Here is a 45,536-nt window from a genome sequence, read left to right on the forward strand (position 1 = left end):
TCTCTCTCAGGGCGAGGCCGCGTAGCCAGCCAGGCTGGACGGTGTCGGCCAATGTGGATCGCCACGCGACCGCGCGATCAGAGCGGCCGAACGATGATCTGCGCCAAAATCCAGTTGACTGAGACGGCCCCGTTACCGAAGTCCTGAGCCTAGTCGTCCCATCTGATCGCCGCGCGTCCGCTGGTGATGTCCCTGACCAGTTGGGAGACCAGATCGGCCTCCAGCTTTGGAACCGACACCGACAGCACGGCGCCGGTATCCGTGAAGGCCTGATCGCGCACCTGCACGCCTGGTCGCTCGCCGAGCCGCGCCTGGACGCGCGCCAGGTCGCCGAACGCACAGGTGATCGTCGCTGATGCCGCCTCGACCAGCGCCACCGTCTCGGCCGCGCGCAAGCAGAGGGCGGCCGTGCCGCCATAGGCGCGGATCAAGCCGCCGCTGCCGAGCAGGACCCCGCCGAACCAGCGCGTGACGACAACCGCGATGCCGTCCAGCGCTTGCCCGTCAATGGCCGCGAGTATCGGCTTTCCTGCGGTGCCGCTCGGTTCTCCGTCATCGTTGAAGCGATAGCCTTGCCCGCAACGCCAGGCCCAGCAATTGTGATTGGCCGCCGGGTCGGAATGGGCAGCGATGAACTCCTTGGCTGCCGCCTCATCCGCAACGGGAGCGGCGGTCGCAATGAAGCGGCTCTTCTTGATCTCCTGCCGGAATGAGTTGAGCCCAAGGAGTGTGAAGCGGTTTTCCATGCGCTCATGTACCGGCTCAGGAGCACCCTGGGCAAAGCCAATGACAGATCTCCGCCTGGGCGCGACCGGGACTGGTGCGTCACCCATGGCAGCAAGGCCGACCGCGCGTTAGACTGAAGCCGGCCCATCGATCGGGCTGGCCGAGGCCGGTGCGAAGCTTCGGACCGGGGGCGCGGACAACGTCTCTGCCGCCGGCGCAAAGGAGTGTGGGGCCTGATGGACCGCTTCGATGCGATGCAGGTTTTTCTGGCGGTCGTCGATGCCGGCAGCCTGTCTGCGGGAAGCCGCAAGCTGAACGCGCCGCTGCCGAGCGTCAGCCGGAAAGTCGCGGAGCTCGAGCGCCATCTCGGTACGCGCCTGCTCGTCCGGACCAGTCGGAATGTCCAGCTCACCGATGCGGGGCGCGACTATGTCGATGCGGCACGCCAGATCATCGCACAGACCGTCCACGTCTCCGCCTTAACCCCTGAGGAGAACCGCCATGCCTGGTCCGCACCCGTTGATCGGCCGCAGGAGCTTCATCGCATCAACCGTCGTGGGAACGATCGGCGCGATGCTTCCCGCCGTGAGCGCGACCGCAGCGCCGTCTCCCTCGCGCTCGCCGCAGGAGAGCGCGGCCGCAGACCCGAAGGCGAGCGGCGACAGTTCGATCCGGCCATTCCGCTACCACGCGACCGACGAAGAACTCGCCGAGCTGAAGCGCCGCATCAAGGCGACGAAATGGCCCGAGCGCGAGAACGACCCGACCCAGGGCGTCAGCCTCTCGAGCATCGAGAAGCTCGCCGCGTATTGGGCGGACCAGCATGACTGGCGAGACGTCGAAGCACGGATCAACAGCTACCCGAACTTCGTCACGACGATCGACGGGGTGGATATTCACTTCATCCAGGTGAAGTCGAAACACCCGAACGCGCTGCCGGTGATCGTCACGCATGGTTGGCCCGGGTCGATCATCGAGCAGCTGAAGATCATCGACCCGCTCACCGATCCGACCGCTTTTGGCGGCGCTGCAGCCGATGCCTTCGATGTCGTGATCCCGTCGCTGCCGGGCTACGGCTTTTCCGGCAAGCCGGCCGTCAATGGCTGGGATCCGCAGCATGTCGCACGCGCCTGGGCGGTGCTGATGCAGCGGCTCGGCTATGAGCGCTATGTCGCGCAAGGCGGCGATTGGGGCAATGCCGTCACCGAGCAGATGGCGCTGCAGCGCCCGGCAGGGCTGGCCGGGATCCACACCAACATGCCGGCGACCGTTCCCGCCGAGATCGCCCCGCTGCTTCCCAACGGCCCCGAGCCCGCGGGCCTGGATGCCGAGGAAAAGCATGCCTGGGACCAGCTCGTCGATTTCTATGCGAACGGGCTCGGCTACGCGCAGGAAATGGCGGGCCGGCCGCAGACGCTCTACGCGCTGGCGGATTCGCCGGTGGGGCTGGCGGCCTGGATCATCGACCACGACATCCGCAGCTACAACCTCATCGCGCGCGTCTTCGATGGCGCGAAGGAGGGCCTGACCCGGGACGATATCCTCGACAACATCACGCTGTACTGGCTGACGAACACGGCGGTCTCATCGGCGCGGCTTTACCGGGAAAGCAAGCTCGCGTTCTTCGCGCCCAAGGGGGTGCCGCTGCCGACCGGTGTCAGCGCATTCCACGACGAGATCTACCAGGCGCCGGAAAGCTGGACGCGCAAGGCCTATCCGAACCTGGTCTTCTACAGGCGCCACGACACGGGCACGCATTTCGCGGCCTGGGAGCAGCCGCAAGCCCTGACGGACGATCTGCGCGCGACATTCCGCTCGCTGCATTGAGGCGTCGCACAAAGTGCACGGTTCCGGCCGCGGGCTTCTGCCGAGCCTGCGGCCGGAACGCATCCCCAGAACTGGCATCGCCCCCACGGCGGAATCCAGGCCAAGACACCCATCAGCAGACTCGCTCTCGACGAGGACAACCTGTTGACGCTCCACAGCTAGATCATCGGACCGGACACGATTTCCGGTCCGATGATCCAGCCCTTCGGCGAAGAGCGGTTGCACCTTGAGACGGCGAGGGGGCTCGTCGACGCGCCGTTGGGTCAGGCGCCGCCATGCGTCCGGATCGCGTCCGCCAGCCGGGTCGCGCTGAGCGAGAGCGGCCGGGATTTGACCCAGAGCAAGCCGATCCGGCGCTCGATGCTGGGCGCCGTGATCGGCACCATGGCCAGGTCCGTGCTCCGGAACATCGCAAAGGTCATCGATGGCAGCGCGGTGATGCCGAGGCCGGCCGCCGCGAGGGCTGCCGCAGAGGGGATCTGGTCGACTTCGTATCTCGGCTCGATCGACAGGTTGCCGTGGACGAACCCGGCATCGGTGAGCCTGCGCACCGACGAAGCCGGCGAGATCGCGATGAAGTCATGGCCGGCGAGGTCCGCCCAGGTCACGCTCTCGCGCGTGGCGAGGCTGTGCTGGCGGTGACAGACCAGGTGCATGCGGTCCGACGTCACCGGATCGAAGGCGAAGGCGCCGAGCGAGGCCGGGTGGCCGACGATCGCGAGGTCCACGATACCGTCCTCCAGCAGCTCCGTCGCCCGGTCCTGGGGCGCGTCGCGGATCTGGACATCGATACCGGGGAAGCTGCTGCGAAAGGCGCGGATCGCCGGGGGTAGCAGCGTGCAGACCACGGATGGAAGTGCGGCGATCGAGACCCGGCCGTGCACGCCTTCGTTCCGGCTGGCGATCGCCTCGAAGGTCTGGTGCAGACTGCGCACGGCATCGCGCGCGCTGGCGACGACGTGCCGCCCTTCATAGGTCAGCGTCAGCGCGCGCGTCGTCCGGTGCACCAGCCGATAGCCGAGCTCGGCCTCGATGCGCTTCAGCGTCTCGCTGACGGAGGGCTGCGTGATGCCCAGGCGCTCGGCCGCGGCCGTGAGATTCAGCGTTTCGCCGATCGCGACCAGGATCTCCAACTGCCGGATTGTCAGATTCATGGCGCCTCGGTGGTCGATAGGCCGGGCCGGCGGTCTGTCGCCTCCCGTGCAGCTCAGTCATAGGCTCGTCCTATGGAATAATGAATTCCCATTATTTGACTTTCTGAATGCGTCGCCACCAATGCATCAGGCGCGGCCATGGGCCGGGCTGGCGGCAACGGATGGGTTCGGCATGGCGACACAGGTTCGGATCGGTGCTGCGGCGGGCTTTGCCGGCGACCGATCGGATTCGGCCGGGCCGGTGATCGAAGCCTTGGCGCAGCATGACGGGCCCCGTTTCCTGATCTTCGAGACACTGGCCGAACGCACGCTGGCGCTCGCGCAGATCGACCGGATCGCCAATCCTGCCCGCGGCGAGGTGCCCGCGCTCGAGCGCCTGCTGCGCCCGGCTCTCGGGGACGCCGCCCGGCACGGCATCAGGATCATCGGCAATTTCGGCGCGGCCAATCCGCGGGCCGCTGCCGCGAAAATCCGCAGCTGGGCCGCAGAGGCCGGATATCCCCGCCTGAAGATCGCGGTGGTCGAGGGCGATGACCTTCTCGGCCTGATGAGCCCGGCCGAATTCGCCGCCTGCGAGAGCGATGGCACGATCCTGGCGCGGGCGCCCGAGATCATCGCCGCCAACGCTTATCTTGGCGCGGGCCCGATCGCCGAGGCCCTGTCGCGCGGCGCCGACATCGTCGTGACCGGGCGCGTCGCCGATCCCGCTTTGGTGCTGGGGCCGCTGATCCACAGCTTCGGCTGGGCCTGGGACGATTGGGACCGGCTTGCCGCCGGCATCCTGGCGGGACATCTGCTCGAATGCGGTTCGCAGGTCACGGGCGGTTATTTCGCCGATCCGGGCATCAAGGACGTGCCGGGCATGGACCGGATCGGCTATCCCATTGCCGAGGTCGAGGCCGATGGCAGCTTCGTCGTGACCAAGCCCGACGACACCGGCGGGCTGGTCGACCGGCGCACCGTGACCGAACAGATCCTCTATGAGATCCACGATCCGGCCGCCTATCTGACGCCCGATGTCGTGCTCGACCTGACTGAGGTGGAGATCGAGCAGGTCGGCCCCGACCGGGTGCGCGTCAGCGGCGCCAGGGGCCACCCTTTGCCGCCCACCCTGAAAGCGACGATCTGCGTCGATGGCGGCCATCTCGCCGAGGCCGAAATCTCCTATGCCGGCCCCAATGCCGGGGCGCGGGCAAAACTCGCAATCGAGACCGTGCAGCTTCGGATGCGCCGCTTCCATCCTGCTCTCGCCATTCGTGTCGATCTGATCGGCGCCGTCAGCGTCTTCGGCGACAGCGCGGGCTCCGGCATTTCCGACCTCGTCTGGGACAGGCTGCCGGCCGATCTGCGCATCCGCTTCGCGGCCGAGACCGATGATCGTGCCGCCGCCGAGTGCCTGCTGGACGAGGTCGAGGCGCTGTACTGCGCCGGGCCGGCGGGCGGGGGCGGGGTGCGCAAGCGCCTGACGCCGCGGCTGCGCAGCGCGTCCTGCCTGGTCGCGCGCGACAGGGTCACGCCCCGCGTCACCTTCATGGAGGAGGCGGCATGATGGAACTGATCCGCACGCCGCTCCATGCGCTTGCCCATGCCCGCTCCGGCGACAAGGGCAACCGCCTGAATATCGCGGTGGTCTGCCGCCACCCGGCGCTCTTCCCGGTGCTGGCCGCAGAGCTCACGGCCGATCTCGTGGCGGAGATCTTTCGGGCGAGGGCGCCCTCCCGGGTCGTGCGCTACGAACTGCCCCGGCTGGCTGCCTTCAATTTCGTCCTCGACGATGTTCTGGACGGCGGCGTCAATGCCAGCCTGGGCCTCGACGGCCATGGCAAGACCCTGTCCTTCCTGCTGCTCGCGGCCTCCGTCCCGGTCCCCAAGGCCGTGCTGAAAGCTGTCGCCGACGAGACCCCGATCCTCGCTTCGACCCGCCATCCCCAAACTCCTGGAGGCCCGCGATGAGCGCCCAGCCCGTCGTCGATCATCTGCTCGCCCGGCACGATGCCGTGCTGGACCGGCTGAAGGCCTTCCTGAGGCTGCCGAGCGTCAGCACCGATCCGGCCTATGCGCAGGGCATGCAGGACACACGGACGTTCCTGCTCGATTGGTTGAAGGAGATCGGGCTGTCGGATGTCCAGCTGCTCGATGGCGGCGGCCAGCCGGCGGTCTACGGCACCTGGCTCGGCGCGCCCGGCGCCCCGACGATCATCATCTACGGCCATTACGACGTGCAGCCGCCCGATCCGCTGGCGCTCTGGAAGACACCGCCCTTCGAGCCGACGACCCGTGACGGGAGACTCTATGCGCGCGGCGCGTCGGATGTGAAGGGCTCGACCACGATCGCCATCGAGACGGTCGCGGCCTTCCTGGCGGTCAAGGGCCGCTGCCCGGTCAATATCAAGCTCTTCATCGAAGGCGAGGAGGAGACCGGCAGCCCGAGCCTGCATGCCATCGTCGCGCGCTATGGCCCGCTGCTCAAGGCCGACGCCATGATCTCCGCCGATGGCGGCCGCGCCAGCCCGACCGTGCCGACGATCAATGTCGGGGCGCGCGGGCTGACCAAGCTCGAACTCGTGGTCCGCACCGCCGACAAGGAGCTGCATTCCGGCCGCTATGGCGGCGCGGTCCGCAACGCCCTGCACGAGCTCGCCGCGATCATCGCGACGCTCCATGACAGGAATGGCGCGATCGCCATCCCGGCGCTGATGGAGGCCGTGCGCCCGCTCAGTGAGCGGGACCGGCAGGACACCGCCGCCCTGCCTTTCGACGAGGCGGCCTTTGTCGGCGATATCGGCGGCATCGCGGCCGGCGAGCCGGGCTACAGCATCCGCGAGAGACTGACGCTGCGCCCCGCCATCGACGTCAACGGCATGTGGGGCGGCTATACGGGCTCCGGCAGCAAGACGGTGATCCCCGACGAGGCGCGCGCCAAGATCACCATCCGTCTCGCACCGGGACAGGACCCCGACCAGGCGGCGCAGGCGCTCAAGGGACATATCCTGGCCGTGGCGCGGCCCGGCGTCGCGGTCAGCTTCGAGGCGATCGGCGGCGGCTCGCCGGCCTCGACGCTCGCTGCCGACCACCCCCTGGTCCAGGCCGCCACGCGCGTCCTGAGGACGACATCGCAGCAGGAGCCGGTCCATGTCCGGCTCGGCGCGACCGTGCCGATCACCGCGATCTTCAAGGAGACGCTCGGTCTCGACACCTTGATGTTCGGCTTCAACCTGCCCGACGAGGACGTGCACGCGCCCAACGAGTTCTTCCATCTGGCGTCGATCCCGCTCGGCCTGCAGGCCTGGCCGATGCTGCTGGAGGAGCTCGGGCGTTTTCCTGCCGCGGCCTTTGGGGCTGATGCTCCGGGCGGGAAGGGCTGAGCCGATGGCCGGGATGATCGTCGCGGCCCAGCCTGAGGCCGTCGAGGCCGGGGCGCTGGTTCTCAGGCGCGGCGGCAACGCCGTCGATGCCGCGATCGCCTGCGCCTTCGTGCAATCCGTCGTCGATCCGCAGATGACCGGCATCGCCGGCTATGGCTCGATGCAGATCTACATGCCCGGCCGCAATGCCCATGAGGTGCTGGAATTCTATGCCCGCAGCCCGGCGGCGACCCGTGCCGACATGTGGCAGGACGCGATCATCGGCGAGGCGCCCGACGGCTTCTCCTTCGTGGTCAAGGGCCATGTCAACGAGATCGGCTATCAGGCCGTCGGCTCGCCGGGCAACCTGAAGGGATACACCACGGCGCTGGCCGAATACGGCACCATGGATCTCGCCGATATCATGCAGCCGGCGATCGACTACGCGCGGGGCGGCTTCAGGATCCGGCCCTACATGCATTACTACATGGCGCTGAACCAGTCGGAGCAGGGGCGGGTGCCCAATGAGGACCTGCTCCGCTTCAGCGCGACCGGCCGGGACCTTTATTTCCGGGCCGATGGCAGCCTGAAGCGCCCCGGCGACACCGTCGCCAATCCCGATCTCGCCCGCACCCTGGAGCGGATCGCGGCAGCCGGCCCCGAGATCTTCTATCGCGGCGAGATCGCCGAGCAGATCGCCGCCGACATGAAGGCGAATGGCGGTCTGCTCGCCTATGAGGATCTGGCGAACTACCAGCTGCGGCGGTCGAAGCCGGTCTGGGGCAGCTATCGCGGCCACCGCGTCGCCAGCGTCCAGCCGCCCGGCGGCGGCGTCTCGCTGATCCAGCTGCTGCATGTCCTCGAGAACTTCCCGCTCGGCGAATTCGAGCATAATGGCGGCGAGCATCTGCGCATCCTGACCGAGGCGCTGATGCGGGTGACGGCCGACAAGGACGCGCATATCGGCGATCCCGATTTCGTCGAGGTGCCGACCGACCGGCTGCTGGCGAAGGACTATGCCGCGACGCTGGCGCAGAGCATCCGTCGGGGCGAGCGCGGCGCCATCGAGCGCATGAAGCTGAAGCCCGAGGCCAACGACACCACGCAGGTCTGCGTCGTCGACGGCGAGGGCAACGCGGTGACGCTCACCCACACGCTCAATATCCCCAGCGGCGTCATCAGCGATGGGCTGGGCTTCATGTATAACGGGCTGATGAGCGCCTTCGATCCGCGGCCCGGCCGGCCGGGCTCGCTGGCGCCGAACAAGGGCCGCACCAGCTCGCAGGTGCCGAGCATCGTCTTCAAGGACGACAAGCCCTTCATCGTCATCGGCGCGCCAGGCGGCACCGCGATCCTGCCGGCGATGGCGCAGGGCATCAGCAACATCATCGATTTCGGCATGCCGGTCTTAGATGCGGTCGCGGCGCCACGGATCAGCGTGACCAGCAATAGCATCGATATCTCGAACCGGATCCCGCGCTATGTCGCCGCGGAGCTGGAGCGCCAGGGCTATCGCGTCGCGCGCTCCTACCAGGGCTTCGCCTTCGCGGCGCTGCATGCGGTGCTCGCCGATGCCGGGCGCCTGTCGGCCGGCGCCGACCCGCAGCGCGACGGCATGTGGCTGAGCGGCTGAGCCGGAATGAAGCGGCCAGCAGACCTAATTCCAGTCATTCGATCATGAGGACCCCGATGAGCGCATCACTCAAAACCTGGCTTGCGGCGACGCTGCTGACGACGGGGCTCGGCCTCGCTCCTGCACAGGCGGCCCCGCTGCGGATCGCGATCGGCGGCGCCTTCACCTCGATCGACCCGCATTTCTACAATGCCACGCCCAATCATTCCGTCGCGATGCATGTCTTCGACCGCCTGGTCGACCGCGCGCCCGATGTCAGCCTGAAGCCCGGTCTCGCCCTGAGCTGGACGCCGGTCTCCGACACCGTCTGGGAGTTCAAGCTGCGCCCCGGCGTGACCTGGCATGACGGCAAGCCCTTCACCGCCGACGATGTCGCCTTCACCTATCAGCGCGCCCGCAATGTCCCCAACAGCCCCGGTGGCTTCGGCGGCTTCCTGCGCGCCGTGAAGACGGTCGAGGTCGTCGACCCGCTGACGCTGCGCATCGACACCGGCGAGCCGGCCCCCAACCTGCCGCGCGAGCTGGCCTTCGTGCCGATCATCTCGCGCCATGTCGGCGAGAGCGCCACGACCGAGGACTATAATTCCGGCAAGGCCGCCATCGGCACCGGCCCCTATAAATTCGTCAGCCAGACCCCGGGCGACCGCGTCGAACTCGTCCGCAATGACGCCTGGTGGGGGCCCAAGCAGGACTGGGACAAGGTCACGCTGCGGATGATCACCAATTCCGGTGCACGTGTCGCCGCGGTCCTGGCGGGCGATGTCGACATCATCGACACGCCGCCCGTCGGCGATCTCGAGAAGCTGAAGGCGGATCCGCGCGTCACCGTCTCCACCACGGAAGGGCTGCGCGTCATCTATCTCGCGCTGAATTCGCTTGAGCCGGGTGCCGCCACCATCACCGACAATGACGGCAAGCCGCTGCCGAAGAACCCGCTGCTCGATCTCAAGGTGCGCCAGGCGCTCTCCATCGCGATCAACCGCGACGGCCTCGCCGACCGGATCATGCAGAAGACGGCCCGGCCGACCGGCCAGTGGCTGCCGGCCGGCACCTATTCCTATGCCAAGAGCGTCACGGTTCCCGCCAATGACCCCAACAAGGCCAAGGCGCTGCTGAAGGAGGCGGGCTTCCCGGACGGGTTCAAGATCACGCTCTTCACGCCCAATGACCGCTACCCGAACGATGCGGCGACAGCCCAGGCGGTCGCACAGATGTGGACGCGGATCGGCGTCAAGACCGCGGTCGAGACGCTGCCCTGGAGCGCCTATGCGACGCGGGGCGGCAAGCAGGAATTCGGTGCCGGGCTCTGGGGCTGGGGCAGCCCGACGGGCGAGGCCGGCTATCTGCTCTCGAACGTGCTCGCCAGCAACAATCCCTCGAAGGGCCTCGGCGTCTTCAATTACGGGCGCTATGCGAACCCGGCGCTCGATACGCAGATCGTCCAGGCGCTGGCGACGATCGACGACGGCAAGCGCGAGCAACTGCTCGTCGGCGCGGTCGAGACCGCGGCGCGCGAGGTGCCGATCATCCCGCTCTTCATCCTCGACAACGCCTGGGTCACCCGCAAGGGCATCGTCATCGACCCGCGCCGCGACGAGCGCACGCTGGCGGTGGATGCCCGCCAGGCCCAATAACACGAGCCAAGTAGCACGAGCATCGACAACGCGACGGACCGGTCCGGTCCGTCGCCGGGGGACATGAGATGATTGCCTGGTTCGCCCAACGACTTCTGCAGGCTTTCGCGGTCGTGCTCGCCATGACGGTGATCGTCTTCGTCGGCGTCAACGTGCTCGGCGATCCGGTTGCCGTTCTGGTTCCGCCCGATGCCGACCAGGCGGAACGCCTGCGCGTGGTCGCGGCCTTCGGGCTCGACCGGCCGCTCTGGCAGCAATATCTCTCGTTCCTCGGCGGCGCGGTCCGGGGCGATCTCGGGCGCAGCTTCGTCTTCAACGAGCCGGCGCTGCGGGTCATCCTGCAGCGCATGCCCGCGACGCTCGAGCTGGCGCTCGCCGCCATGCTGCTCTCGGTGGTGATCGGCATTCCGCTCGGCCTCTATGCCGGCGTCCGGCCGAACTCGCCGGTGGCGAAGACGATGATGGCCGGCTCGATCCTGGGTTTTTCGCTGCCCAGCTTCTGGGTCGGGCTGCTGCTGATCATGGTCTTTGCGGTGCAGCTGAGCTGGCTGCCGGCCGGCGGCCGTGGGCCGACGCGCGAATTGCTCGGGCTGCAATGGTCGTTCCTGACCCTGGAGGGCCTGCGCCATCTCATCCTGCCGGCCTTGAACCTCGCCCTGTTCAAGATCTCGCTGGTGATGCGGCTGGTGCGGGCCGAGACCCGCGAGATCGTTCCGCAGGACTATATCCGCACCGCTCGCGCCAAGGGCCTTGGCGAGGGCGCGATCCTGCGGGTCCATCTCCTCAAGAACATCCTGATCCCCGTCGTCACCATCGTCGGGCTGGAATTTGGCTCGGTGATCGCCTTCTCGGTGGTGACGGAGACGATCTTCGCCTGGCCGGGCATGGGCAAGCTGATCATCGACAGCATCAACCTGCTCGATCGCCCGATGATCGTCGCCTATCTCATGGTCATCGTCGTGCTGTTCGTCGTCATCAATCTCGTGGTCGACCTGATCTACACGGCTCTCGACCCGCGCGTTCGGCTTGAGAACTGAGCGACCGGGCCTTGCAGGTGAACACCATGCCAACCTCCTCGCGTTCCGCCGCTCCGGAAACGGCCGCTCTGGAAACGGCGCCCGCGGCGCGGCGCACGCCGCTGCAGCGCTTCCTGCGGGCCTTTGCCGCCTCGCGCCTGGCCGTGCTCGGCCTCATTCTGCTCTGCGCGATCATCGCGCTCGCGCTCCTGGCGCCGTGGATTGCGCCACAGAACCCCTATGACCTGATGCAGCTCGACATCATGGACGGCCAGTTGCCGCCCGGATCGGTCTCACCCACGGGCATGACCTACTGGCTCGGCACCGACGATCAGGGCCGCGACATGCTGTCGGGCATTCTCTACGGCCTGCGCATCTCCTTGCTGGTCGGCTTGACATCGGCGCTGGCGGCAGCCGCCATCGGCACGACGCTCGGGCTCATCGCAGCCTATGCGGGCGGCCGCATCGGCACCGCGATCATGCGCATCGTCGACCTGCAGCTCTCCTTCCCGACGATCCTGGTCGCGCTGATGATCCTGGCCTTTCTCGGCAAGGGCGTCGTCAACGTCATCCTGGCGCTCGTCATCGTCGAATGGGCCGCCTATGCCCGCATCGCCCGCGCCAGCGCGATGGTGCAGCGGCGCAAGGAATATATCGAGGCGGCAATCTGCCAGGGCGCGTCATCGCTGCGCATCCTGTTTCGCCATTTGCTGCCGAACTGCCTGCCGCCCCTGATGGTGATCGCCACCGTCCAGATCGCGCGCGCCATCGCACTGGAGGCGACCCTGTCCTTCCTCGGGCTGGGCGTGCCGATCACCGAGCCCAGCCTCGGCCTGCTGATCTCCAATGGCTATCAGCACATGCTGTCGGGAAAGTTCTGGATCAGCTTCTATCCCGGCGTGGCGCTGCTGGTCACGGTGGTCGCGATCAATCTGATCGGCGATCAGCTCAGGGACGTCCTCAATCCGCGCGCGCAGGCCTGAGAGCAGAACCCGGGCCCGCACGTGCTGTCGGTCATCAGGTCAGCCGCCCCTCTGGCCCCCGCAGAGCGAGACGCGATCGGGTGCAAGCCGGGAACCATAGGGCCGCGAAATCTGCTGGGGCAGAGGTCACGCGCACGCCGACTGAACGCGTCCAGGAGGCCATGCGGGCCAAGACATCGACAGGCTCACGCGGATGCTCGAGCACATGCAGCGCCGAGATCAGGTCGAATGGGGCGGCCGGCGGCCCGACGCCCTGCCATGGGCGCTACACCGACGAGGGCTCCCGAGCCGCTGCTATAACCCTACGGAATAGTCCATCGCCGATTTCGACTTGGACAGCTTGGGACCATGGCTCCCACTATTCCCCAAACGGGACAACGAGGGGATTACGTGATGAAGCGATCTGTCTTGGGGCTTGCGGGCCTGATGGTGGCGGCCTGCCTGCCGGTCGCGGGCTCGGCCCAGGAGACCTTGCTGCGCGTTGCCGGCGATGGCGACATCTCGACGCTCGACGCCCATCGCGCCAGCGCCACCAGCGACAAGACGCTGGTCGGCTGGATCTATAACGGCCTCGTCCGTTTCAAACCGGGCAGCTCCGACCCGAAGGACCTCGAACCCGATCTCGCCGAACGCTGGGAGACTTCTGCCGACGGAAAGATCTGGACCTTCCATCTCCGTCCCGGCGTCAAGTTCCAGGGCGACTGGGGCATGCTCAGTGCCGACGACGTCGTCTATTCCCTGCAACGCTCGGCCGACCCCAAGCGCTCGACCTTCTCCTCGGACTTCTCGGCCATCGCCTCTGTGGAGAAGGTGGACGATCTCACTGTCCGCATCACGCTGAAATATGCCGATGTCAATTTCCTCGGCCGCGTCTCCAATTATCACGGCGGCAATATCGTCAGCCGCAAGGCGGCGGAGGAGCTCGGCGACAGGTTCGGCGCCAAGCCAGTCGGCACCGGCCCCTTCGTCTTCGTCGAGCAGGTGACGCAGCAATATGTGAAGCTCGCCGCCCATCCCGGCTATTTCCGCGGCAAGCCGAAGATCGATACGATCATGGTGCGCGTGATCCCCTCCGACAGCGCCCGCGAACTCGCCTTCACCTCCGGCGAAATCGACCTGATGTATGGCAAGCGCGAGCAGCGCTGGGTCGATTCCGCCCGCCGCCGGCCCGGCCTCAACGTCGAGATCTTCCGGCCCGGCGAGTACCGGCTCCTGCACCTCAACCAGAACATTCCGCCGCTCGACGATATCCGCGTGCGCCGCGCCATCGCGGCCGCGATCAATGTCGACGACCTCGTGCGCTATGTCGGCAAGGATGTCGGCCCCAAAGGCTGCTCCGTCGTGCCGCCGGGCTATCTCGGCGAGGACTGCACGGTGCGTTACAGCTTCGATCTCGCCAAGGCGAAGGCGCTGCTGGCCGAGGCCGGGCACAAGGACGGCATCACGATCAAGGCCATCGTCTCCAACATCTCGGCGCAGCAGCCCTTCATGGAGATCATGCAGGCGCAGCTCGCCAAGGCCGGGATCAAGCTCGAGATGCAGGTCGTCGACCACGCGACCTATCAGAGCCAGACCCGCAAGGACCTGAGCGCGCTCGTCTTCTACGGCGCCGCGCGCTTCCCGATCGCCGATACCTATCTCAGCGAATTCTTCCACTCGCGCGCCATCGTCGGCACGCCGACCGCCGCGACGAACTTCTCGCATTGCGCCGTCGCGGACAAGGAGATCGAGCAGGCCCGCACCGCGCCCGATGCCGAGGCTCAGAAGGCGCTCTGGAAGGAGGCGCAGCAGAAGATCATGGACAATGTCTGCGCGATCCCCCTGTTCGAGCTGCGCCAGGTCTGGGCCCGCAGCGATCGGCTGGATTTCGGCTACGAGCTGAAGGGCGCGCTGAACCTCGCCCCGCCGATCACCGAGGCGACCACGCTGAAGGCGCGCTGAGCGCGACCGCTTCGAAGGCGCGCAAGACAGCCTTGGCTTGGACTAAGCACCTGCTGTGGAGCGGCGATCACGCTCCACGGCAGGCGCTTTTGCGACGATCAGGCTTGGCCTGGCGATCAATCCTGGCCCGGGGTGAGGATCGTTCGCGAAATCTCGGCCGCGGCTTCCCGTGCGCCGTCCAGAAAGGCATCGACGAGCCGGGCATTGCGGCTGTCGCGGATGCGGCAGAGCTGGAAGTCGAGCTGAACGGCCGGCGCGAAGGCGCGTATGGCGACCTTGCCGCGCAGCCCCCCGACGGCCGATGGATGAACCAAGGAGACGCCGACACCGGCGGCCACGAACTCGCAGAGCGTCGGCGAAATGCTGACGACCATGACGATCTCCGGCGCGACACCGTGAGCGTCAAAGACCTGCCCGATGCGCCGGCTCGTAAAGCTCTCCGGATCGAATGAGACGAAGGCGGCTCGGTCGAGATCCTGAGGCGTGATCACGCTCTTTTCGGTCAGCGGGTGGTCGAGCGGCAGGATGCAGACGAGCGGATGAGCCATCAGCGGCTCGGAGACGACGTAAGGGTTGTCGATCGGTGAGACGGTGAACCCGACGTCGAGCTTTCGGGTGACGAGCCCGTCGGCGATCCATTGCGAGCTGCGCGACTGCACCGAGCAGAAGACACCCGGCTGGCGGGCGAGAAAGCGCGTCGTCGCCTGCTGGATGAAGGCACCCGACAGCGCCGGCATGACGCCGATCAGCAGACGGCTCTGCTCATCGCGGCGGATCGCCTCGACCGCATTCTCGACCTGGCGCACGCCGGCGAAGATCCGGTCGATCTCTTCGTAGAGCCGCATCCCGCGCCGGGTCAGTACGAGCCGTCCCTTGACGCGGTCGAACAGCTGCAGGGCCGTGTCCTCCTCGAGATGGGCGATCAGCTTGCTCATGGCCGGCTGCGAGATGTTCATCATCTCGGCGGCGCGGCTCACCGTGCCGTATTCGATCACCGCCTTGAAGGCCTCGACCTGACGCAGGTTGAGCCGCCGCACCATTGTATAACCCTGGAGAATAGCATCGAGAGAAAAACGACTTTGACGAATTACAACATGGCTCCCTAACGTCGAAGCCGGCAAGGGAATTTCACATGCGGCCGGACATCATCGTCATCGGAGGGGGCACGGTCGGCGCGGCGATCGCGTATGGCCTCGCCAGGACGCGGCATCGGGTTGTGCTGCTCGACGGCGACGACGGAGATTTCCGGGCCGCCCGCGCGAATTTCGGGCTGGTCTGGTTGCAGGGCAAGGGGCTCGGCATGCCGGCCTATCAGGTCCTGACGCGCGGCAGCATCGCGCTGTGGCGCGGCTTTTCCGATGAACTCGAGGCCGAGGCGGGGATCGACCTCAGCTACGAGAGGAATGGCGGGCTCGCCTTCTGCCTGGGCGAAGCGGGCTTCGAGAAGCGGCGTCTCGAGCTGCTGCGGCTGCATAACCAGGGCGGTGAGGGCGAGCCTGACTGGGAGATGCTCGATCGCCCGGCGCTGGAGCGCCTGCTGCCCAAGGTCGCGCTTGGCCCTAACGTCACGGGGGCGAGCTTCGGTCGGCAGGACGGGCATGCCAATCCGCTGCGGCTGCTGGCGGCACTGCATGGCGCGCTGGCGCGCCATGGCGGCAGCATTCGCCATCGGGCCCGTGTCGAGCGGATCGAGCCGGCAGGCCCGGATTTCCGCCTCGTGCTCGAAGGCGAGACGCTGGTCGCGCCGCGGATCGTCATCGCAGCGGGGCTCGGTTCGCCCGCTCTGTCCCGGCAGGTCGGGCTCGAGGTGCCGGTGCATCCCGAGCGCGGGCAGGTGCTCGTCACCGAGCGGCTCGAACCGTTCCTGCCGTTGCCGGCAAGCGGGCTGCGCCAGACCGGCGAAGGCACGGTGATGATCGGCGCGACCAAGGAGCACACCGGCTTCGATGCCTCGACGACGGCTGACGCTGCCGCGCGGCTGAGCCGCAAGACGGTCGAGATCGTCCCCGCACTGGCCGGGGCCCGGCTCGTGCGGCAATGGGCGGGGCTCAGGATCATGACGCCCGACGGCTACCCGATCTATGCGCAGTCGCAGAGCCATCCCGGCGCCTTCGTCGCGCTCTGCCATTCCGGCGTGACGCTCGCGGCCTTCCATGCCGAAACGCTGGCGGGCGCGATCGCCGCCGGCATTCTGCCCGAAAGCCTTTCTCCCTTTCACCAGAGACGCTTCGATGTTCCGCAAGCTGCATGATCCCGGGGCGCAAGCCGTAACGGTCCATATCGACGGGCAGCCCGTCCTCGCCGAAGCCGGCGAAAGCGTCGCCGCGGTGCTGCTGCGCCAGCCGCAAGCCTGGAGCCGCACGACGCCGGTCTCGCAGAGCCCGCGCGCGCCCTACTGCATGATGGGCGTCTGCTTCGAATGTCTCGTCGAGGTCGACGGCCTGGGGTCCGTGCAAGGCTGCCTGACGCCGGTCCGCAACGGCATGCGCATCGCCCGCCAGCAGGGCCCCAGGAGACTGTCGGCATGACCGGAAACGAAACCGATCTCCTGATCGTCGGCGCGGGCCCGGCCGGCATGGCGGCCGCCGTGACCGCCCGCAGCCACGGCCTCTCCGTGCGCGTCGTCGACGATCAGCCGGCGCCCGGCGGCCAGATCTGGCGCGGGATCGAGACTGTCGCGGCGACACCGCGACTAGCCCGGCTCGGCGAGGCCTATCGCGCCGGAGCGGAAAAGGCTGCCGCCTTCCGTTCCTGCGGCGCGCTCTACGAGCCCGACAGCCAGCTCTGGCAGATCGAGCCCGGCTTTCGCGCCTTCCTGACGCGCGAGGGCCAGGCGCGCCGCGTGACGGCAAAGGCGGTGATCCTCGCCACCGGCGCGCAGGAGCGCCCGGCGCCGTTTCCGGGCTGGACGCTGCCGGGCGTGCTGACGGTCGGCGCGGCGCAGATCCTGCTGAAAACGGCCGATAGCGTGCCGTCGAGCCCCGTCTGGATCGCCGGCTGCGGGCCGCTGCCGCTGCTCTATATGACGCAGCTGCTCGCGGCGGGCGGCACGATCGCCGGCTTCCTCGACACCACGCCGCGCGGGCGCATCCCTGCGGCGCTGCGCCATCTGCCGCAGGGGCTCGGCCGCCTCGGCGATCTCGCCAAGGGCCTGTCCTGGTCGCTTGCGCTGAAGCGGGCCGGGGTCTCGATCATCCGCCATGTCGCGGAGCTTCGCGCCGCGGGGGAAGGGCGGCTCGAAAGCCTGCATTACCGCACGCAGGACGGAGGCGAAGGCGAGGTCGCCGCCGAGGTGCTGCTGGTCCATGAGGGCGTGGTGCCGAATATCCATGTTCCGCTCGCGCTCGGCTGCGCGGTGAGCTGGCATGCCGGCCAGCACTGCTATGTCCCGGAGCTCGACGGCTGGGGCGAGACCTCGCAGGCGAATGTCTTCGTCGCGGGCGACGGTGCCGGCATCGGCGGCGCCGAGGCGGCCGAGCCGCGCGGGCGGATCGCCGCGCTGCGGGTCGCCGCCAGGCTGGGCAGGCTTGGCGAAGGCAGCGCTGACGCGGCTGCCCGGACCGAGCGGGAAAGGCTCGCCCGCGCGCTCTCCCTGCGTCCCTTCCTCGATGCGCTCTATGCGCCGCGTCCGCAGGTCTTCGCCCCCGTCGATGAGACGCTCGTCTGCCGTTGCGAGGAGGTCACGGCCGGCGAGCTGCGCGCCCGCGCCGTGCAGGGGCGGCCTGGACCGAACCAGATCAAGGCCTTCACCCGTGCCGGCATGGGCCCATGCCAGGGCCGGCAATGCGGCTACACCATGGCCCATATCATCGCGGCCGCGCAGCATCGTCCGGTCGGGGAGGTCGGCTTCCAGCGCATCCGCCCGCCGCTGAAGCCGGTGACGCTCGGCGAGCTGGCGAGCCTCGACGAACGGGAGCCGGCGGCATGACCGTCGAAGCATTCGACGTTGCGGTCGTGGGCGGCGGCTTGCACGGCTTGTCGGCGGCCCTGCATCTCGCCCGTGCCGGCCGGCGCGTGGCGGTGATCGAGCGGCGCTGGACGGGCCGGCACGCGTCCGGCGCCACCGCGGCCGGCGTGCGCACGCTGGGCCGCGACATCGCCGAGATCCCGATCTCGCTCGAAGCGATGGAGATGTGGCACGCCATCGCGACGATCGTCGGCGACCCGTGCGGCTTCCATGCCAATGGCCAGCTCCGCATCGCGGAGACCGTGGAGCAGATGCCGGCCTTGCTGCAGCGCGAGGCGACAATCCGCGCGCTCGGCCACAGGCATGAAGAGATCATCGATGCCGCGGAGCTCCGCCGCCTCGTGCCGGCCTTGAGCCCGCACTGCGTCGGGGCGCTGGTGGCGCGGCGCGACGGCGCCGCCGATCCCCACCGCACCATCCTCGCCTTCCGCCGCGCCTGCGACGCAGCCGGTGTCGTCATCGCCGAGGACTGCGGCGTCGAGACGGTCGACCGGCAAGGCAGTGCCTGGCTGCTCTCCTGCGGCGAGCGCCGCTTCCGCGCACCCGTCGTCGTCAACGCCGCCGGGGCCTGGGCCGCCCGGCTCGCGGCCCTGTTCGGCGACGAGATCGCGCTCGGCGTCCGCGCCTCGATGATGATCGTGACGGAGCGCCTCGCGCCGCTGCTCGATCCCGTCATCAGCGTCGTCGGCCGGGCGCTCTCCTTCAAGCAGTCCGACCAGGGCACGCTGGTGATCGGCGGCGGCTTGCAGGGCGCAGCCGATCTCGACCGGGAGCGCAGCAGCGTCGACTTCAGCGAGCTCGCCAAGGGCGCGCGGGCCGCGAGCGACCTCTTCCCCGCCGTGCGCGGCGTGCGCATCGCGCGCTGCTGGACGGGCATCGAGGCGCAGACGCGCGACCATCTGCCGGTCATCGGGGCCTCGCCGAACGCGCCTGGCCTGTTCCATGCCTTCGGTTTCTCCGGTCACGGCTTTCAGCTCGTCCCGGTCGTCGGCGCGATCCTGACCGATCTCGTCACCCAGGGAACGACGCGGCGCGAAATCGCCGCCTTCGCGCCGCGGCGCCTGATGCAGGAAAGGGTCGCAGCATGATGAGTTACGTTCTCAGGCGCGTCCTTCTCGCCGTGCCGACGCTGTTCCTGATGCTGACGGCGATCTTCGTGCTGGTGCGGCTCGTGCCGGGCGATGCCGCCTCCGTCATCCTCGGCGACCAGGCGAGCGCGGCCTCGCTTGCCGCACTCAGGGAAAAGCTCGGGCTCGACCAGCCGGTCCCGGCCCAGTACATCGCCTTCCTCGGCAAGGTCCTGACCGGCGATCTCGGCCAGTCGCTCAGCAGCGGCCGCAGCGTCGTCCAGGAGGTGCTGCTCGTCCTGCCCTCGACGATCGAGCTCACCGTCGCAGCGGTCGCCATCGGCCTCGTCCTTGGCCTGCCGCTCGGGGTTGCCGCCGCGCTCAGCCGCAGCGGCTGGATCGACTATCTCTCGCGCGTCGTCTCGCTGGTCGGCCTGTCCTTCCCCGCCTTCGTCTCCGGCATCCTGCTGCTGATCGTCTTCTCGATCCAGCTCGGCTGGTTTCCGGTGCTCGGCAACACCAGCGGCGCTGGCAGCCTCGCCGAGCGGCTGCGGGCGCTGGCGCTGCCGGCGCTCAATCTCGGCATCATCATGACGGCCTATGTGATGCGCGTGACGCGCGCCGCGATGCTAGGCGTCCTGACCGAAGATTATATCCGCACGGCCCGCGCCAAGGGGGTGGGCCCGGCCCAGCTCGTGGTGACGCATGCGCTGCGCAACAGCCTGATCCCGATCATCACCGTGGTCGGGCTCTATTTCGGCACGCTGATCGGCAATTCCGTGCTGACCGAGATCATCTTCAACCGCCCGGGGCTGGGCAAGCTGATCATCGGCGCGCTCAACGCCCGCGACTATACGCTGCTGCAGGGGCTGATGATCATCTTCGCCATCTGCGTCATCGTCGTGAACACAGTGACCGACCTGGCCTACGGCCTCGTCGACCCAAGGGTGAAATACACATGAGCTCTGTCGCCACCACGACCGTCGAAATGCGGCCGGGCGGGCTCTGGCTCGCCTTCTCGCAGAACAAGCTGGCCTGGGTCGGGCTCGTCCTGCTCACGCTCATCATTCTGGTCGCGATCTTCGCGCCCTGGCTTGCCCCCCATGATCCGTACGAGCAGAACATCGTCATGCGGCTCGAGCCGCCCTCGTCCGAGTTCTGGCTCGGCACCGACAGCTATGGCCGCGATGTGCTCTCGCGGCTGATCTACGGCGCGCGCATTTCGCTCTTCGTCGGTTTCGTCGCCATCCTGATCGCCATGCTGGTTGGCACGACGATCGGCGTGCTGGCCGGCTATATCGGCGGATTGTTCGACCAGATCGTCATGGGCGTCCTCGACGTGCTGCTCGCCTTCCCGACGCTGCTGCTCGGCCTGATGATCGCTGCCATGCTCGGCGCGAGCCTGGAGAACCTGATCATCGCGATCGCGGTCACCGAGGTCGCGCCCTTTGCCCGCGTCGCGCGCGCGCCGACCATGACGCTGCGCCAGCGCGATTTCGTCGAGGCGAGCCGTTCCTATGGCTGCGGGCCGTTGCGGATCATGACGCGCCACATCCTGCCCAACATGATCTCGGATGTGGTGGTGATGAGCTCGCTCTGGCTCGCCTCCGCGATCCGCACCGAAGCGTCGCTCAGCTTCATCGGGCTGGGCGTGCCGCCACCGGCCGCGACCTGGGGCAGCATGATCCGCGAGGGTTTCGAGAATATCCTCGATGCCTGGTGGCTCGCCGTTTTCCCGAGCCTCGCGATCCTGGCGACGGTGCTTGCGCTGAACCTTCTCGGTGATGCGCTGCGTGACGCATCCGATCCCCGGAGCCGCTCGCGCTGAGAACCGAGAGGGGAGCTGAGATGAAGGCAATGACCGTCCTGGTTTCGGAGGAGAGGGCGCCGTCGCTGATTGAGTCCCCATTGCCCCGGGGGTACATTCAGCGACATGACCGACGACTTCCCTGACATTCTCCGTTCGCCGCTCTGCCAGACTGTCACTCGCGATGGCGTGACGGTGCAGGTCGAGATCTACCGTCTCGCGGACAGCGAGGGCTGGACGCTCGAGCTTGTCGATGAAGATGGAGGGTCGACCGTCTGGGAAGAGACGTTCGCCAGCGACGCTGCGGCCTTGGCTGAGTTCAATGAAGGGCTGGAGGAACTGGGACTCGCTGGTTTGATCGACCCGGAAGGGGACGAAGAAGCGACGGTGCACTAGGGTCGAAATTCCGGCACGGCGACCGGCTTTCGCGGGGCGCTGCGTGGTCCCGGGCGATGAAGATGCGCGTCCGGGCGAGGTCCATGTTCCGGATCCATCGCGAGCGACACCAGTCCATTGGCACGGGCGAAGAGCCGCATGTTGCATGGCGCCGCCATGGCGGTCGTTGGACGGCCGCGCCGTGTTGACGGCCGAAGCGCGGTCGGGCACCTTCGCTCCGTTCATCTGGCGTTAACGTTCTGTTAACGTATTCAGGGTCCCTTCCAGGGATGACGGTCCGCCGCCTGCGGCAGCCCGGAGCCCGTAATCAGGAGGTTGCCGCATGAAGCGCGCCGTGATCGCTGCAAATGCTGTCCGTCCCGTCGGCAATGTTGGCCGTCCCATCGGCAAGAGCCGCTCCGGCCGCAAGGCGATCCCGCTTCTGATTTCACTGGCTGCGCCGGCGCTGGGCGCCTGCAGCATGTCGCCTGTCGAGACCGCTTCGACGGTGGCACCGGCGACAAAGGATCCTCGTGAGGCGCGCAAGCGCGCGGTTACCCTGGCCAAGGCCGATCCGCGCGAGAAGGAATGCCTCGTCCGCGCGATGTATTTCGAATCGAACCGGTCGAGCGATGCGGGTCTGCTCAGCGTCGGCACGGTGGTGATGAACCGGGTGGAATCGCCGCGTTACCCTGAGACGATCTGCGGCGTCGTCGGCGCGCCGCGCCAGTTCGCCGCGGGCGTGCTGACCCGCCCGATGGCTGCACGCGACCTGCCGAGGGTCGAGGCCATCGCGGAAGACATCCTCAATGGAAAGCGCCACGAGCCTGTCGGAGCGGCCAAGCATTTCCACATGGCCGGCATGCGCTTTTCCTATCCCAACATGCATTACGTGACCTTGGCAGGCGGGAACGCCTTCTATGTGAAGGGCGAGCGGCCCGAGCGGCGCCGCATCGAGGAGCCGAACTATCAGCTGGCTGCGCTCAACTTGCCTGCGGCTCCCGCCACCACATCGACCGTGCAGACCTCGTTTGCCGCCGCGCCGCTGGCATTCGCCCCGGAGGCTCCCGCGCCGGCCGTTTCTGCGCCGGCAAGCCCGACCTTGACGCTCGTCAGCACGATGCGGCTGCCGCCCAGCCGGCCCTATGATCTCGATATGCCCAAGAAGACCCTGCGCGCCCTCAGCGCGCCGCCGGCGAGCGGCCTCCGCGTGGCTGCGCTGCCGCCCGAGACCCGCGGCCTTCGCGGCGGCCTGTCGCTGGACTGACTGCGAGCGGCCGCCTGCGTCTGGACGCAGGGCGATCGACCGCCAGTCTTGCCTCCCCACAAGCTGGGGAGCGCTGCTGCCGCAGCCATGCGCGAAGCGTGCGATCGAGGCCGACAACGTCTCGGCGACGGCCGCAAGGATCAGCTCATTCAGGACGGGGGCCGCGACGGTTCGCGGGTCAGCAGGCCGCAGAGTCTCGCGAGCGTCGCGCGCATGTCGGCTCGGGGCACGACGATATCGACCATGCCGTGCTCCTTGAGATATTCGGCCTTCTGGAAGCCCTCCGGCAGCTTTTGCCGGATCGTCTGCTCGATGACGCGCGGGCCGGCGAAGCCGATGAGGGCACCAGGCTCCGCGATATGCACATCACCCAGCATGGCATAGGACGCCGTGATGCCGCCCGTCGTCGGGTCCGTCAGCACGACGAGATACGGCAATTTCGCCTTCGCCAGACGCCGTCGGGCCACGGTCGTGCGCGGCATCTGCATCAATGCCAGCATCCCTTCCTGCATGCGCATCCCGCCGCCGCTCGCGAACAGGATCAAGGGCGTGCGGTGCGAGATGGCGGCTTCTACAGCGGTGATGATGGCTTCCCCGGCTGCCATGCCAGGCGCGCCGCCCATGAAATGGAAGTCCTGGACCGCCACCGTGACGGGCATGCCCTCGAGCCTGCCGCGGACCACCTTGACCGCGTCCTGCAGCCCGGTCTTCGCTCTCGCCTCCTTGAGGCGGTCGATATAGCGCTTCGTGTCGCGGAAGCGCAGCGGATCGACCGGCCCTTCCGGCACGGGCACATCCTCCTGGGAGCCCGGATCGAGTGTGATCGCCAGGCGTTGCGCTGCCGTGATGCGCAAATGGTGACCCGAGCCCGGAATCACCCATAAATTGGCCTCGACATCCCGGTGGAAGACAAGCTGGCCGGTGACCGGGCACTTGATCCAGAGCTTTTCGGAGGTTTCCCTCCGCAAAAGGGTGCTGATCTTTGGCCGCACCACCGCGGTAATCCAGTTCGTCGGTGATTCCCGCATGGGCGTTCGCAAGCTCCGTTGCGTCGGTCGGACATTAGATGCGCTCGAACGGAATGCCGTGCAACCGGCCTGCGCTGCTGCCTTCGCGGCGATCTGGTGCTCAGTCCTGAAGCACTGCCCGGTTCCCGGCGGCGATCGAAAGCCGGCTTGCGCCTGGGCGCAAGGCGGCAGGCGCTATTCGATCCCGCATCGTTCAGGTAGCATGGACATGCCGCAGGAGAGTGGCCGCCCGGCGGCGAAGCACCGGCCGGTCCGCATCCCGCGCCGGAGGGTGCCATGCGATTCATCGCGGGTTTCGTCACAGCCTTCATCGTCCTGGCCATCGCCGGCCTCGCCCTGGTCTTCAGCGGCCTCGTCAATATCGCCGCCCGCGAGCCGCACAGCGCCCCGGTATTCGTCCTCCTGCAGACCGCCATGCGCCAGTCGGTCGCCCGCCAGGCGGCCAAGGTGCCGGCGCCGGCACCGTCCACGGACATTTCCCGGGGTTTCCGTCTCTACAACGAGACCTGCGTCTACTGTCATGGCGCCCCGGGGAAGGACCCGACCGATATCGGCAAGGGCCTCAATCCGGAGCCGCCCTTCCTGCCGGATACGATCCAGCACTGGAGCGCCGCCGAGATCTTCTGGATCGTCAAGAACGGGGTGCGGATGACCGGCATGCCGTCCTTCGCGGACACCCATAGCGATGACGACCTGCGGGCCGTCGTCGCCTTCGTGCAGAAGCTGCCGACCATGACCGAAGAGCAATATGCTGCCTATGAGAAGGCGCAGTGAGCGCCAGGCTCCATGGCGGCCGGCACCGGCTCGGGCCAATTCGAGGAGGACCATCATGCGAACCGCAACGTGCCTGCTGGCTGCGCTGTCACTGTCGACCCTGCTGATCGGCCCGGGCGCCTGGGCGGCCGGTTTCGAGTGCGGGGGGCGGCCGACCGCCGATACGCCGGCCGGCGTCAAGGACATCACGGCGCTGCTGCCGGTCTCCGATCCGCTCGACCATCCCGCCTCGCTCAATGCCGCCGTCGACACATTGCGCAGCCAGGGCCTGAGCAAGACCCTGATCATCGACAATCTGATCGGCGCCTATTGTGCCCTGCTGGCCAAGGACACGGCGCTGGCCGACGCGCAGAAGACCGCCCGGCTGCGGAGTTTCAGCCTGCAGGCGACGCGGGCGGTCTACGCCATCGAGATCGCGGACCGCATCATTCTCGACGTGCCGCTGATGCCCGACGTTGTCGACGCGGTCAGCGCCAGGGCGCGGGCGGCGGGGCTGACCCCGCAGGACTGGATTGCGCAGGCGATAGCCAAGGCGCTGGCCGCGCAGCCGTGAACGGCCGGGCTGCCGGGGAGCGGGCGCAGGACGGGCGAACGATCGGCAGCCTGAGTTGAACGCCACGGTGTCGCGTCGCAGAAGCGTCTGCAACGGGGGTGGTCCGTTATCAGCATTTTCCAGAGACCGACTGAGGTCCGGTCCAACCAGACCCGGACGTTGCCTTGACCGGTCGCCTGCGGCCGTTTGCGGTCGAGAGCCGAGGTCAGGCGGTCCGCTCAGGCAAGAGGTCCCGTCGGGCAAGAGGTCCTGTCAGGCAAGCGGTCCGGTCAGGCAGGTCCAGTCGGGAATGCTCGCCTCCGGGCCTCCGGCCACCGTCGAGTTCGCCGGCCTGGGGCTGGCTTCGGAGCTTGTGTGATCAAGCGCATGCAAGCGGGCGCGGGAAGGGGAGATGATCCGAGGGAACCCCCGGAAGGCTCGGTCCGATGTCCCTTTACACCGCGTTTGCCCCTCAATCCATCACCCGGGACGTCAGGGTTTCGATCCTTGCACGCGTTCCCGTGTCTATCGCCGCAGGTGCCCTGGTCGGGGCCATCATCCTCATGGCCTCGGCCATGCTGCGCCTCCTGCCGGATGGCTTTGCCGTATCGCTCCATGGCCTGTCGGTGGCATTGCTGCTGGCCTGCGTCGCTCTGGCCTTCGAGCACGGCGCGAAGGATGCAGGTCGGATGATCCGCGATACATCAGCCTTCATCCGCAGGATGCGCCTGATCTGCCTGTCGGCAGCCTTCGCACTGGGCTTCCTGATCCCGGTGCTGATCAGTGTGATTCCGCGGCTCTGACCCAAAAGGGATCGCGTCTCCAAAGTGGGAGTTGATACAGCCAGCTAGAAGGTACCGGGGAGTTCATCGGCTGTGCCTCCGGAAACGTCCGCGATCCGTTGAGAATTTCGGCTCGCGGTCGATAGAGCCGAACCATGTCCCCGTTGTAGAGGCTGACCGACCAGAACCCATCGACAGGAACGTTCGTGGCCTTCAGTTCCTAATTCGTAGTGCCATCAATTCTGGTCGGGGCCACGGTGGGCCATGGTTGAATCCGCTTATGCCGCGATCGGGACCCGTTCCTTGGCAAGGGCGAAGAGCGGCAAGCCCCCGGAGCGGCGAGACCGGCGCTCGCCGGCTCAAAAGCTTCGCTATTCCCCTCTCGAGGTCCGCATCTGTGACGCGTTCCGGATGCCGGCCCGGGCTAGCGGGGGCGGACCGGCTGAAGGCTGGCATTCGAAGGCCTCCGAGGGAGGACGCCGCGGCCCCGGGGCCGTGCCCTGTCGATTATCGGCACGTCGCTCTGATGCGGTGATCGAGCGATCCCATGACCGTGTCGTAGAGCGCATTCCCGATGAGCGCATCTTCATGGCCGGCATCGACATTGGGGTTGTCATTGACCTCGAGCACGAGGGGCCGCTCTCCACACTCCTTGACGTCAACGCCATAAAAGCCGTCGCCGACCGTGTCGGCGGCAGCCAGCGCAGCTGCCAGCACGGATTTGGGCGTTTCGGAGATGGCGACGGCCTCGGTCAAGCCTTCCCGATAGTCCCGTGAGCCCGCGTTCTGCACAACCTGCCAATGGCCCGGCACCATGTGATACCGGCAGGCGAAGAGCGGCCGGCGATCGAGCACCCCGATGCGCCAATCGAAGCGGGTCGGGATGTACTCCTGAGCGACCAGGACGGGGGAGCGATCGAACCATTGCAGGCAGCGCACCCGAAATTCGGCCTCGCCTTCCACCTTGCAGACGCCTCTGGAAAACGAGCTGTCCGGGAGCTTGACGACACAGGGCAGGCCGAGCAGCGGGATCGCATCGCCGATGTTCCCGCGGTGCAGGAGCAACGTCTTCGGCGTCGGCACCCGGTGGCGTTCGAAGAGACGGACCTGGGACACCTTGTCGGCGCAGATCCGCATCGAGATCGGGTCATCGATCGAGGCCAGGCCGAGTTCGGCCGCACGCAGCGCGAACTGGTGGGTGTAATCGTCCAGGCGCGTGTGATCCCGGATAAAAACGCCGTCGAACTCAGCCAGCCGATCGAGGTCGGCTTCTGCGACGATCGTAACATCCAGATCCAGCTTGCGTGCGCTGGCGAGAAACTGATCCATTGCAGCGCGATTGGACGGGGCGAGCGTCCGGCCGGGGGTCCAGAGGACGGCAAGCGCAGGTCGAGCCTTCCGCGCCGGGAGCGCGCGTGACGCTGCAGGGTCGCCTTGTGGAGCTGTCATCCTGCGCGACCCGGCGAGCTCCGCGTGCCCGATGAAGACCGGGCGTAGCTGCTGAACGTAACGATTCCCTGAATGCGAGGGATGGGTTCAGCCCCTTTTCCGGAGTGTTGCCTCGCCGGGCGCCCCCTTCGATCGGAGGGGATCGCCTTTTCAGCAGCCCTCAGCACCTGCCTTTGAAACGACACCCGCACAGGCCAGGCTCGCCCGGCGGTTCTTCGTTTCAGAAGGCGCCATCGCATGGTTCTGTCAGAGGTTCCCGCCGAGCCGTCCAAGAGGCGGACGCCCCCGGCGCCGATTCCGGGCGATCGCCAGCTCGGCCGTCTGGAGCTGCTGCTGCGCCTGCGCCGCAACCCGTTGACGATCTGGCGCCAGCAGCATTTCCAGGACCCGATCGTCGCCGGCAAGAGCGTGCTCGGCTATGGCGTCGTCATCTCCGACCCTGCTGCGATCCGGCACGTGCTCGTCGAGAACAACGCGAATTATCCGAAGGACGCGCTTCAGAAGACCATTCTCGCGCCCGGCCTGGGGCAGGGACTGTTGACGGTCGAGGGCGACGCCTGGAAGCGGGCCCGCCGCACGCTGGCCCCGCTGTTCACGCCGAGGCGGGTCGAAGCGCTTGCCGCGAGGATGCTGCCCCCGATCGCCAGTCAGGTGGCGCGGATGGCGCAGCGACGCGCCGGCAGGATCGTCGACATCGGCGAGGACATGACGCGGCTGACCTATGACGTGCTGGCCGAGACGTTGTTCTCGAACGCGATCGCGGGCGGCGCCGTGGCCTTCGGGCAGGCATTGACCCGCTATTTCGCGACGCAGGGGCGCATCGATCCGCTCGATATCCTGGGCGCACCGGCCTGGATCCCGCGGATCGGCCGCATTCGCGCGCGGTCCGCCATCGATTTCTTCGAGCGGCAGATCGAGGCGATCGTGACCGACCGGCAAACGCTGCGCCTGTCTCAACCGCCAAGCGCCGATCCGCATGCCCGCGATCTGCTGGATGCCCTGCTCGATGCGCGTGATCCCGAAACCGGCACGGGCCTCACCGACGCAGAGGTCGGCGCCAATATCGTGACCTTCATCGGCGCTGGCCACGAGACGACGGCCAATGCCCTGACATGGTCGCTCTACCTCGTCGCGATGGCCGACGATGTCAGGGAGCGCCTCGAGGCCGAGGCCGATGCGGTGGCGGCCGACCCTGTCGCCGCAGTGCTCGCTGGCGATCGCCTGACCATGACGCGCGCGGTGATCGAGGAGGCCATGCGACTCTACCCGCCCGTGCCCTCGCTGTCGCGCGTCGCGATAGCCGAGGATGAGGTCGGGGGCGTCGCGATCCCCAAGGGCGCGCTCGTGATCATCTCGCCCTATGTGCTGCATCGGCATCGCTCCCTCTGGACCGCGCCGACGCAGTTCTGGCCGGAGCGCTTCTTGCCTGGAGCGCGCGAGACGATCGATCGCTATGGCTATCTGCCGTTCGGCGCCGGACCGCGGATCTGCATCGGCCAGCATTTCGCGATGATCGAGGCCGTGCTGAGCCTGACCCAGCTGATCGGCGCCTTCCGGTTCGAATACGCCGGAAGCGATCCGCCGGTCCCGCAGCAGCGGATCACGCTGCGGCCGCAGGGCGGCATGCCGATGAAGCTCCGGGCCCGTCGTTAGAGTGCCGTCCGCAAGCGTTGCGATCGATCGCCCCGGCCAGGGGGCTTTCTCCTCCCGAGCCTGAAGAGCCTGCCTTGCGCTGACCCAGCGTTCGTGGGGCGGGGCGGGAACAACGCTTCGCAATGTCCTAACGCAATCTACATCTCTCATCGCTAGCAAATCCCGGTCTCGCACAGGCGGTTCAGCCTTGCGGCGTCTGGCTGGGGGAAGCGGATCATGCATGCCATCGTCGGGCGCGGTGCCGGAAAGCTCGTGGGCGCCGTGGAGCCCTCGCTCCTGCGCGACGAACTGCTCGGCGAGATCTTCGAGGCATCCGTCCGGCGGACGCCTGAGCATACAGCCATCATCTTCGCAGCCGAGCGCGTCACCTATGCCGAGCTCGACGCCCGCGCCGACAAGGTGGCGCGCGCGCTGCGGGCGCGCGGCGTCGGGGCAGGGGCCTTTGTCGGCCTGTGGATGTCGCGCTCGCTCGACCTGCATGTCGCGCTGCTCGGCATCCTCAAGGCCGGTGCGGCCTATATCCCCTTCGACGCCGACGCCCCGCCCGAGCGCATCGGTGAATGCCTCGCCGATTGCGAGGCCCGTATCATCGTCATCGACGACGTCACCGGCGCGAAACTCGACCGGGAGCTGCCCGCCGAGGCCGTGCGCTGCCCCGACCTGATCGCCGCCGGCACGGACGCTCCGCCGGTCGATCCGCGCAGTGAGGGCGTGACGCCGGCGAGCCCGGCCTATGCGATCTACACCTCGGGCTCGACCGGCAAGCCCAAGGGCATCGTCATCGCGCACAGCAACATCTGCCACTATCTGCGCTCGTCGAACCACGTCTATGGCATGGCGGCTGACGACGTCTCCTTCCAGGGCGCCTCCGTCGCCTTCGATCTCTCGCTGGAGGAGATCTTCGTCCCCTATCTCGTCGGTGCGACGCTCTGGGTCGCCTCGGCGCAGGTGCTGGGCGAGGTCGAGCGCCTGCCGGCCTTGATGACCGAGGCCGGCATCACCGCGCTCGACACCGTGCCGACGCTGCTCGCGATGATGCCGCAGGACATCCCGAGCCTGCGCATCATCATCCTCGGCGGCGAGGCCTGCCCGCCCGCCGTTCGCCAGCGCTGGTGCCGCCCGGGCCGCAAGGTCTTCAACTCCTACGGGCCGACCGAGGCCACCGTCGTCGCCACCGTCGACGAGGTCACGCCGGACGAGGCGGTGACCATCGGCCTGCCGATCCCGAACTACACCTGCTATGTCGTCGACGAGCAGATGGCGATCGTCGGCCCCGGCACCGAGGGCGAGCTCCTGATCGGCGGCCCCGGCGTCGCCGCCGGCTATCTCGGCCGTCCCGAGCTCACCGCCGAGAAGTTCATCGCCAATCCCTTCGGCGGCGACGGCACCGACCCGGTGCTCTACCGCTCGGGCGATGCGGTCACCATTACGGAGAAGGGCAAGATCCTCTTCCACGGCCGCATCGACGACCAGGTCAAGCTGCGCGGCTTCCGGCTCGAACTCGGCGAGATCGAGGCCAGGCTCTGCGACCTGCCCGGCATCGCGCAGGCGACCGTGGTGCTGCGCCGCGACGACGACATCGACCGGCTCGTCGCCTTCGTGGTGACAGACACGGCGACCGCCTTCGACCGTGCAGCGGTGCGCGCCGCCCTGAAGGAGACCCTGCCGCCCTATATGCTGCCCTCGCATTTCGAGGAGATGGCGAGCCTGCCGCGCCTGACCTCGGGCAAGGCCGACCGCAAGGCGCTGAAGGCGGCGCCGCTGACGATGGCAGCCTCCGTCGAGGAACAGGAGGAGCCCCGCAGCGCGACCGAAGCCGCGCTGCTCGACGCCGCCCGGCCGCTCTTCCCGGGCCAGACGATCGGGTTCGAGGCCGATTTCTTCGCCGATCTCGGCGGCCATTCGCTGCTGGCCGCCACCTTCCTTGCCGGCGTGCGTGCCAATCCCGCTTTGCCGAGCATCACGCTGGAGGACGTCTACAGCCTGCGCACCCTGCGTGCGATCGCCGCCCGGCTCGACGAGCGCAGGCAGGCCAATATCGGCCGGCCGCCTGCGCGCGATCTCACCTTCACGCCGCCGCCGCTGCGGCGCCGGCTGTTCTGCGGGCTGGCGCAGCTCGCCTGCATGCCGGTGCTGCTGCTGGCGCTGACCGGCCCCTGGCTGACGATCTATGTCATCTACGAGCTGATCACGGTCGACGGGCGCGTCGAGCTGCGTGAGATCCTGATGATGATGGGCATCTATGCGCTCGTCACGCTCTCGGTGATGATCGCCGGCATCCTCGGCAAGCGCCTGGTGCTCTGGCGCACGACGCCCGGCCGCTATCCGCTCTGGGGCGTCTATTTCTTCCGCTGGTGGCTCGCCCGCCAGTTCACCGGGATGGTGCATCTCAGCCTGATGCAGGGCACGCCGCTGGCCAGGGTCGCCATGCGTCTGCTTGGCGCCCGGGTCGGCAAGGGCGTCTTCGTCAGCGGCTTCGAGGCAGGCGCGATCGACCTCGTCGAGATCGGGGACGACGTCACGCTCGGCGGCAAGCTCAGCCTCGCCAATGCCGAGGTGATCGGCAACGAGCTGGTGATCGGCACGATCACGATCGGCAAGGACGCCTATATCGGCACCTCCTGCGCCATCGGCCATGACACGGTGATCGGGGAGGGCGCCGAGCTCGCCGATCTGACCGCGCTCGCCGCAGGCAGCCGCGTCGGCGCCTTCGAGCACTGGGACGGTTCGCCCGGCCATCGCACCGGCAAGGTCGATCCCGCGTCCTGGCCCCAGCACGCCCGGCAGCCCTCCGTGCCGGTCAGGGCGCTGCAGACCGTCTTCTTCGGCGCCATGCTTCTGGTGATGCCGGCGCTGGCGCTGCTGCCGATCTTCCCGGCCTTCTTCATTCTCGACCGTTTCGACGGGCCGCTGCAGGAGCTGGTCGGCATCGACTATCGCTGGGTCCTGCCGGTCCTCGCCTGGCCGACCGCGATGGTGCTGATGTTCGCCACCGTCCTGCTCGTCACCGCGATCCGCTGGCTCGTGATGCCGCGCTCGGTCGAGGGCACGCATGCCATCGCCTCCGGCTACGGCCTGCGCAAATGGACCGTGGGCCTGGCCTCGGATGTGATGCTCCAGAGCCTGTCCTCGCTGTTCTCCACGGTCTACATGCGGCTCTGGTACCGCATGATGGGCGCCAAGATCGGCAAGGACACCGAGATCGCCACCAATTTCGGCGGCCGCTTCGACATGATCGAGATCGGCGCGCATTGCTTCGTCGCCGACGAGGTCGTGCTCGGCGACGAGGATGTCCGCCGCGGCTGGATGACCGCAAAGCCCGTGCGCACCGGCGACCGGGTCTTCATCGGCAATGACGCCGTGGTCCCGCCCGGCGCCTTCCTGCCGACGGGCTCGCTGCTCGGCATCAAGTCGAAGCCGCCCGCCGACGTGGCGATGCAGCCCGGCGAGACGCGCTTCGGCAGCCCGCCGATCCTGCTGCCCTCGCGCCAGCGCTTCGACGATGCCGACATCGCCAAGACCTTCCGGCCTCCGGTCTGGCGCCGCATCCTGCGCGCTGTCCTCGAGCTGTTCAGCGCCTCGATGCCGACGATGATGTTCATCACGCTCGGCACGATCACGGCGGAGCTCTTCCTCTTCCCCGCCCTCGAAAGCGCCGAAGGCTGGAGCGAGTTCGCCCCGGTCTTCATCGCCTGCGCGGTCGGCACCTCGATTGCGCTGGCGAGCGCGGTGCTGCTGATGAAATGGCTGGTGATGGGCGTCTACCGGCCCGGCAATCGCGGCCTCTGGTCCTGGTGGGCGCTGCGCACCGAGGCGATGACGACGCTCTACTGGGGCACCGCCGGCGCGATCCTGCTCAATGCGCTGCGCGGCACGCCGATGCTGCCCTGGGTGCTGCGCCTCTTCGGCGTGAAGCTCGGCCAGGGCGTCTATCTCGACTCGACCGACATCACCGAGTTCGACTGCGTCAGCATCGGCGACTATGCCGCGATCAACGCGACCGCCAACCTCCAGACCCATCTCTTCGAGGACCGGGTGATGAAGGTCGGCCGCATCGAGATCGGCCGCGGCTGCGTGCTTGGCGGGCTGACCACGGTGCTCTACGACACCAATGTCGCCGACCACGCCCGGCTCGGCCTGCTGACCATCGTCATGAAGGGCGAGACGATCCCAGCGCAAACCGAATGGGCCGGCGCGCCTGCCGCACCGGCCTGAGGCGGCCTCGTCCAGCGGAGCGCCCAAGCCTTCGGGCGATGGGCGCGCTCATGCACGGGACCGATCGGGTGGATTGCTGACGTTCGCGCCAGCTCCAGAGGTTCAAGCCTTGCCCGAAACCCGGCATTCGCTATCGGGCCATACGGACCTCCAGCGCAGAACGATTGCCGCCACCCTCAACCAATCGTCGTTCCGCTGCTATTTTGCGGCCGGTATAGAGAACATTTCAGGTATTGTTCCGCCGGAACGGATCGTCTTGATCCAGTCCTCCTCCTTGAGCAGATGCGCCTGCGCGGCGGCCAGGACCTCCGCAGCGCGCTCCAGCGGTACGACAACAACGCCGTCGTCATTGCCGAGGACGATATCGCCCGATCGAACCGGCACGCCCGCGACCGCGACGGTGCCATCGATCGTTCCGCCAAATCCGTGATGCGGTCCCCTCGGCACGATGGCGCGGCAGAACATGGCGAAGCCGGCCTTGCGCAGATCGGAGACGTCCCGCACCGCCCCGTCGATGACCGCCCCGCCGATCCGCCTCTGAACGGCCTCTTCCGTCATGACCCCGCCCCAGACGGCCGTGTCTTCGACGCCGCCGGCATCGACGACGATGATCTCCCCCGGTCTGGCCGCAGCGATCAGCGAGCAGATCGGCCCGCAATCGCCGACCATCGTCGTTACGGTGCGGGCCTGGCCGCAGAGGATCGTGTCGGCAGCGATTGGCTTGATCGCCGCCTTCATCACCTGCGTGCGGTTCATGCAGTCGGAGGCTACGGCCGGCGGGATTGCCCGCCAGGCCTGGAGTTCTTCGGCGCTGAGCGCCCTGAAGTCGGTTTCGCTCTGCTGAAAGGCCATTGTCTTGTTCCCGTGTGCGAGAGGTGTTTGCCGGCCGTCAGTTCGCCTTGGCGTCCCAACCGGGATTGACGTTGTTCCGCAGCCGTCCCTCGAACAGGAATTCGAGCAGGATCTCGGCGGAGAAGGTGCGCATGTCGAGATAGCCGGCCTCCGAGTAGAAGGCGGCGTGCGGCGTCACGACGAGGCGCCCGGCGAGCCAGGAGGCGTTGCCGCGCCAGGCCTCGATCAGCGCCGGCGTCGGCACCGGCGGTTCCTTGGGCAGCACGTCGAGGCCGGCGGCGGCGATGTGGCCGCTCTTGAGCGCGTCGTGGAGGGCATCGACATCGACGAGCCCGCCGCGGGCGATGTTGATGAAGATGCTGCCGGGTTTCATCGCGGCGAACTGGGCTGCCCCCATAAGATTGCGCGTGTCGTCGGAGAGCGGCACATGCAGGCTGACGACGTCGGCGCGGCGCAGAAGTTCCTCCTGCGTGCGGACGCGCTCGATGCCCAGGCCGAGATCATGTCCCTCCGGCTGGAAGGGATCGACATAGATGACCTTCATGTCGAAGGCTGCGGCGCGGCGGGCGACCGCCGTGCCGATGCGCCCCATGCCGATCGCGCCGAAGGTCGATCCGCGGATACGGCGCACCACCGGCACGTCCTCGGCGACGAAGCCGGCGACCGGATCGGCCTTCAGCCGCGCCTCATAGCTGCCGAGCCCCCGCACGAGATGCAGCAGCATCGCCAGCGCATGGTCGGCCACCTCGGTGGTGCCGTAGTTCGGAACGTTCGAGAGCGGGATGCCGCGCGCGCGGCAGGCGGCGCCGTCGACATTGTCGAAGCCGACACCTACCCGCACGATCAGCCTGCAGCGATCGAGCTTGGCGACCACGTCGGCCGTGATCTTCATGCGGTGCCAGACCAGCACCGCGTCACAACTGCGCCAGATTTCGTCTGGAATCGCGTCCGGATCTGTCTCGTCGAAAACGATGTAGTCCAGCCTGTCGCCCGAGACGCCGTGCTCGACGTCGAGATCGCGCAGATGCGCGTCGGGAACCAATACCTTGAGGGCAGTCATCGCAATCAATCCTGGTCGCAGCGTTTCAGAGAACCTTGTCGAGAAAGTCTTTTAGGCGAGGGTCGGAGGGGGCCTTGAAGAGGGTCGCCGGCGGCGCGTGCTCGACGATGACGCCGCGATCGGTGAAGAACACCTCGTCGGCGACCTCCTGCGCGAAGCGCATCTCATGAGTCACCAGCACGCAGGTCATGCCCTCGCGCGCAAGATCGCGGATGACGCTCAGCACCTCGCTGACCATCTCGGGGTCGAGCGCGGCGGTGACCTCGTCGAAAAGGATGGCGCGGGGCTGCATGGCCAGCGCCCGCGCGATCGCGACACGCTGCTGCTGGCCGCCGGAAAGCTCACCCGGATAGGCGCCCTCCTTGCCGGTCAGCCGAACCTTGGCGAGCAGGGCGCGGGCGCGCTCCGTCACCTCCGCAGGTTTCTCGCCGAGCACCTGGATGGGCGCCATGGTGAGGTTCTGGAGTACCGTGCGATGGGGGAAGAGATTGTACTGCTGGAACACCATCGCAACCTGATGACGCAGCGGGATGAATGCGCGGTCGGTCCGGAGTTTCTCCACCTGGAAATCGCCGACGCGGATGCTGCCGCTGTTGATCGGCGTCAACCCGTTGATGCAGCGCAGGATCGTCGATTTGCCGGAGCCCGAGGGGCCGATGATGCAGACAACGCGGCCATCGTTGACGGAGAGCGAGACGCCCTTGAGCACGGGGAAGGCGCCGAACGACTTGTGGACGTCGCGCAGTTCGATGAAGGTTTTCGGAATGGCGGTCGTCATGGTCACCTCGCTCGCACGCGCCGTTCGAGCCAGCGTGTCAGGATCGCGATCGGAAAGCTGAAGAGGAAGAAGAGCAGCAGCACGAAAATGTAGACGGCCGTGGCGATGTGATCGCCGTCGCTGCCGATGACCGTGCGCGCGACCGAAATCACGTCGGAGGTCCCGGTGACCACGACGAGGCTCGTGCCGATGAACAGCATCGCATAGATCGTCATCAGGTTCGGCGTCATCAGCGGCAGCGCCTGAGGCACCACGATATGCCGCAGGATCTGCAGCCGGCGATAGCCGAGCGAACGCGCCGATTCCCACTGCCCGCTGGCGATGGCCTCGACGCCGCCGCGAAACACCTCGGCGATGTTCGCAGTCACCGGCAGGGCGAGCCCGACGATCGATTTCACCATCGGCGACAGGAAGACCGTGGCGCCGAAGACCGTGACCTCGAAGGGCAGCAGGTAGAGCATCGCGTAGAGCACGACCAGCCAGGGCGAGTTGCGCAGCACGTTCATCACGAATTCGGAGGGAAGGCGGATGAGTTTGCCCTGGGAGATCAGTCCGATCCCGAGCACGGCGCCGATGGCTGCGGCGATCGCCATCGCCCAGAGGCTGATGAGGATGTTCGCCGCAAAGCCCCCGGTCGAGCCGCTGAAGTCGGCCGAGCCGGAGAGCAGCAGCGGCGTTCGCAGCCAGATCTTCGCGAGAATGGCCGGCGTTTCGGCGCCATACACGGCGAAGAGCAAGGCGGCGAGCACGGCCGGAACGCCGATGATGCCGAGCAGGAAGGCGCGCCATTCGCGGCTCATGACGCCTGGACTCCGTATCCGGGGATGCGGAAGACGTCGCCCAGCCGGCGCAGGATGACGACGGCGAGGCTCGCCAGGGCGACGTAGAGAATCCAGATCAGCAGCATGACCTCAAGATTCCTGAAGGTCTCGAGGGAGATCTGCGTCGCGCCGTACATGATGTCGGGAACCGCGACGAGCGCTGCCTGCGACGAGGTCTTGATCAGGCTGACGACGTTGTTCGTCATAGCCGGCATCGACAGCCTGAGGCCAATCGGCAGCTCGACATGTCGAAAGGTCTGGAACCGCGTGTATCCGAGCGAGCGCGCGCCTTCGACGGTCTGAGACGGCACGGCGAGCAGACCCGAGCGGATGATCTCGACCGCAATCGCGCCGTTGTAGAGACCCAGCGACAGCACCACGCAGGTGAAGCCCGAGAACAACGGCACGCTGCGGCCCGTCGTCGGATCTGTCAGCTTCAGCCCGACTTCGGAGAGCATGAAATAGAGGAAGAAGAGCTGCACCAGCGGCGGCGTGTTGCGGAACAGCTCGACCAGAACGGTCGTCAGCGTCTCCAGTACCGGCAGGCGGAAATGCAGGCAGAGCGCGCCCGCCACGCCGATCACCAGCATCAATACGATGCCGAGCAGGCTCATCAGGATTGTCGTTCCCAGGCCGCGCAGCAGCCAGGTCTGGTAGAGGGCGTCGCTGAGCCAGCTGTAGTCGAGGCTCATGACAGAGGTCTCCGATCCCGCAGTAGCTCGACCTCCGCCAGGCCGGGCAGGTCATCGATGCCGAGTAGCGCCATGGCGATGTCGATCTCCTCTGCCAGCAAGGCGATGGCCTCGGCGGCGCCACGCTGGCCGCCGATGGCCGCCGCCATCAGCATCGGCCGTCCGACGAAGACGAAATCGGCGCCGAGCTTGAGCGCCTTCAGCACGTCGGCGCCACGCCGGATGCCGCCGTCATGCATGACAGTCAGCGTCAGGCCGCGCTCGGCGATACGCTCCAGGGCCGCCAGCGAACTGGCGGCGCAGTCGACTTGCCGACCGCCGTGATTGGAAACGATGATGCCGTCCACCCCGGCCTTCTCGGCCACGGCCGCATCGCCGGCCGCCATGATGCCCTTGATGACCAGCTTGCCCTTCCAGCGTCGGCGCACCGCCTCGATATGCGGCCAGGACAGGGCGTCGCGCCGGCCGATATCGCGGACCAGGGTCGCGGAAAAGACCGGGGGCCCCTGTCCGGCATCCATGTTCTCGAAGCGGAATTTCAGCGCGGCCAAGCGGTCGCGCAAGAGAACGCGCCGGAGCCAGCCCGGGCGCGACAGCCCCTGCCAGGCGAGGCCCAGGCTCGGCTTCACCGGTGAATGGAAGCCGTGCCGCGCGGCGCGCTCGTGCTTGGGGTGCACGGCGGTGTCAGCGGTGATCACCAGAGTGTCGAAGCCGGCCGCCTCGACGCGGTCGATCAGCCTCGCGATGCGGTCCGCTTCGCCTGGAACATAGGCCTGGAACCAGCTCGTCGCGCCGGCCGCCCGGACCTCTTCCATCGCTGTCAATGAAGCGCCGCTGAGGATGAAGGGGATGTCGGCATCGGCGGCGGCCCGCGCGAGCGCAATGTCGCCATCCGGGGCGATCAGCCGGCTGAGCCCCATCGGCGCGATTCCGAAGGGCAGGGGCCTTTCGACGCCGAACAGCGTTTTGGCGAGCGAGCGCCGCGAGACGTCGACGAGCACCTTGGGCAGAAAGGCGAGCTCGTCGAATGCACGAAGGTTGCGGGCGTGCGTCGCCTCGTCGTCGGAGGCGCCGGCGAGGTAGTGATAGAGCGCCGGCGGCAGCATGCGTCGCACGCCGGCATCCAGGCCGGCGAGACCGGCGCTGCCATCGATGGCGCGGCGCCTGTTGCGAGGAGCGACCTTCAACGCATGCATGATGAGCCGAACCCCGCTCGCTCGCGCCTGACCCTCCGCGCTCGCGCTACTGCGCCTTCTTCGCATCGGCAGCGCGCTTCTGGACGTATTCGCTCTCGCCGAGATTGTACTTCTTCTCGCCCTCGACCATCAGCCCGCCGGCTTCGGCCTTGATGATGGCCGTGTCGACGGCCTTGAGGAATGCGGGCTCGTTCTTGCGCACGCCGCCGGCGATCGGGACGTATTCGAAGGTCTGCAGCGCGATCTTGTACTTGTCCTTCCAGCCGTCCTCCATGACCTTCATGTTCAGGTTCGGGCCGTCAAAGGCGATGGCGTCGCAGCGGCCGCCCTGGAAGGCGCTGAAGATTTCGGCGGTTCCGGTGAACAGCACCAGCTCGGCGCCCATCTTCTCGCTCAGCGTCCGGTTGTAGAGATTGCCCTGGCTGCCGCAGATCTTCTTGCCGCGAATGTCGTCCCAGCTCTTGTAGGTCGCTTCCTTCGGCGCCATCAGGACGATACCGGCCATGGAATAGTAGTGCTGCGTGAAGTCGATGACCTTGCCGCGATCCGCGGTGACGCCGAGCGTCGCGAAGATCACGTCGATGCGGCCGGCATTCAGGAACTCGATGCGGTTCGAGGCGACGACCGGGACGTATTCGATCGCAGTTTCCGAGCCCAGCAGGTCCTTGGCGACGGCCCGGGCGAGATCCACCTCGAAGCCGACATTCTGGGCCTTGGGGTCCAGATAGCCGAAGGGGATGTAGTCGTTGCGGATGCCGACGATGAGCTTGCCGCGCTGCTTGACGCGGTCGAGTTGGTCGGCTTGCGCGGCGCCGAGCGAGGCGGCGAGGCCGAGCCCGATGAGCGATGCACCGGTGAGGTAGCGTGCGCTGCGAACCGTGCCGGCCGAGACGGACATCATGGCGCGCAGGCGCCGCTGGGCGTTTTCGATGAACATGACGATCCCCATTGTCCGAACGCTTGCCGGAATGTCCCTCGGACATCCTCGTGCGTCCTTGAGGGGATGATCATCTTGCAGAATATAATTTTCCAATAGAAAATTATCGCTGCAGAATAACTGGAGCTTATGTCGTCGCATGAACGTCCGCCAGATCGAGGCCTTTCGTGCCGTCATGACCACGGGCAGTGTGACGCGCGCCGGCGAGAGGATGAGCATCTCGCAGCCGGCAGTCAGCCAGCTCATCGCCCTGTTCGAACGCCATTGCGGCTTTCGCCTCTTCGAGCGGCAGGGCAGCAAGCTGGCCCCGACGCGAGAGGCCCAGGCGCTGTTTGCTGAAGTGGAACGGATGTTCGTAGGCGTCGGTCAGATTGCCCGGGTCGCGACGGCGTTGCGCGACCAGTCCTGGGGGGCGCTCAGCATCGCCGCCTTTCCCGCCATCGCCCGTCGCGTCGTGCCCGACATTCTGTGGGGCTTCTGCAAGGACAGGCCCGATACGCGTTTTCGCATCGAAAGCATGCGTTCCCGTAGCCTGATCGACGCCGTCGCCACCCAGCATGTCGATGTTGGCTTTAGCTTTCTGCCGAGCGATCGGCCTGAAGTCGAAAGCACGCATCTTCACCGGCTGCGCGGGCTCTGCATCCTGCCCGCCGGCCATCGCCTGGCCACGCGCCGATCCATCGAGGCTCACGACCTGACGGACGAGGACTTCATCTCGCTCGGGCCGCAGGACCATTCGCGTTTCGTCATCGACAGGATCTTCGAGGAGCGAAAGATCCAGCGGCGCCTGCGCATCGAGGTCGGCCAGTCGGAGACTGCCTTTTCCTTCGTCGCGGCCGGCGCCGGTGTGGCGGTGGTCGATCCGATCAGCGCCTACAACAACACCAACCCCGCCGTCATCATCCGGCCGTTCTCGCCTGCGGTCGAGTTCGACATCTGGCTCATTCGCCCAAAGGCGGCGCGATCCTTCAACCTCGTCGACAGCTTCGTCGCGCATGCCCTGGCCGAGCTGGAACGCTTCGCCGACCAAGTCGCGGACGGGCACGGCATGAGTGATGAAATGCCTGCACCTGCCGAGGCGCCGCGCGCATGAACATCCGCCAGATCGAGGCCTTCAAGGCGATCATGGAACTCGGCAGCTTCACTCGGGCGGGTGAGAGGCTCGGGCTGTCTCAGCCGGCCGTCAGTAAGCTCGTTCTGCTGCTCGAACGCAAATGCGGCTTCGGCCTGTTCCATCGTCAGAGGAACGGCGTCATCCCGACCGCCGAGGCGCAGATGCTGTATGCGGAGGTCGAACGCGTCTTCCTCGGCGTCGATTCGATCCAGGCGCGCGCCAGGGCGATCCAGCGGCTCGACTATGGCGAAATCCGGCTCGTGGCCTTTCCCTCGCTCGCCACCCGCATCCTTCCGTCGATCCTGGCCGAATTCCTGGAGGCGCGGCCTGGCCTGCGGATCGAGATGTCGAGCCGCAATTCCTGGCTGCTGGTCGAGCGCATCGCCACGCAAGCCGTCGACGTCGGCTTCGGCATGTTCGCGGCTGACAGGCCGGGCGTGCGGTTCGAGAAGCTCTGCACCATGCGCGCCGTCTGCGCACTGCCGCCGGGCCACAGGCTGGCCGGACTGGATGTGGTCCATGCGACCGATCTCACCGGGGAACGCTTCGTCGGCATGGTCGAGGAGGATCGCGCGCAGTTGCAAGTCGACAAGGCCTTCGCCGAAACCGGAGCCCGGCCCAACGTCGTCCTGACGGCGCAACTCACCGAGGCCTGCTGCTCATTCGTCGCGGCCGGCGTCGGCGTGTCGGTCGTCGATCCGTTGAGCACCGAAGGTTTCGCGAGCGGCCAACTGGTCGTTCGCCCTTTCCGGCCCGCCGTGGATTACGACATCTGGGTCGCCCTGCCGAGCTTCCGCGATGCCGCGCTCGGCACGCGCGCTCTCGTCGAGCATGTCAGGACCGGCTTGACCCGCAAGCTCGCAATCATGGCGACAGCCATCGGGGAGCCTCCGATCTAGCATATCTTTTCGTTATGTCTGAGGCGGCAGAAGCGATTTGACCGCAGGCCTCGTGCGACCGCCTCTATCGTGGAAGGAACTTCTTCGCGAAAGAGAGGCAGGAATGCCGCCCATCACAGTCCTCGCCCCCACCGGAACGCTAGGTTATGGCTTTGGCGAAGAAGCGCTCGCGCGCGGCATGTCGCTCAACCCAGCCGTGATCGCCGTCGATGCCGGGTCGACCGATCCGGGTCCGCATTATCTCGGCTCGGGCAAGCCCCTCGTCTCGGACGTCAGCATCAAGCGCGAGCTGACCGCCCTGATCCGTGCCGGGCGTGCGGCTGGCATACCGGTTATCGTCGGCAGCGTCGGCGGCGCGGGATCCGGCGTCCAGGTCGATCGCACGGCGGCTCTGGTCCGCGAGATCGCCAGCGAGAACGGGCTGCAGCTCAGGCTGGCCACCATCCGCTCGGATATCCCGATCGAGCGCGCGAAGCAGGCGGTGGCGGCGAACGAGGTGCTCGACTTCGAGGCCGGCTACCCCCTGACGCAGGGCGCGCTCGACGAAACGGTCACCCTGGTCGCGCAGATGGGGCATGAACCGATCTGTGAGGCGCTCGACGCAGGCGCCAACGTGATCATCGCCGGCCGCGCCTGCGACGACTCCGTCATCGCCGCCTATCCGATCTGGAAGGGGGCCGATCCGGCCCTGGCCATCCACATGGGCAAGATTCTTGAATGCGGCGCATTCTCTGCCGAGCCATTCGCCATGGATGTGATGCTCGGCACCGTGGACGAGGACGGCTTCGTGCTGGAGCCCGGCAGCATCAGGCGGCGGGCTTCCGTCAAATCCGTCTCCGCACATTCGCTCTACGAGCGCGAGAACCCGTTCAGGCAAGGCGGCCCGGGGCATGAGATCGACCTCACCGGTTGCTCCTTCGAGCAGCTCGGCGATAGGCAGGTGCGCGTCACTGGTGCCAGGCTGACCGAGACCGAGGACTACTATGTCAAGCTGGAGGGCGCGCGACTCGCCGGCTATCGCTCGATCGCGATCGCCGGTATTCGCTGTCCGACCACGATCGCGGCGCTCGACGGCATCCTGGACCAGCTCGAAGAGCGGGCACGCGACTATTTCGCGCCCGATCTTATTTCGGTGCAGTTCCATGTCTATGGCCGCGACGGCGTGATGAAGGAGCTGGAGCGGGAGCATTCGCCAGCGCGGGAAATCGGCCTCGTGATCGAGGTCACCGCCGCTTCGCAGGAACTTGCGCATGCCGCCTGCCACCAGATCAGCGGAGCCATGCTGCACCATCACTACGAGGGCATCATCAACCCCTCCGGAAACCTCGCCTTTCCCTATTCCCCGTCCGACCTCGATGTCGGCCCCGTCTACGAGTTCAGCGCCTATCACCTGATGAAGGTGGCTTCGCCGACCGAGCTTTTCCCAGTCACGCTGGAGGATTTGTGACATGGCCGCCCGTCCGCTCCGCGAGATCGCCGACATCGTTCGCAGCAAGAATGCCGGTCCCTACCGCATCACCTTCGACATCCTGTGCAGGGAGAAGGCGAACTACGAGACCATCCGGAATTCCGGCGCGATAACGCCGGAGACGGTCGCGAAAGCTTACAGTCTTGACCCCTCGGACATCTCATCCTTCTTCGAGATCGACATGGCCAACGCCATCAAGATCACGATCAGGCGCCCGCGCGCCCAGGGTTCCGCGGGCGAGGGCGACATGTATGGCTGTCAGCAGCACGTTCCGTTGATGAACATGCTCGTCCCAATAGGTTAGACCACGCTGCGCTTGAAAACCGCGATCCACTTTTCGGGCCGATGCTTTCGTGGAACGGCCAGGCCTCCTGGCGATGGTCGCGCTCATGCACAGGACCGAGTCCGCCGTCTCCGCCATCTCGCTCTGGCCCGCCCTCGAAAGCCCGGGCCGTCATCCCCGGGCCAGCCGCCGCCCTTCCTGACGGCGACGCCGGGACCGCTGCTCCCCTGCGGCGATATGAGCGTCGCGCGCGGGGGCCGAGAGGAGCGCGGCAGAGCTCGACCAGCTTCACCCGGTCGCCGGCCTTGATCGCTGTGATCAGCGCCCCATGCTCGGCGCGAGCCCTGCGCCGGATGCGCGGGGTTTGCTGCCGTGATCGAACGGGCGCCATGAACTTTCTGCGCCATCATCTGGATCGGCGCGACCAGATGCGCGTTGCCGCAACTGGTGAAGAAGACCCGGTCGCGATTGGCGCGAAATGGCAAGACGGGCAGGCGGCCCATGCACGAAATGCCGCGGCGGCAGTCCTGGCGGGGCGGATCACGGGTTTCCCCCGCCCCCTGGGCTGGCGATAAGCCGCAGCACGGACGCGGACCCATTCGGTCATGCCCCGATGAGCACATGAATCAGAGACGCCAATGAGGTGCCGTTCCATGCGAATGACGTCGATCTACAGCCTGAGTTTCCTGGTTCTCGCGCCATGCGCGGCGTATGCGCAGACGGTTCCGGTCAATGTCGACAACTTCAAGCGCGCCGAGACCGATTTCTATATGGCAAAAACGGCCGCTGACGGCGGCTTCGGCAAATTCGCCCATAGCAGGACGCCGACACCGATCGACAAGCAGCCCGTGGTCCGGATGAACCGGGATACGCTCTACTCCCAGGCGCTCTTCGACCTCGACGCCGGCCCTGTGACCATCACCCTTCCCGAAGCCGGGAAGCGCTTCATCTCGATGCAGGTCATCAGTGAAGACCATTACACCCCGATGGTGGTCTACAAGCCCGGCCGCACGACGCTGACCAAGGACAAGGTCGGCACCCGCTATGTGTTCGTTGCGGTCCGTATCCTTGTCGACCCCAACGACACCAAGGACCTCGCGCAGGTTCACGCGCTGCAGGATGCGCTTAAGGTTGAGCAGAAGTCGGCTGGCAAGTTCGAGGCCCCGAACTGGGACCTGGCTCAACAGAAGAAGATCCGTGACGCGCTCGAAGCGCTGTCGGCGGCATCCGGCAGCTTCACCAACGCCTTCGGCCCGAAGGGCAAGGTCGATCCGGTCAAGCACCTGATCGGCACGGCAGCCGGCTGGGGCGGCAACCCCGACAAGGACGCATCGTACCCCTCGTTCACCCCGGCCAAGAACGACGGCACAACGGTTTACAAGCTCAAGGTCAAGGATGTCCCTGTCGACTCGTTCTGGTCGATCAGCGTCTATAACGACAAGGGCTTCTTCCAGAAGAACGATTACGACGCCTATTCGGTCAACAGCATCACCGGCAAGAAGAGTGCCGATGGCGCGATCGACATCCAGTTCGGCGGCTGCGACGGAAAAATCGCGAATTGCCTGCCGATTACGCAGGGGTGGAATTACACGCTTCGGCTCTACCGTCCTCGGGCCGAGATCCTGAATGGCAAGTGGACGATGCCGGAGGCGCAGCCTGCATCGTAGACGGCATCAGCCCCGTTCGTCCGGCCGGCAAGCAGCGGTAACCTTCCACCCGCTCAAGCCGTTGGCCGCATGGTGAAACCGGGACGGCGGTCGTCCGCCGTTCCGGTCCTCCTCGGACGGAGACTGAAGCTTCGCAACCTCGGCGTCCTCGCTCCGGACCGGATGAACACCCTATCGAGAGCTCACATCGAGATCATCGGACCGGATATCGTATCCAGTCCGATGATCTAACCCTTTGTCTTTGCATCGGCTTTGCCCCGAAAGCCGCAATCCACTTTTCGGGGCGATGCTTTAGCCATCTGTGATTGCATCGGCTTTCCCGAAAACGGCAGTCCACCTTTCGGGCCGATGCCCTAGAACCGGACGTCGATCCTGCCCTTGAGGGCATGATCACGGGCGTTGTCGCCCAGTGCGGCACTGTAGCTGACGCCGAGCGTGGTGGTGGCGGTGGCGCGCCAGGCGAGGCCGGCCTCGGCCACCAGGGCGTTGCGGGCAAGCGGGGCGGCAAAGGTCTGGAACGGTGTTGCGGCACCGATGAAGGCAAGCTTGGCCGCGGGTGTGGTGTCGCCGAAGGCATGGCGCCAACCGAGCATGC

At 67.1% G+C, this 45,536-nt stretch carries 41 protein-coding genes and 2 pseudogenes; 30 read left to right on the forward strand and 13 right to left on the reverse strand.

Going from position 1 to position 45,536, the window contains the following annotated elements:
• Nucleotides 1-149 precede the first annotated feature (149 nt).
• On the reverse strand, nt 150-746 hold the full coding sequence (locus AB4118_RS32120; RefSeq protein WP_441493557.1) for an IMPACT family protein: 597 nt from the start codon (nt 744-746) through the stop codon (nt 150-152).
• A gap of 216 nt (nt 747-962) precedes the next feature.
• Here AB4118_RS32120 and AB4118_RS32125 point away from each other — a divergent pair.
• The 3 genes and pseudogenes from AB4118_RS32125 to AB4118_RS32135 all read left to right on the forward strand — a co-directional run.
• Nucleotides 963-1,184, forward strand: a pseudogene (locus AB4118_RS32125) (LysR family transcriptional regulator); the annotation flags it as partial.
• 43 nt (nt 1,185-1,227) lie between these two features.
• Nucleotides 1,228-2,553, forward strand: a complete 1,326-nt coding sequence (locus AB4118_RS32130) for an epoxide hydrolase family protein (RefSeq protein ID WP_441493558.1) — start codon at nt 1,228-1,230, stop codon at nt 2,551-2,553.
• A gap of 60 nt (nt 2,554-2,613) precedes the next feature.
• A pseudogene (locus AB4118_RS32135) lies at nt 2,614-2,715 on the forward strand (IS481 family transposase); the annotation flags it as partial.
• Between the two features lie 101 nt (nt 2,716-2,816).
• On the opposite strand, the gene AB4118_RS32140 reads toward AB4118_RS32135, so the two are convergent.
• Nucleotides 2,817-3,707, reverse strand: coding sequence for a LysR substrate-binding domain-containing protein (locus AB4118_RS32140; RefSeq protein WP_441493559.1), 891 nt, complete (start codon nt 3,705-3,707; stop codon nt 2,817-2,819).
• Between the two features lie 172 nt (nt 3,708-3,879).
• On the opposite strand from AB4118_RS32140, the gene AB4118_RS32145 reads away from it, so the two are divergent.
• The 8 genes from AB4118_RS32145 to AB4118_RS32180 all read left to right on the forward strand — a co-directional run bounded on the left by AB4118_RS32145 (nt 3,880) and on the right by AB4118_RS32180 (nt 14,258).
• Nucleotides 3,880-5,256, forward strand: coding sequence for an acyclic terpene utilization AtuA family protein (locus AB4118_RS32145; RefSeq protein ID WP_441493560.1), 1,377 nt, complete (start codon nt 3,880-3,882; stop codon nt 5,254-5,256).
• Nucleotides 5,253-5,660 carry an AtuA-related protein gene (locus AB4118_RS32150; RefSeq protein WP_441493561.1) on the forward strand — a complete coding sequence of 136 codons (408 nt, stop codon included), beginning with the start codon at nt 5,253-5,255 and terminating at the stop codon, nt 5,658-5,660. Before AB4118_RS32145 ends, AB4118_RS32150 begins: the two co-directional genes overlap by 4 nt.
• Complete coding sequence (locus AB4118_RS32155) at nt 5,657-7,072, forward strand: dipeptidase (RefSeq protein ID WP_441493562.1); 1,416 nt, start codon at nt 5,657-5,659, stop codon at nt 7,070-7,072. Before AB4118_RS32150 ends, AB4118_RS32155 begins: the two co-directional genes overlap by 4 nt.
• Nucleotides 7,073-7,076: 4 nt before the next feature.
• Entirely contained in the window at nt 7,077-8,684 is a 1,608-nt protein-coding gene (gene ggt / locus AB4118_RS32160) for a gamma-glutamyltransferase (RefSeq protein ID WP_441493563.1), read from the forward strand.
• A gap of 56 nt (nt 8,685-8,740) precedes the next feature.
• Nucleotides 8,741-10,318 carry an ABC transporter substrate-binding protein gene (locus AB4118_RS32165; RefSeq protein ID WP_441493564.1) on the forward strand — a complete coding sequence of 526 codons (1,578 nt, stop codon included), beginning with the start codon at nt 8,741-8,743 and terminating at the stop codon, nt 10,316-10,318.
• A 68-nt stretch (nt 10,319-10,386) separates the two neighbouring features.
• Nucleotides 10,387-11,355 carry an ABC transporter permease gene (locus AB4118_RS32170; protein ID WP_441493565.1) on the forward strand — a complete coding sequence of 323 codons (969 nt, stop codon included), beginning with the start codon at nt 10,387-10,389 and terminating at the stop codon, nt 11,353-11,355.
• Nucleotides 11,356-11,381: 26 nt separating this feature from the next.
• Nucleotides 11,382-12,317, forward strand: coding sequence for an ABC transporter permease (locus AB4118_RS32175; protein WP_441493566.1), 936 nt, complete (start codon nt 11,382-11,384; stop codon nt 12,315-12,317).
• 393 nt (nt 12,318-12,710) lie between these two features.
• Entirely contained in the window at nt 12,711-14,258 is a 1,548-nt protein-coding gene (locus AB4118_RS32180; protein ID WP_441493567.1) for an ABC transporter substrate-binding protein, read from the forward strand.
• A 116-nt stretch (nt 14,259-14,374) separates the two neighbouring features.
• Here AB4118_RS32180 and AB4118_RS32185 read toward each other — a convergent pair whose 3' ends face one another.
• Nucleotides 14,375-15,298 carry a LysR substrate-binding domain-containing protein gene (locus AB4118_RS32185; RefSeq protein ID WP_441493568.1) on the reverse strand — a complete coding sequence of 308 codons (924 nt, stop codon included), beginning with the start codon at nt 15,296-15,298 and terminating at the stop codon, nt 14,375-14,377.
• Between the two features lie 92 nt (nt 15,299-15,390).
• Between AB4118_RS32185 and AB4118_RS32190 the strand changes: the two genes are divergently transcribed.
• The 8 genes from AB4118_RS32190 to AB4118_RS32225 all read left to right on the forward strand — a co-directional run bounded on the left by AB4118_RS32190 (nt 15,391) and on the right by AB4118_RS32225 (nt 22,741).
• On the forward strand, nt 15,391-16,509 hold the full coding sequence (locus AB4118_RS32190) for an NAD(P)/FAD-dependent oxidoreductase (protein ID WP_441493569.1): 1,119 nt from the start codon (nt 15,391-15,393) through the stop codon (nt 16,507-16,509).
• Nucleotides 16,490-16,786: a (2Fe-2S)-binding protein gene (locus AB4118_RS32195; RefSeq protein WP_441493570.1), complete on the forward strand. Its 297-nt coding sequence runs from the start codon at nt 16,490-16,492 to the stop codon at nt 16,784-16,786. Before AB4118_RS32190 ends, AB4118_RS32195 begins: the two co-directional genes overlap by 20 nt.
• A complete protein-coding gene (locus AB4118_RS32200) occupies nt 16,783-18,186 on the forward strand; it encodes an FAD/NAD(P)-dependent oxidoreductase (RefSeq protein WP_441493571.1) in 1,404 nt (467 codons plus the stop codon). Before AB4118_RS32195 ends, AB4118_RS32200 begins: the two co-directional genes overlap by 4 nt.
• The gene (locus AB4118_RS32205; protein WP_441493572.1) at nt 18,183-19,313 is read left to right on the forward strand and encodes an NAD(P)/FAD-dependent oxidoreductase; all 1,131 of its coding nucleotides are present in this window, start codon (nt 18,183-18,185) and stop codon (nt 19,311-19,313) included. Before AB4118_RS32200 ends, AB4118_RS32205 begins: the two co-directional genes overlap by 4 nt.
• The gene (locus AB4118_RS32210; RefSeq protein WP_441493573.1) at nt 19,310-20,254 is read left to right on the forward strand and encodes an ABC transporter permease; all 945 of its coding nucleotides are present in this window, start codon (nt 19,310-19,312) and stop codon (nt 20,252-20,254) included. Before AB4118_RS32205 ends, AB4118_RS32210 begins: the two co-directional genes overlap by 4 nt.
• On the forward strand, nt 20,251-21,120 hold the full coding sequence (locus tag AB4118_RS32215; protein ID WP_441493574.1) for an ABC transporter permease: 870 nt from the start codon (nt 20,251-20,253) through the stop codon (nt 21,118-21,120). Before AB4118_RS32210 ends, AB4118_RS32215 begins: the two co-directional genes overlap by 4 nt.
• 105 nt (nt 21,121-21,225) lie before the next feature.
• Nucleotides 21,226-21,495 (forward strand): hypothetical protein, encoded by a 270-nt coding sequence (locus AB4118_RS32220; RefSeq protein ID WP_441493575.1) that lies wholly within the window; start codon nt 21,226-21,228, stop codon nt 21,493-21,495.
• 322 nt (nt 21,496-21,817) lie between these two features.
• Complete coding sequence (locus AB4118_RS32225; RefSeq protein WP_441493576.1) at nt 21,818-22,741, forward strand: cell wall hydrolase; 924 nt, start codon at nt 21,818-21,820, stop codon at nt 22,739-22,741.
• 149 nt (nt 22,742-22,890) lie between these two features.
• On the opposite strand, the gene accD is transcribed toward AB4118_RS32225, so the two are convergent.
• Nucleotides 22,891-23,769: an acetyl-CoA carboxylase, carboxyltransferase subunit beta gene (gene accD, locus AB4118_RS32230; RefSeq protein ID WP_441493577.1), complete on the reverse strand. Its 879-nt coding sequence runs from the start codon at nt 23,767-23,769 to the stop codon at nt 22,891-22,893.
• 276 nt (nt 23,770-24,045) lie between these two features.
• On the opposite strand from accD, the gene AB4118_RS32235 reads away from it, so the two are divergent.
• From AB4118_RS32235 to AB4118_RS32245, 3 genes are all read left to right on the forward strand, one after another.
• Entirely contained in the window at nt 24,046-24,543 is a 498-nt protein-coding gene (locus AB4118_RS32235; RefSeq protein ID WP_441493578.1) for a c-type cytochrome, read from the forward strand.
• A gap of 55 nt (nt 24,544-24,598) precedes the next feature.
• Complete coding sequence (locus AB4118_RS32240; RefSeq protein WP_441493579.1) at nt 24,599-25,096, forward strand: hypothetical protein; 498 nt, start codon at nt 24,599-24,601, stop codon at nt 25,094-25,096.
• A 425-nt stretch (nt 25,097-25,521) separates the two neighbouring features.
• Entirely contained in the window at nt 25,522-25,878 is a 357-nt protein-coding gene (locus AB4118_RS32245) for a hypothetical protein (RefSeq protein ID WP_441493580.1), read from the forward strand.
• A 486-nt stretch (nt 25,879-26,364) separates the two neighbouring features.
• Here AB4118_RS32245 and AB4118_RS32250 read toward each other — a convergent pair whose 3' ends face one another.
• Nucleotides 26,365-27,186 carry an ATP-grasp domain-containing protein gene (locus AB4118_RS32250; RefSeq protein ID WP_441493581.1) on the reverse strand — a complete coding sequence of 274 codons (822 nt, stop codon included), beginning with the start codon at nt 27,184-27,186 and terminating at the stop codon, nt 26,365-26,367.
• Between the two features lie 357 nt (nt 27,187-27,543).
• Between AB4118_RS32250 and AB4118_RS32255 the strand changes: the two genes are divergently transcribed.
• Entirely contained in the window at nt 27,544-28,959 is a 1,416-nt protein-coding gene (locus tag AB4118_RS32255; RefSeq protein WP_441493582.1) for a cytochrome P450, read from the forward strand.
• Between the two features lie 216 nt (nt 28,960-29,175).
• Nucleotides 29,176-33,174, forward strand: a complete 3,999-nt coding sequence (locus AB4118_RS32260; RefSeq protein WP_441493583.1) for a Pls/PosA family non-ribosomal peptide synthetase — start codon at nt 29,176-29,178, stop codon at nt 33,172-33,174.
• Between the two features lie 198 nt (nt 33,175-33,372).
• Here the strand turns inward: AB4118_RS32260 and AB4118_RS32265 are convergent, their stop codons facing one another.
• From AB4118_RS32265 to AB4118_RS32295, 7 genes are read right to left on the reverse strand one after another with little or no spacing between them, the layout of a single operon-like run.
• Nucleotides 33,373-34,026: an RraA family protein gene (locus tag AB4118_RS32265; protein WP_113518985.1), complete on the reverse strand. Its 654-nt coding sequence runs from the start codon at nt 34,024-34,026 to the stop codon at nt 33,373-33,375.
• A gap of 37 nt (nt 34,027-34,063) precedes the next feature.
• The gene (locus AB4118_RS32270; RefSeq protein ID WP_441493584.1) at nt 34,064-35,086 is read right to left on the reverse strand and encodes a C-terminal binding protein; all 1,023 of its coding nucleotides are present in this window, start codon (nt 35,084-35,086) and stop codon (nt 34,064-34,066) included.
• A gap of 25 nt (nt 35,087-35,111) precedes the next feature.
• On the reverse strand, nt 35,112-35,864 hold the full coding sequence (locus AB4118_RS32275; protein ID WP_441493585.1) for an amino acid ABC transporter ATP-binding protein: 753 nt from the start codon (nt 35,862-35,864) through the stop codon (nt 35,112-35,114).
• 2 nt (nt 35,865-35,866) lie between these two features.
• Entirely contained in the window at nt 35,867-36,664 is a 798-nt protein-coding gene (locus AB4118_RS32280; RefSeq protein ID WP_441493586.1) for an ABC transporter permease subunit, read from the reverse strand.
• Nucleotides 36,661-37,377: an amino acid ABC transporter permease gene (locus AB4118_RS32285; RefSeq protein WP_441493587.1), complete on the reverse strand. Its 717-nt coding sequence runs from the start codon at nt 37,375-37,377 to the stop codon at nt 36,661-36,663. The genes AB4118_RS32280 and AB4118_RS32285 overlap by 4 nt, the downstream gene beginning before the upstream one ends.
• Complete coding sequence (locus AB4118_RS32290) at nt 37,374-38,573, reverse strand: alpha-hydroxy acid oxidase (protein WP_441493588.1); 1,200 nt, start codon at nt 38,571-38,573, stop codon at nt 37,374-37,376. Before AB4118_RS32290 ends, AB4118_RS32285 begins: the two co-directional genes overlap by 4 nt.
• 46 nt (nt 38,574-38,619) lie before the next feature.
• Nucleotides 38,620-39,510 (reverse strand): transporter substrate-binding domain-containing protein, encoded by an 891-nt coding sequence (locus tag AB4118_RS32295; RefSeq protein WP_441493589.1) that lies wholly within the window; start codon nt 39,508-39,510, stop codon nt 38,620-38,622.
• 139 nt (nt 39,511-39,649) lie between these two features.
• On the opposite strand from AB4118_RS32295, the gene AB4118_RS32300 reads away from it, so the two are divergent.
• The 6 genes from AB4118_RS32300 to AB4118_RS32325 all read left to right on the forward strand — a co-directional run bounded on the left by AB4118_RS32300 (nt 39,650) and on the right by AB4118_RS32325 (nt 44,941).
• Nucleotides 39,650-40,603 carry a LysR substrate-binding domain-containing protein gene (locus AB4118_RS32300; RefSeq protein ID WP_441493590.1) on the forward strand — a complete coding sequence of 318 codons (954 nt, stop codon included), beginning with the start codon at nt 39,650-39,652 and terminating at the stop codon, nt 40,601-40,603.
• Nucleotides 40,600-41,523: a LysR family transcriptional regulator gene (locus AB4118_RS32305; protein WP_441493591.1), complete on the forward strand. Its 924-nt coding sequence runs from the start codon at nt 40,600-40,602 to the stop codon at nt 41,521-41,523. Before AB4118_RS32300 ends, AB4118_RS32305 begins: the two co-directional genes overlap by 4 nt.
• 103 nt (nt 41,524-41,626) lie before the next feature.
• Entirely contained in the window at nt 41,627-42,970 is a 1,344-nt protein-coding gene (locus AB4118_RS32310; RefSeq protein WP_441493592.1) for an acyclic terpene utilization AtuA family protein, read from the forward strand.
• A gap of 1 nt (nt 42,971) precedes the next feature.
• Nucleotides 42,972-43,295, forward strand: coding sequence for a DUF4387 domain-containing protein (locus AB4118_RS32315; protein WP_441493593.1), 324 nt, complete (start codon nt 42,972-42,974; stop codon nt 43,293-43,295).
• 368 nt (nt 43,296-43,663) lie between these two features.
• Entirely contained in the window at nt 43,664-43,849 is a 186-nt protein-coding gene (locus AB4118_RS32320) for a hypothetical protein (protein WP_441493594.1), read from the forward strand.
• Nucleotides 43,850-43,933: 84 nt separating this feature from the next.
• Nucleotides 43,934-44,941 (forward strand): DUF1254 domain-containing protein, encoded by a 1,008-nt coding sequence (locus AB4118_RS32325; RefSeq protein WP_441493596.1) that lies wholly within the window; start codon nt 43,934-43,936, stop codon nt 44,939-44,941.
• A gap of 353 nt (nt 44,942-45,294) precedes the next feature.
• On the opposite strand, the gene AB4118_RS32330 is transcribed toward AB4118_RS32325, so the two are convergent.
• Nucleotides 45,295-45,536: autotransporter domain-containing protein (locus AB4118_RS32330; RefSeq protein WP_441493595.1), on the reverse strand; the 242-nt coding region annotated here is incomplete at its 5' end.

The organism is Allobosea sp. 2RAB26, assembly GCF_052115465.1.
Taxonomy (GTDB): Bacteria; Pseudomonadota; Alphaproteobacteria; order Rhizobiales; family Beijerinckiaceae; genus Allobosea.

What these genes read in the sequence shown, in the direction of transcription:
- AB4118_RS32120 (WP_441493557.1), bottom strand. Translation starts at nt 746, where the DNA reads ATGGAAAACCGCTTCACACTCCTTGGGCTCAACTCATTCCGGCAGGAG.
- AB4118_RS32130 (WP_441493558.1), top strand. Translation starts at nt 1,228, where the DNA reads ATGCCTGGTCCGCACCCGTTGATCGGCCGCAGGAGCTTCATCGCATCA.
- AB4118_RS32140 (WP_441493559.1), bottom strand. Translation starts at nt 3,707, where the DNA reads ATGAATCTGACAATCCGGCAGTTGGAGATCCTGGTCGCGATCGGCGAA.
- AB4118_RS32145 (WP_441493560.1), top strand. Translation starts at nt 3,880, where the DNA reads ATGGCGACACAGGTTCGGATCGGTGCTGCGGCGGGCTTTGCCGGCGAC.
- AB4118_RS32150 (WP_441493561.1), top strand. Translation starts at nt 5,253, where the DNA reads ATGATGGAACTGATCCGCACGCCGCTCCATGCGCTTGCCCATGCCCGC.
- AB4118_RS32155 (WP_441493562.1), top strand. Translation starts at nt 5,657, where the DNA reads ATGAGCGCCCAGCCCGTCGTCGATCATCTGCTCGCCCGGCACGATGCC.
- ggt (WP_441493563.1), top strand. Translation starts at nt 7,077, where the DNA reads ATGGCCGGGATGATCGTCGCGGCCCAGCCTGAGGCCGTCGAGGCCGGG.
- AB4118_RS32165 (WP_441493564.1), top strand. Translation starts at nt 8,741, where the DNA reads ATGAGCGCATCACTCAAAACCTGGCTTGCGGCGACGCTGCTGACGACG.
- AB4118_RS32170 (WP_441493565.1), top strand. Translation starts at nt 10,387, where the DNA reads ATGATTGCCTGGTTCGCCCAACGACTTCTGCAGGCTTTCGCGGTCGTG.
- AB4118_RS32175 (WP_441493566.1), top strand. Translation starts at nt 11,382, where the DNA reads ATGCCAACCTCCTCGCGTTCCGCCGCTCCGGAAACGGCCGCTCTGGAA.
- AB4118_RS32180 (WP_441493567.1), top strand. Translation starts at nt 12,711, where the DNA reads ATGAAGCGATCTGTCTTGGGGCTTGCGGGCCTGATGGTGGCGGCCTGC.
- AB4118_RS32185 (WP_441493568.1), bottom strand. Translation starts at nt 15,298, where the DNA reads ATGGTGCGGCGGCTCAACCTGCGTCAGGTCGAGGCCTTCAAGGCGGTG.
- AB4118_RS32190 (WP_441493569.1), top strand. Translation starts at nt 15,391, where the DNA reads ATGCGGCCGGACATCATCGTCATCGGAGGGGGCACGGTCGGCGCGGCG.
- AB4118_RS32195 (WP_441493570.1), top strand. Translation starts at nt 16,490, where the DNA reads ATGTTCCGCAAGCTGCATGATCCCGGGGCGCAAGCCGTAACGGTCCAT.
- AB4118_RS32200 (WP_441493571.1), top strand. Translation starts at nt 16,783, where the DNA reads ATGACCGGAAACGAAACCGATCTCCTGATCGTCGGCGCGGGCCCGGCC.
- AB4118_RS32205 (WP_441493572.1), top strand. Translation starts at nt 18,183, where the DNA reads ATGACCGTCGAAGCATTCGACGTTGCGGTCGTGGGCGGCGGCTTGCAC.
- AB4118_RS32210 (WP_441493573.1), top strand. Translation starts at nt 19,310, where the DNA reads ATGATGAGTTACGTTCTCAGGCGCGTCCTTCTCGCCGTGCCGACGCTG.
- AB4118_RS32215 (WP_441493574.1), top strand. Translation starts at nt 20,251, where the DNA reads ATGAGCTCTGTCGCCACCACGACCGTCGAAATGCGGCCGGGCGGGCTC.
- AB4118_RS32220 (WP_441493575.1), top strand. Translation starts at nt 21,226, where the DNA reads ATGACCGACGACTTCCCTGACATTCTCCGTTCGCCGCTCTGCCAGACT.
- AB4118_RS32225 (WP_441493576.1), top strand. Translation starts at nt 21,818, where the DNA reads ATGAAGCGCGCCGTGATCGCTGCAAATGCTGTCCGTCCCGTCGGCAAT.
- accD (WP_441493577.1), bottom strand. Translation starts at nt 23,769, where the DNA reads ATGCGGGAATCACCGACGAACTGGATTACCGCGGTGGTGCGGCCAAAG.
- AB4118_RS32235 (WP_441493578.1), top strand. Translation starts at nt 24,046, where the DNA reads ATGCGATTCATCGCGGGTTTCGTCACAGCCTTCATCGTCCTGGCCATC.
- AB4118_RS32240 (WP_441493579.1), top strand. Translation starts at nt 24,599, where the DNA reads ATGCGAACCGCAACGTGCCTGCTGGCTGCGCTGTCACTGTCGACCCTG.
- AB4118_RS32245 (WP_441493580.1), top strand. Translation starts at nt 25,522, where the DNA reads ATGTCCCTTTACACCGCGTTTGCCCCTCAATCCATCACCCGGGACGTC.
- AB4118_RS32250 (WP_441493581.1), bottom strand. Translation starts at nt 27,186, where the DNA reads ATGGATCAGTTTCTCGCCAGCGCACGCAAGCTGGATCTGGATGTTACG.
- AB4118_RS32255 (WP_441493582.1), top strand. Translation starts at nt 27,544, where the DNA reads ATGGTTCTGTCAGAGGTTCCCGCCGAGCCGTCCAAGAGGCGGACGCCC.
- AB4118_RS32260 (WP_441493583.1), top strand. Translation starts at nt 29,176, where the DNA reads ATGCATGCCATCGTCGGGCGCGGTGCCGGAAAGCTCGTGGGCGCCGTG.
- AB4118_RS32265 (WP_113518985.1), bottom strand. Translation starts at nt 34,026, where the DNA reads ATGGCCTTTCAGCAGAGCGAAACCGACTTCAGGGCGCTCAGCGCCGAA.
- AB4118_RS32270 (WP_441493584.1), bottom strand. Translation starts at nt 35,086, where the DNA reads ATGACTGCCCTCAAGGTATTGGTTCCCGACGCGCATCTGCGCGATCTC.
- AB4118_RS32275 (WP_441493585.1), bottom strand. Translation starts at nt 35,864, where the DNA reads ATGACGACCGCCATTCCGAAAACCTTCATCGAACTGCGCGACGTCCAC.
- AB4118_RS32280 (WP_441493586.1), bottom strand. Translation starts at nt 36,664, where the DNA reads ATGAGCCGCGAATGGCGCGCCTTCCTGCTCGGCATCATCGGCGTTCCG.
- AB4118_RS32285 (WP_441493587.1), bottom strand. Translation starts at nt 37,377, where the DNA reads ATGAGCCTCGACTACAGCTGGCTCAGCGACGCCCTCTACCAGACCTGG.
- AB4118_RS32290 (WP_441493588.1), bottom strand. Translation starts at nt 38,573, where the DNA reads ATGCATGCGTTGAAGGTCGCTCCTCGCAACAGGCGCCGCGCCATCGAT.
- AB4118_RS32295 (WP_441493589.1), bottom strand. Translation starts at nt 39,510, where the DNA reads ATGTTCATCGAAAACGCCCAGCGGCGCCTGCGCGCCATGATGTCCGTC.
- AB4118_RS32300 (WP_441493590.1), top strand. Translation starts at nt 39,650, where the DNA reads ATGAACGTCCGCCAGATCGAGGCCTTTCGTGCCGTCATGACCACGGGC.
- AB4118_RS32305 (WP_441493591.1), top strand. Translation starts at nt 40,600, where the DNA reads ATGAACATCCGCCAGATCGAGGCCTTCAAGGCGATCATGGAACTCGGC.
- AB4118_RS32310 (WP_441493592.1), top strand. Translation starts at nt 41,627, where the DNA reads ATGCCGCCCATCACAGTCCTCGCCCCCACCGGAACGCTAGGTTATGGC.
- AB4118_RS32315 (WP_441493593.1), top strand. Translation starts at nt 42,972, where the DNA reads ATGGCCGCCCGTCCGCTCCGCGAGATCGCCGACATCGTTCGCAGCAAG.
- AB4118_RS32320 (WP_441493594.1), top strand. Translation starts at nt 43,664, where the DNA reads ATGAACTTTCTGCGCCATCATCTGGATCGGCGCGACCAGATGCGCGTT.
- AB4118_RS32325 (WP_441493596.1), top strand. Translation starts at nt 43,934, where the DNA reads ATGACGTCGATCTACAGCCTGAGTTTCCTGGTTCTCGCGCCATGCGCG.